We start from the raw sequence: 53,344 nt of genomic DNA, 5'->3' as shown, positions 1-53,344 counted from the left end.
GGTGATCACGTCTGCGGGATCCGCGTCATGACGGTCGCCGGCCATCCGCCGACCCGGACCCCGGTCGAGGACATCTGGCCGCTGTCGCCGCTCCAGGAGGGCCTGCTCTTCCACACCGTGTACGACGAGCAGGCGACCACCATGTACACCGCCCAGTTCGTCACGGCCGTGGACGGACCGCTGGACCCGGCCGTACTGCGGGCGTCGTGGCAGGCGGTGCTGGACCGGCACGCGAGCCTCCGGGCCGGATTCCGGCAGCTCGCCGGACGGCAGCGGCCCGTGCAGGTGATCGCCCGGCACCGGGACATCCCGTGGCACGAGGTCGACCTCGACGCGCTTCCCGGGGACGCGGCGACGGCGGAGGCCGAGGCCGAGCGCCTCGCCGCCGAGGCCACCGCCGAGCCGTTCGACGTGACCACGCCGCCGCTGCTGCGGGTGCTCCTCGTCAGACTGGCACCCGAGAAGCACCGGATGATCCTCACCCTGCACCACATCCTCATCGACGGCTGGTCCCTGCCGATCCTCATGCGCGAGCTGTGGGCCGCGTACGACGCGGGGGGCAGCACCGCCGCGCTGCCCCCGGTGACCTCGTACCGCGAGTATCTGGTGTGGCTGGCCGCTCAGGACCGCGACGCCTCCCTGCGGGTGTGGCGGGAGGCGCTCGCGGGCCCGACGGAGCCGACCCGGGTCGCGCCGGCCGCCGACCATGCCGACGCCCCGCCCGCCCTGGCCGGTTCGGTCTTCGCCGCCGTCGACGGGGAGCGGGAGACCGCGCTGCGCGCCCTCGCCGCCCGGTACTCCCTCACGGTCAACACCGTCGTCCAGGTCGCCTGGGCGATCCTGCTGGGTGGGCTGACCGACCGCCGCGACGTGGTGTTCGGCGCGATCACGGCCGTACGTCCGACGGATCTTCCCGGCCTGGAGACGATGCTGGGCCTGTTCCTCAACACCGTGCCGGTACGGGTACGACTCGACCCGGCCCGGCGCGTCGCCGACCTGCTGGTGCAGGTACAACAGGAGCAGGCGGCGCTGCTGGACCACCAGTACGTGGGCCTCGCCGACATCCAGCGTACGGCCGGACCGGGCGCCCGCTTCGACACCGTACTGGTGTTCCAGAACTTCCCCCGCGACCCCCGGGGCAGGTCCGGTACCGGTGGCCCGAGACTCACCCCGCTGGCCGGGCGGCAGATGGCGAAGTACCCGCTCTCCCTGACCGTGAGCCCGGCGGACCGGCTGGACCTCCGGCTCAACTACCGGCCGGATCTGTTCGACGGGAACGACGCCCAGCGGATCCTCGACCGGCTGGTACGGGTGCTGACCCGGATGGTGGCCGATCCCGATGCCCGGATCGGCCACCTGGACCTGCTCGCCGAGGCGGAACGTACCCGGGTGCTCCACGAGTGGAACGACACCGCAATACCGGTCCCGCCGATGCCGCTGGGCCGGCTCTTCGAGGCGCAGGTGGACCGCACCCCGGACGCGGTGGCGGTGCGGGGCGAGGGGCGGTCGTCGACGTACGCGCGGCTGGACGCGGCGGCGAACCGCCTGGCGCGGGAGTTGGTGTCCCGGGGAGTCGAGCGCGGCGACCTGGTCGGGGTGCTGCTGGAACGGTCGGTGGACCTCGCGACGGCATGGCTCGGCGTGACGAAGGCGGGCGCCGGCTTCGTGCCGGTCGATCCGGCGTACCCGGCGGCGCGGATCGGTTTCGTGATCGGTAACGCCGATCCGGCGGTGGTGGTGTGTTCCCCGGCCACGGCGGGCCTGGTCCCGCCGGACCGCATCCGCCTGCTCGTGGACGATCCCTCGGTGGCGGGGCGGTCGAGCCGCCGCCTGGGTGCCGCCGATCCCCCGGTGGGGCCCGACGACCCGGCGTACGTCGTCTACACGTCGGGGTCGACGGGTGCCCCGAAGGGTGTGCTGGTGACGCATCGCGGGCTGGCGAACCTGGCGACCGCCCAGATCCGTCGGTTCGGGGTGGAACCGCGATCACGGGTCCTGCAGTTGGCCTCGCCCAGCTTCGACGCGGCGGTGTCGGAGTTCTGCGTGGCGCTGCTGTCCGGGGCCTGCCTGGTGCTGGTGGGACCGGACCGCCTGCCGCCGCTCGGATCGCTGGCCGCGACCGCGCGGGAGTTCGGGGTGACCCACCTGACGGTGCCGCCGTCCGTACTGGCCTCGGTGCCGGAGTTGCCCGCCGGGGTGGGCACGGTCGTGGTGGCCGGGGAGGAGTGCCCGCCGTCGCTGGTGGCCCGGTGGTCGCCGGGGCGGCGGATGGTCAACGCGTACGGGCCGACCGAGGTGACCGTGTGCGCCACGATGAGCGAGCCGCTGCCGGAGGACGTCGGTGCCGGGCCGGTGCCGATCGGGGGCCCGATCGCCAACACCCGGGTGCTGCTGCTCGACGGGTTCCTCCGGCCGGTGCCACCCGGTGTCACCGGCGAGGTCTACGTGACCGGCCCCGGCCTGGCCCGGGGCTACCTGCGCCAGCCGGCCCTGACGGCCGAGCGCTTCGTCGCCTGCCCCGTCGCCTGCCCCGTCGGCGAACCGCATGGCGGGACAGACGGCGCGACGGGCGGCGGGACGGGCGGCCGCATGTACCGCACCGGCGACCTGGCGCGGTGGACCGACCAGGGTCAGTTGCTGTTCGCCGGCCGGGCGGACGACCAGGTGAAGATCCGCGGGTTCCGGGTCGAGCCGCGCGAGGTCGAGGCGGTCCTCGCCACGCACGAGTCCGTGGGTCGGGTCGCGGTCGTCGCCCGGGAGGACCGTCCGGGAGACGTCCGCCTGGTCGGCTACGTCGTTCCGGCCCCCGGAGCGCCGGTGGACACCGTCGCGCTGCGCGGGTTCGTGGCCGACCGGGCCCCCGACTTCCTGGTCCCGGCCGCGCTGGTGGTGCTGCCGTCGCTGCCGCTGACCGCGAACGGCAAGGTGGACCGGGCCGCGCTGCCGGCTCCCGACCTGGCGGGCCACGGGCGGGGCCCGGAGTCGGCGGTGGAGGAACTGCTGTGCCAGATGTTCGCCGAGGTGCTGGGCCTGGCCCGGATGGGTGCGGACGAGTCGTTCTTCGACCTCGGCGGGGACTCGCTGCTGGCCATGAGACTGATCGCCCGGGTGCAGGCGATGTTCCACGCCGAGATCAGCGTCGGTGACCTGTTCCTCGATCCGACGGTCGCGGGGGTGGCCCGCCTTCTCGACGATGCCGCCGGAAAACCGGCGGTGCCGCTCGCACCGATGTCCCGTCCGGAGCGGGTGCCGCTGTCGTCCGCGCAGGAGCGGATGTGGTTCCTCAACCGCCTGGACGACGTACCGAGTTCGGTCTACAACGTCTCGTTCGCGCTGCGGATCTCCGGCGATCTGCACCCGGCGGCGCTGGACGCGGCGCTGGGCGACGTCGCGGACCGGCACGAGAGCCTGCGAACCGTCTTCCCGGAGGCCGGCGGCGCTCCGTACCAGCGGATCCTGGCCGGGCCATCGGGGCGCCGGCCACTGGTCGTGGTACCGACCGACGAGGACCGGCTGACGGCGGAGCTGGCCGGGTACGCGGACCGGGGATTCGACCTCCGCACCGAGGTGCCGTGGCGGGTGTGGCTGCTCGTGCTGGGTCCGTCGGACGCCGTGCTGCTGGTGGTGGCGCACCACATCGCGGTGGACGGCTGGTCGATCGAGGTGCTGGCCCAGGACCTGAGTACCGCCTATGCGGCCAGACGGGCGGGGAACGCCCCGCGGTGGGAGCCGTTGCCGGTGCAGTACGCCGACTACGCGCTGTGGCAACGCCGGGTGCTGGGCGACCTCTCCGATCCGGACAGCGTGGTCAGCGCACAGCTCGCGTACTGGCGGCGGGCGTTGGCGGGCGTACCCGAGGAGGTGGCGCTGCCGGCCGACCGGCGCCGGCCGGAGGCGTCCTCGTTCCGGGGCGAGTCGGTCGTGTTCCGGCTGGACGCGCGGGCCCATGCCCGGCTGGCGGAGCTGGCCCGGCACGAGAAGGTGACGATGTTCATGCTCGCCCAGGCCGCGCTGGGGGTGCTGCTCTGTCGAATGGGTGCGGGCACCGACATCCCGATCGGTACGGCGATCGCCGGCCGGGGCGACGCGGCCCTCGACCGGCTGGTCGGGTTCTTCGTCAACACGCTGGTGCTGCGCACCGACCTGAGCGGCGACCCGTCCTTCGTGGAGGTGCTGACCCGGGTACGCCGGGCCGACCTGGCCGCGTACGCGCATCAGGGCCTGCCGTTCGAGCGGCTGGTCGAGGATCTCAATCCGGCGCGCTCGCTCTCCCGCAACCCGTTGTTCCAGATCCTGCTCGCCGTCCGGGCCGGCACCCCGGCCCGGTGGGACCTGCCGGGGGTTCAGGTCCGCCCGCTGCGGGCCGGACCGCTCGCCGCCCGGGTCGACCTGGCCGTCGATCTGGTCGAGCGGCGTGCCGACGACGGGGGCCCGGCCGGGATCGAGGGCACGATCCTGTACGCCACCGACCTGTTCGACGCGCCGACGGCGGCGGCGCTGGCCGAGCGTTTCGCCCGGGTGCTGGAGCGGGTCGCGGTCGAGCCGGGTACCCGGCTCAGCCGGATCGACGTCCTGGACGGGCCCGAACGGTCCCGGGTGACGGTCGGCTGGAACGACACCGCCCGGCCGATCCCGCCCGGTACCGTGCTGGACCTGTTCGCGGACCGCGTGACGCGGTCGCCGGACACGGTGGCGGTGCGGTGCGGTACCGAGGCCCTGACCTACGGTGAGCTGGAGGCGCAGGCGAACCGGCTGGCCCGGTACCTGGCCGCGGTCGGGGTGGGTCGCGAGGACGTGGTGGGTCTGTGCCTGCCGCGCGGCGTGCGGCTGGTGGTCGCGATCATGTCCGTCTGGAAGAGCGGCGCGGCGTACACCTACCTCGACCCGGACTATCCGGCGGACCGCCTGGGCTATCTGCTGGCCGACAGCGGGGCGGTCGTGGTGCTCGGGGCGGCCGGGACGCTGGCGGGCGTGTCGCTCGGCACGGCCCGGCCCGTGGTGCTGGACGGTGGCTCGGTGGCGGCGATCGCGGCCGAGTCGGCCGAGTCGCCGGGCACACCGGTGGATCCGCGCCAGGTCGCGTACGTGACGTACACGTCGGGTTCGACCGGCCGTCCGAAGGGCGTGGCGGTCGCCCACGGCGGTCTGGTGAACCTGGCCCAGGCCATGCGGCCCCGGCTCGGTGTGTCCGAGGGTGTGGTGGCGCTGCAGTTCGCCTCCTTCAGCTTCGACGCGTCCGTCTTCGACGTCGTCGTCGTGCTCGCCGCGGGCGGCACCCTGGCGATCGCGACGGACGACGAGCGGGGCGACCCGGACACGCTGGTCGAGATGATCCGCTCGGCGGACGTCCGGGTGGCCAGCGTGGTTCCCACCCTGCTGGGCGTGCTGGACCCGGCCGCCGTGCCAGGGGTGACGAACTGGGTGGTCGGTGCCGAACGCCTGACCGCGGCCCTGGCGAGCCGATGGGCGACTCCCGGGCGGCTGTGCAACACCTACGGTCCGACCGAGGCGACCGTGATGACGACGGCCGGCGTCGTCGACGCGGGGATCCGGCCCGACGACGCCGCTCCGTCGATCGGCCGGCCGATCGACAACGCCCGGATGTATGTGCTGGACGGTCTTCTCCAGCCCGTTCCCGTCGGGGTGACCGGCGAGCTGTACATCGCCGGTCCGGGTCTGGCCCGGGGGTACGTCGGGCGGCCGGGCCGGACGGGCGGAAGTTTCGTGGCCTGTCCCTTCGGCGGGCCCGGCGAGCGGATGTACCGCACCGGCGACCTCGTGCGCTGGGCCCCCGACGGTCAGGTGCTGTTCGTGGGGCGGGCGGATGCGCAGGTGAAGATCCGTGGATTCCGGGTGGAACCCGGCGAGGTCGAGGCCGCGCTCGCCGCCCATCCGGCCGTCGGCCAGATCGCCGTCCTCGCCCGCGAGGACCGGCCCGGCGAGCGGTGCCTGGTCGCGTACGTCGTGCCGGCCGACGGTGGTGCGGTGGACCCGGGCATGCTCCGGGATTTCGCGGCCGACCGGTTGCCCGACTACATGCTGCCGACGGTGATGGTTCTGGAGGGGCTTCCGGTGACGACGAACGGAAAGCTGGACCGGGCCGCGCTGCCCGCCCTGAGCCGGCCGGTGGACCGTGGACCACGCACCGACGCCGAGCGGGCGGTGCACCGGATCTGGTCCGAGGTGCTGGGCCGCGCGGACATCGGGATGCGGGACAAGTTCTTCGACGCCGGCGGGAACTCGATGAGCCTGATCCCGCTGCGCGGCGAGCTGTCCCGGCTGGCGGGGACGGAGGTGCCGCTCGCGCTGCTGTTCGAGCACTCGACCGTCGAGGCGATGGCCGCGCTGGTCGACCGGTACCGCCTCGTTCCGGTCGACGAAGAGGACAGCTACGAGCTCTAGCACGGGACGGCCGCGACGGACCGGCCCGGGGAGCGGACCGGAAGCCAAAAAACGGAGGTACGAGATGACGCCCGAGGTGGCGATTGCCCGGACCGGCACCACCCTGCCGGTGATCGGTGTCGTCGGCGCCGGTCAGATGGGGGTGGGCGTCGGCCAGTGCTTCGCGGAGGCCGGTCACCCCGTGACGGTGGTCGAACCGTCCGCGTCGGCCCGCGCGAGCGTGTCCCGGCGCCTGGTCGGCGGCCTGCGGTTGTCCGTCCTCGGCGGTCGCAAGGGCGTCGACTTCGACGAGGTGATCTCGCGGATACGGTGCACGGCCGACCTGGACGACCTGCGGGACGCGGCCTTCGTGGTGGAGTGCGCCCCGGAGCGGACGCCGCTCAAGGAGGACATCTTCCGCCGGCTCGGCGGGATCTGCCCGACCGGCACCGTCCTGGCGTCGTGTACCTCGGCGATCCCGATCGCCCGCCTGGGCGCGGCGTCGGGGCGCCCGGACCGGGTTCTCGGCACGCACCTGATGAATCCCGCTCCGATCAAGCGCGCCGTCGAGGTGGTCACGGCGCCGGACACCAGCCCGGCCACCCTGCGCAGCACCGTGGATCTGCTGAGGAGCATCGGCAAGGAGCCCATCGTGGTCGGCGACGCGCCCGGGTTCGTCACCAACCGGGTACTGATGCTGATGATCAACGAGGCCGCGGCCGTCGTCCGGGAGGACACCGCCACACCGGCGGTCGTCGACAAGATCTTCCAGGAGTGTTTCGGGCATCCCACCGGCCCGCTGGCCACCGCCGACCTCATCGGTCTGGACACCGTCGTCGACACCTTGGCGGTGTTGCTCGACCACACCGGAGACGCGCGCTTCGTGCCCTGCCCGCTGCTGGTGGAACTGGTCGACGCCGGCCGCACCGGGCGGAAGAGCGGAGCGGGCTTCCACACCTACTGAGCGCACCCCGTCCGCCGCCGGCCGGGCTTCCGGCGCTCGGGCCACCCCCGGTACCCACGGGCGTCGTGATCCGCCCGGCACGATCGGGGCCGGTTCGTCTACGCGGTCTCGGCCGAACGGGCGACGGATGTCAGGCGGATCAGGGTGAGGCCGTAGGCGACGATCCACACGACCCAGATGAGCCAACCGACAAGGCCGAGGAGACCGACCGGTCCGGGGTCGTCGATGACCAGCGGGCCCAGCACGGCCGAGCCGAACTGGAGTGCGGCGGCCAGCAGGCCGATCCCACCGAGCCAACGGTGGATCAGGCCGGCGCGTCGGCCGCTGACGGACAGGCCCGTCATGGCCAGTGCCAGGAAGGTGCCGTTGAAGACGAACAGCGCGTCGTGCAGTGCCCAGAGTCCGGCGATCGTGTCGCTGTCCTGTGCGGTTGTCGAGGCGAGCGCGAGCCGGGTGGCCATCACGCCGGTGAAGGTGATGTTCTGCAGGATCACCCCGGCGAATCCGACCAGGGACCAGGCTGTCCCTTGCGCGCGGTCGGATCGCCACAGCACGGAGACCGCGCCCGCGCCGAACAGGGTGGCCAGCACCCAGGCGATCGGTGCGAGTGCTGAGGCCACGCCGACGATGTCCTTCTGGGTGGTGAAGAACTGGAGCACGTCGCCGGTTTCCGCACCGGTGTGGGGCAGGCCCGCTGGCACCAGGACGACGTTGACGGAGACGATCAGGATGGCGAAGCCGAGTCCGGCGAGGCCGGCGATCCGGGGGAACGGCCAGGTGCTCCACCCGACGCCGAGGTTACGCAACATGTATTCAATATAATGTGCGACAAGTAAAAGGGGCAAGCCATGGGTGCCGAGACAGGCAGACGCAGGTACGAATCGCTGCGCCGTGCCGCTTCAGCGGCGGAGACCAGAGGCGAGATCGCCAGCGCGGCCCGTCGGCTGTTCGTCTCCCAGGGTTGGGCGGCGACGACGGTACGGGACGTGGCGCGCGAGGCCGGAGTCTCGGTGCCGACCGTCTACGCGACGTACGGGAACAAGACCGGTCTCACCCAGGCCCTGGCCGAGGCGGCCAATCTCGCCGCCGATCCGGCACAGGCGCTCGCCGACCTGGACGGCGCCGGGAACGATCCCCAAGGGCAGCTCGCGGCGATGGCCGCCTACGACCGGCGCCTGTTCGAACGCGCCGGTGACGTGATCACACTCGTACGCGAGGTGGGCCGTTCCGAACCGGTACTGGCGGCCACCTACCGCGAGGGCCGTCAGCGGGCCGACGAGACCAGGATCCACGTGTTTTCGTCCTGGCCGGCCGGCGTCCTCCGCGATGGACTGGACATAGCGAAGGCCACCGACATCTACGCGGCGATCTGCAACATCGACGTCTACCACACCCTCACCGACGAACGGGGCTGGCAACCCGATCAGGTCGAACGCTGGTGGACCGGGGCCCTGGCCCGTGAACTGCTGAGCTGAAGGTGCCCGACGACCACCGGGGAGAACCCGACGACCACCGGGGAGAATGGGACGGCGTGCAGCGCCGCAGCCACGACGACTACCCGTTGCCGCCCCTGGCGATGGCCAGGATCGAGTCGGCCTTCGCCAGCCACGGTCCACGGTCGACGTGCTGGTCGCCACCGCCGTCCCAGTTCGGCTGGGCGTGGGCGTCGCCGGAGGTCGTCAGGTACAGGTGCCGGGCGAGGCGTTCCCGGGCGTCCGGAGCCAACGGCGTCCCGACGGCGTTCCGTTCGACGGCGAGGGCGTGTCGGACGGCGTAGAGCATGCCGTTGGTGTCGGCACTCCCCCGCGTCCAGGCGTCGAGGGCGGCCCGCTCGGGGACGGTCAGGTTTCCCCACCGCGCGCCAGCCACGACCTGAATGGACCTGTCGCCCACCCGCAGCACTTCGGCGCCGCCGGTCAACGCCTTGTCGACCTCCCAGTCCTCGTGCTGCCCGCCCCGGGTGCCGCGCCATGCGGCGGTCTCCGACGGATGGTCCTTGACATAGGTGGTGTGGGCGCTGGAGACGACGCTGCCGTCGGGTAGGTGGGCGGCGCGGATCTGGTCGGTCATGGTCGCTCCTTTTCTCGCCACAGCGCTGATGATCTGCGTACCGTCTGGCAATACCCAAATCTCACCGAACGCCACAATCACCCAAACTGGGTGAGACGGGGTGGAGCGGCCGATAAGTCCGATCGACAGGGTGCCGAGGTCGATCTGCTCTGCATCGTTGCGTGGGATGGCTACGTCGGCCAGTTCACCCGTAGGTGGTGTCGCCGTCGCCGAAAACCTACGCTACGGCCCGGTCAACACCCTGCGGAGGCTCGCCGAAGACAACGCCGACGAGAGCCGTACCCTCTCGTCGGCGCCGCGAGGACGCGTCCCGGCGCTAGAGGTTCAAGGTGCGCCGGACGTACGACGCGCAGGTCGTGTTGACCGCCTTGAACCCCACGCCGAAGTACTTCTTGGCCGCCTCGTCATAGCCCAGGTCGCCGTGCAGCGCGTTCATCGCCCACTGGAACATCTTGGCCTCGCCGTACCGGCTGGCCATGCAGCTGATGCCGAGTTGCGAGAGCCCGTAGAAGACCGCCGCGGCCTCGTTGGAGGCCGATTCGGGCAGCGGCGCCAGCCCGATCGAGTTCGACCACTTGCCCCGCCGGACGTGGGAGCGGACCGCGTTCATGTTGCCCGACGCGGTGGGTCCCTTCGGCGCGTACTCGATGTACTCCGCGATCCCTTCCGTGATCCACTGGTTCGTGTTGTAGATCCCGGCAGCACCGTCGTTGGACCCGGTGGCGGTCACCACGTGGCCGAATTCGTGGCGCAGGACGCTCTCGACGCTGTTGCGACCCATGGCGCTCATCTTCAGCACCACGTCACTGCGGATCTTGCCGGACTGGTAGGCGTACCCGACCGAATACTTGGCGCTCTGCCCGCCCAGCCACTTGTTCCACTCCTTGTCCCCGGCCAGGAACACGACGTAACGTGGCGGCGGCTCGCGGCCGGCAACCTTGGCGTACTGGTCGGCGACCTTCGCGGCACGCTCGGCGGCCGCGGTGACCTCGCCGAGTCGGTTGGCCTGGGCGGGCGGCGCGGCCACGATGACCCGGTTGCCCTCCTGGAAGTCCAGGCTGTCCCACTCCCAGGGCAGTGGACGCAGGCTGTAGGTGTCCGTCGGCGGCTGGTTGAGCCCGGTGATCAGGTAACCGTCGCCCCGCTGGCTGACCTTGGGGCGGTAGGTGAACTGCGCCGCGTCGGAGGTGAACCGGGACGGCGGCGGGCAGGTCGGCGTCTCGAAGCAGTAGGACACGAAGACGTCCAGCTGCACCTTCTGGTCCTCGGCCCCCGGACCCTGCGGAAACACCGGCGGAATGCCCATCATCATCTGCCAGGAGGAGATCCGCAGCGCCCGCAGGATCTTGTACTGGTTGCGGTAGTGGTCGTACAGCGCCGTATAGCTCTTGTCGACCGGGGCCAGGTAGCCCGCCTCGTCCCCGCGCAGCAGCGCCTCCGCCTGCGCCTTCAGCATGGCCTCGACGGCGTCGTCCGGACTCAGGGTCACCGTCGACGACGGTGAGGCGGACCCGCTCGCCGTCGTGCGCGGGCTGTTCCCCGATGCGCAACCGGCGGCGGCGAGCAGCGCGGTGGTCAGCGCGACCGCGAGCGCTTCCCGCGCTCCCCGAAAACGTCTCGCCTGCTGCTCCTGGTCGCGCGTCACGCCGTCCTCCCCGTTTTCTGGTGCGATGATCTAAGCACCTGCGGGCCCGCGACGGTATCCCACCGCCGAACTGCGTTCGATGCCTTGTCCGGCAAGGCATCGAGGGCGCCGCGACCACGGCGTACGGGGCCGAAATGCGGCCGCACCCGGCACGCGCGTACCTGCGCCACATCACCGCCGGTACGAACGGCCGGGCCACGGATCCGCTATTCGGTACGCAGCGCGCTGGCGGTACGGGTACGTGCGGCCCAGCCGGCCGGCAGCAGCGCACCGAGGACGGCGATGACGATGCCGCCGAGACCGAACAGCACCAGCTCGACCGGGCCGAAGACATCGAGGACCGAGGCGGGCAGGTGGTAACCGGCCCCGCGCCCCATCTCGGTCACGATCATCCGCTGCAGGAAGACCCCGGCCGGGGTACCGATGGCACCACCGGCCAGCCCGGCGACGGCGACCGAGGCGATGACCATCGCGATGGTCTGCCGGGGTGCCATGCCCAGTGCCTTGTGGATGCCGATCTCGTGTACGCGTTCCCGGGTCTGCAGGACGACCGTGTTGAGGACGCCCAGGGCGGCGACGGCGACGAGCATCAGGCTGAGCAGGGCGGTCAGCGCGTTGATGACAAGAACGACCTCGGGGGTGCCGACGTTCTCGGTCGAGGTGTGTGCGTCGAACTGCTGTATCTCGGGTTCCAACGCCTCGGCGTAGGCCTCCGGGTCGGTTCCGTCCTTCACCGCGATGTAGAAGTCCTCCGGCTCCAGGTCCGGTTCGGCGGCGGCGAGGGTCGCGGCGGCGGTGAGGAGCTGCATGCCGTCGTGGTCATCGTTGAAGGCCTCTCCGACGATCCGGACGGCGATCTGCGTGCCGTGGTCGGTCAGTACGACGGTGTCCCCGATCCGTGTCTGGGTGGCCGTCAGGAAGGGGGTTGCCACGACGATCTCGCCGGGCTTCTCGTACCAGGTGCCGGAGACCATCCGGTAGCCGGACGAGCAGCCGTCCCCGGTGGTGGCGAGGATCGGAAGAGCGCCGCTGAGCCCGGCCATGGTCGCCTCGGCGTCGGCGACACCGCAGTAGCCGCTGGTCCCGGCCTGGGCGGTGATGGCCTTGACGATCGCCGCCGTCTCCTTCGCCGACCTGGGTGTGCTGGTGGGCCCGGCCGGAACCCTGTCGCCCTTGACCGGGCGTCCGCCGGGCGTTCCCGGTTTCGGCGTGCCTGGACCGACGACGACGTCGCCGTGATTCGCCGTGGCCTGGACCTCGGTCAGGGAGGCGGCCAGCCCGAAGGAGAACGTGACGGCGGCGGCACCGAACGCGATCGCCGCGACGATCGCCGCCGACCTGACCGGTCGGGCGAAGGGATGGGCGAGCCCGAGCGTCACCGGCCGGGGCAGCGGGATCCGCGCGGTCAGCCGGGCCGCCCACTGGCCGCGGCCGGCCGTCGGGGTACGCCCGACGGCGAGCGCGTCGACGGTGCGCAACCGCCCGGCGCGTGACGCGGCCACCCAGGCGGTCACGGCGGCCAGGGTGAGCGTCCCGGCGACCACTCCCGCGTCGACCCACAGCACGACGCCGGAGTCGCTCGTGCCGTAGATGTCGTTGGTCAACGCCAGCACCGGAAGGGAGATCGCATTGCCGACGACCACGCCGAACGCGGCGCCGGCCAGGGCGGGGATCAACGCCTGGCCGAGGTACGCCCGGACGACCTGGTTCGGGGTGAACCCGAGCGCCTTGAGGATGCCGATCCTGCGGGTCCCGGTGCTGACCGCGCCGGCGATCACGTTGCCGATGATGAGGACCGACATGACCAGGCCCAGTACCCCGAACGCGAGAAGGAACGGCACGAGCAGGGCGGTGTCGCCGGCGCCCTCCTCCCGGGTGGTGAGCCAGGACCGCGATGCGGTCAACGCGTCCGCCGGCAGTGCCGCCCGCACCGCGGCGCGGCCGGTGTCGACCTGTCCGGCGGTGTCGGCCGTGGCGAACCGGTAGAGCATCTGGTAGCCGCCGGCCGTGCCCGGCGTGGTCAACCCGGCGATCTGCTCCGGAACCACCCAGCCGTCGGCGGTGGCACTGATCGACCGGGCCACACCGACGATGGTCAGGGTGGGGCTGCCGGGAAGGTCCGGCAGCCGCCACACCGTGCCGACCGCCCGCTCGTCTGGCGGGAACCGGCCGTCGTTGAGGACGACGAGTTCGCCCGAACCGGTCGCCCACCGCCCCTCGATCAGCTTGACCGCGTCGACGGCCGCAGCGTCCGGCCGGGTCCGCCCGACCACCGTCAGTGGCGGTACCGGCCGATCCTTGTCGTCGACCGGGCTGATCGAGACGGTCCGGAACGGGCCGGCGGCCGCGCTGACCCCGGAGGCGTGTCCGGAGACAGTGAGCTGCTCGGCCGTGGTCCTGGTCGAGTCGAACTGGGCGGTCAGATGCGCGCCGTTCTGCTGGGCGAAGGCCCGGTCGAACGGCGCGTTGGAGGCCACCAGCAGCGTCCCGCCGAGCACGGACGCGGACACCGCGATCATCACGACCAGCCCGATCACGATCGTCTGCACCCGGCGGCGCCCCACCCCGGAGCGGACCACCCGGCCCAGGGCGCTCATCGGGCCGTTTCCATCGCGGTGTCGACGGCGACGCGACCGTCGACGAGTTGGACGGTACGGGTGGCACAGGACGTGGCCAGCGACAGATCGTGGGTGACCATGATGATCGTCTGGCCGTCCGCGTGCAGCTGTCGAAGCAGTTCCTTGACGTCCTCACCCGAGGCGGTGTCCAGCGCGCCGGTGGGTTCGTCGGCCAGCAGCAACGCCGGGCGGTTCACCAGTGCCCGGGCCACCGCGACGCGCTGCCGCTCGCCGCCGGAGAGCCGCCCCGGGTAGGCGGCGGCGTGCCGGTCGACGCCGAGCGCCCCGAGCAACTCCGTCGCCCGGCGGTGTGCGGCACCACGGGCCATCCCGGTCAGCTGCGCCGGCAGCATGACGTTGTCGGCGACGGTCAGGTCGTCGAGCAGGTTGAAGAACTGGAAGACCATGCCGATCTTCTCGCGCCGGTACCTCGCCGAACCGGCCTCGCCGAGTTCGTCGACACGGACGCCGTCCACGGTCACCGTGCCGCCGGTGGGCCGGTCCAGGCCGGCGACCAGGTTCAACAGGGTCGATTTGCCGCTGCCCGAAGGCCCGAGGACCGCGACCGCCTCGCCGGCCGTGATCGTCAGCGACACGTCCCGCAATGCGGGCGGCCCGTCGCCGTACCTTCTGGTGACGTCGCGCAGCTCGATCATGGGTACGGTCACGGTGAATGCTCCTCGGAGTCGGCCACGTTCGGTCCGGCTCGACGCTAGATCCGCTTCCCGGCCGGACACATCGGTCGCCATGCACCGGTCGATGGAGGCATCCTCGGTACCTCGCCGTGATGAGAGTCCGCCTGTCTCATCCCTGCGATCTAGGCGAGCGATGTAACCCCGGGTGGTCTTCCGGGCGAGGCTGCGAGCGGCGATCAGCAGTGATACTGGCCCGGTGACGAACGTGACGGTTGTCGACCGGATGCGGGCCGGGATCAGACAGATGCTGCGCCCGTCCGGGACGCTGCCGCGGCTCTCGTGGCGCAGCCAGGCATTCGACGTGGGCCTGTCCCTGACGCTCATCGCGACGAGGGCCCACATCAGGACCGTCCAGTTGGCACCCACGCCCACGGTGTACGACAGCCTGCCCGTTCCGGCCCGGGCTCTCCTGCTGCCGACCGAGCGGCACGGGCTCGACTGGGCGATCATGCTCCTCGCGGTCGCGCCGTTGATATTTCGCCGTCGGTACCCGCTGGCGATGCTGTGGGTCGTGCTGTGCATGGCGCCGCTACTGGCCGCCGACCCCGTGGCGCGGCAGCTCTCCTTCCTGACCTGCGTCGTCGCCGGCTACACGGCGGCGGTCTACAGCCCCTACCGGGTGCCGGCGCTGGCGAGCCTGCTGGTGGCGGTGCTGCTCTACGGCAATCTGGAGGAGGTACGCGTCCCGCCAGGCTTCATCCCGTTCCTGATCCTGGTCCCGATCCTTGTCTCGGCCAACGGGCTGCGCCGGTGGAAACACCGCGCCGACGAGGGCCGTGCGCGGATGTCCGCACTGGAACGGGACCAGATCGCGGCGCTGGGCCACGCCGCCGAGCACGAACGCGCCCGGATCGCCCGCGAGCTGCACGACGTGGTTACGCACAACGTCAGCATGATGGTCATCCAGGCCGGTGCCGCCCGCCACGTGCTGGACACCGCTCCCGAGCGCGCCCGGGAGTCGCTGCTCGCGATCGAGGCCGGCGGGCGGGCCGCGATGACGGAGCTGCGCCACGTCATGGGCCTGCTCACGATGAACAGCGCCGGGCCGAACGCCGCCGGTGCTGCGGACCTCGCTCCCCAGCCGGGCCTCGATCGCCTCGACGCGCTCGTCGACCGGCTGTCGGACAGTGGGGTGCCGGTCACGTTGACCAGATCCGGGCAGCCGCGTCCGGTGCCGGCGGGCGTCGAACTTGCCGCCTACCGGGTGGTCCAGGAGGCGCTGACCAACACGGTCAAGTACGCGGCCGGCGCCACCGCCGCGGTGCACGTCGAGTACGCCGCCGACCACCTGCGGGTACACGTCACCGACACCGGCGGCGCAGCCAGCACATCGGCTTCGACCGGTGGCGGGCACGGGCTGATCGGCCTACGGGAGCGGCTCGCCGTCTACGGTGGAACCCTGCGTGCCGGGCCGCGCCTGACGGGCGGCTACCGCGTCGACGCACAGATACCGCTGGAGGGCGCGTGACCGAACCCCTGCGGGTGGTGATCGCCGACGATCAGGCGCTGGTCCGTGCCGGCTTCCAGATGATCCTGACTGCCAAGGGCATCGACGTGGTCGCCGAGGCCGCCGACGGCACCGACGCCGTCGACGCGGTCCGGCGTACCCGGCCCGACGTGGTCCTGATGGACATCCGGATGCCGGAACTGGACGGGCTGGAGGCGACCCGGCGCATCCTCACCGGCGCTGCCGGCGAACCGCGCGTGATCATGCTGACGACCTTCGACCTCGACCACTACGTGTACGCGGCGCTGACCGCCGGGGCCAGCGGCTTCCTCCTCAAGGACGTCACGCCCGAGCACCTCGTCGCCGCCGTCCGCATGGTCCGCTCCGGCGACGCACTGCTGGCCCCGGCCATCACCCGCCGTCTTGTCGAACGGTTCACCCGCCGCGACCCCGATCCACCCGCCGCCCACCGCGACCTGGCCACGCTGACCCCACGCGAACTCGAAGTGCTGCGCCTGCTCGCCGAGGGCCTGAGCAACGCCGAACTCGCCGGCCGCCTGCACCTGTCCGAGGCGACCGTCAAATCCCACGTCGCCCGGATCCTCGCCAAGCTCGGGCTCCGCGACCGGGTACAGGCCGTCGTCCTCGCGTACCGGGCCGGACTGATCAACCCGATGGCGTAGGAGCGACCTGTGACCGCAGGACACTGTCGGGTGCTCCTGGCTCAGTGGTGCGGGCCGGTTCGCATCAAAGATCACGAAGCGGGGCGGACGCGTCGCTGCGCGAACCGCACATCACAGTCGGGGGTGATCCGCTGCCGGTACGTTTGACCAGGTCGCGGGCGCGGGACTGGGGCCCCTCAGCTCGTCTGGACCGTAGGCTGGTCGGCGACCCGAGCCAGCGCGACCGGAAGCAGCCCGGCCAGTTGACTGGCGGTGGCGCCCTGTCCCGGTTGGAGCAGGACCACCACGTCGCCCCGGCGGCCCACCACGCGGTCCTTGGCGAGGTACGCCTCGTCGCCCTGCGGCGTCGGCAATGGTTGTCCGGTTCCCTTGCCGATGATCATGAACACTCGACCGGGTCGGCCCCGGGTCAGGCTGACCGATACCGCCGGTCTGCCCTCGAGGTCGTTCCAGTTGGCGTACGCGAACCGCTCGTCCTCGACGTACCTTGCGGTCCGGTCGCACCTGGCGGCCCACCGCCGCGCCGAGTTCGTCGACGGTCAGCAGGGAATCGGTGACCAGGGCAGCCGAGGTCGAAGCCCCGGTCCGGGGCTCTTCGGCCAACGGCGTGGGAGGGGCCGCCCGCAGGACGGTGACCTGCTTGACCCGGCGGGTCCACTGCCGGACCGTCGCGCTGACCACGTCACCCAACTCGCACTGCCCCGCGATGTCCCGGGGCAGGACCCATGCGCGGGTCCGGTCGGACCAGCCGTCGTCAATGGCCAGGTAGTAGTTGACCGGTACCCGCTCGCTGCCTTCGTCCGACGTGGACTACCACCACATCTGGCACCAGATCACCTCGCCGGCACGGTGCCCTGAGTGGACAGGTCGACGAGCACCCGGACCGTGGTGTAACCGGCGTAGCCGAGTAGGGCGAACCGAGGAGCATGAGGCCAAGGACGACCGGGGTAGCTGACGCCGACCTGGCGGTCCCGCGCACCGGGTGGCGCCTGCCTCGATGTGCCCCCGGTACTGGTGTCGCGGTGGCGCGCCGCGTTAGGTTCACGAGCTGGCTGTTCAACCGGTCAGCGACATCCCGGCCACGGTCAGGCGTGGACGAAAGGACAACACCAGATGACCATTCCGCCCCCGGTGTGGCTGCTCGACATCGATGGTGTCCTCAATGCCGTCACGAAGACCCCGGACCCGAATGTGTGGCCTCTCGACCGGTGGAGTCGAGGCGAGGCCAGCGACGGCGAGACCGAGTGGCCGATTCTGTTCGCCCGCCCGGTTGCCGACTTCCTCCGACAGGTGCACGAGGAAGGCCGGGCCGAGATCCGCTGGCATACCACCTGGCAGCAGGAAGCCGGCGCAGTCGGGAAACTCCTCGACCTGCCGGCCTTTCCGGTACAACCGTCACCGGAGTGGGCGGTCCAGCTGCGGGGTGAGACCGAGGAATGGTGGAAGATCGGCGCGGCTCTACGGGTCGCCGAGGCGGAGGGCCGGTCGCTGGTGTGGACCGATGACGACGCCGGCAGCCGGCATCTGAGGCGGCGGGTACGGGCCAGACTGACATCGGTCGTGCCGTGCCTGATCGTCGTTCCGTCGCCGAGGGCCGGGCTTACGCCCAAGCACCTGCGAAAGATCGACGCGTTTCTGACCCGGGTGGCGTCGTGAGGGTGCTCCGCCTCCGCCACGAGACGGCCCCGTTGCGACAGTGACGCCGATGGCGGCAGGGAAGCACCTGGATGAGCGCCGGCCGGGGTAGGAAAGTCTTCAAGAGTTGGATGGGCGCCTTCCCCGTGACGTGGTGGACGGCGTGACGTTCGATGAACTCGGCTACCAAAGTCTGAGATCGATCAGCAGGAGAACCACGATGGTTGCCGCCAGGTACACACCCAACGCCTTCCCGAACGACCACCAGCGCCAACGTCTCCGATAGGACATCTCCTCCAACGCGACGATGAGGCCGACCCCTGCCGCCGTCCACGCGATGGTGATCGCCCAGCTGAGGATGAGACCGTTGGCCCGCAGGTGGCCCCCTACAACTGCGAGGATGTAGATGACCGCAGCGGCTACCAGGTTGGCGACGACGTTGACGGTGACGTCGCGGGCGAACCCGTGTCGGTTGTTGCCTTGTTCAGCCGCCATGGGATCAGGATGACGGTCATGGTCCAGTCTGGCGACGCCCTGATCCCGGCCGGTAAGCCTCGCCGCTGCCGGCACTGCCACCGTCCGATCCCGAAAGGTGCGTCGTACGACGGCGTGGGGTCACGGTGCGCGGAGGATGCGGGTCTGGTGCCCATGAGGCGCGGGTGGCGAAGCCGGTCAGGGAGACAGCGGACGAATCGACCTTGTTCGACCTGGCCGACGGGAACGAGGGTCAGGCCGCCGATTGGGCGTCTCGTACAGGTCACATCGGGTAGATACCGGCCCGCAAATGAGGAGAGTCACGTCGAAGGCCTTCCTCACCAAGGCGTGGTCGTAGACCTTCGTCGCCGCTCTGCCGGCCAGCATCGTCCTTCGGTCAATGTTGATGCGGGTAAGGAACCCTTCCTGCTCAGGAGATTTCGCTGGAGCATCAGCGCGCTTGTCGGTTGTCTCCCCTGTCGGGCCCTGGTCACCCGCACCCTCGACAACCTCGACCGGGTCGGCCTTCGCCATACCGGCTCGGCCCGCTCGGCGCGGCAGGCGGCGACCCCGAATGTCTTCGATGTACGCGGCATGAAGGTCGCGCAATTGTCGTACACCTTCAGCTTCAACGGCATCGAGCGGCCGCCCGGCCAGGCGTGGATCGCCAACCTCATCGACCCCAAGGCCATCCTGGCCGGGGCCCACCGGGCCCGAGAGGCGGGCGCCGAGATCGTGATCGCATCCCTGCACGGGGTACCGAGTACCGGACCGCGGCCGACGAGGGCCAGATCGGACTGGCCAACCCGCTCCTCGCCGGTCCCGACATCGACCTGATCATCGGGATGTACACCCATGTGGTACAGCCATTCGAAAGGATCGGTGACAAGTCGGTCGCCTACGGGTTGGGCAATCTCCTCGTCCGTTGCCAGGACGGATCCCCCGAGAACACCCCTGACTTCGTCGTGCCCACCTTCACTCTCACCGAGACGGCTGCTCGGACCTGGCGTGTCAGCGGTCGAGGTCAGACCCGACTTTATGGACTATCACCCGCAGGCCCGGCTCGTGGACCTGGCCACGGCCAAGGCCGCCGGAGGTCCACGAGCCACTGCCTACAACCGGATCCACCGGCGCATCGCCGAATTCGTCAACGCGCGCGGCGCCGCCTCCGACGGCCTGCAGATCGCCGACCGACCTGTGACACCCGCCGTCACGGCCACATCCACGCCCTGATCGTGCCCGAGCGGGAGCGGCGGCTCACGGTACGAGATTGACCGTATGATTGTCGCTGGGTATGTAGACCTCGCGGAGCCCCACGACCCGCGAGTTTGTACTGCCGGTATTCGAGCACCAATTGAAGGCGGTCTGCGGGACGTAGATCGGTCCGTACGGGCCGGTCCACACCGCGCCGTCGGCGGCCTCGGCATAGTAGTAGGCGTAGCGATTGTTCGTGTTCAGCACGTACGCTTGGCCGCCGTTGTCAATGGTCCACCAGCCCCGGGTTCCCCAGGAGGAACCGTCGGGGTTGCAGCCGGTGTCGTAGTACATGATCGCGACCCAGATCCGAGGGCCGTAGCTGTTGCGGAAATGCAGCTGCATCGCTCAGCCCTCCACGGTCCACGGCGCCTGGCGGCGGCTCAGCGGGGTGTCGATGACGCGGTTGTGGTTGGGGACGAGACGGGCCCCGGAGGCGGTGGCGGACTCGGGTCCCGTCGCCTGGCCCGGCCGGACGTTGGTAATGCTCCCGGTGCGGGCCCGGCCCGCCTGCCGGCGGGCGATCCCCGGTGCCGGCGGGGCGCCGAAGTCCCCCGGCGCGTCCGGGACAGCTGGCGCACTGGTGTCATTCGCCGACGCGGCGGCACCGACCGCGGCGGTGCCGGCGGCGGTCAGGCCGAGCACGCCGCCGATGCGTAGGAGTACGCGCCTGGTGAACGACGCGTCGGTGGGATCGGGTGGATTAGGATACGGGGAATCAGGCATAATTCGGTCCCTTTCTGACTGCCTTCTCCTGCGGGGCGGATCCGACCGTTTTGGGCAGTCGTTGATCCGACAAGCGAAAGGATATTGACGCTCCCTTATCGAAGGTATGGCGCCAGCTGTGAGCCGGTCCAGAGCTTGGAAAAAAGGGCACAACCCGAAAAATCCCGAATGACCACGAGGAATGCCCCGCCTAATTCCCCAACTGTCGGAAATCGGCCTCTCGCGTCGTGCGCATGCACGTCGATCAAGGGCAAGAGCACATGCTTTGATCCCCGATCAGCGTGCTTTTACCCAAAGTCGACGGTAAATCCCTTGGTTGACGCACACTCCGGATGGCGGGCGCAAGCGCAGACCGCAGGGAGGATGGTCTCATTCCGATCTTGGTATGGCAGTGTCGCTATATCACCACCGCGGCTACCAAGGCGCCGGCGGCAGCATCCGTACACCGTTCAAACGGCACCGTCGACGGCAACGACTCTCGCGCCGGAAGTGAGCGTGACCCGGGCCCATGTCCGCATCCGCGCGCTCGGCGAACGCGCCATCGCCACCCTCGAAACCTGGCGTCTGTTGACCAAACTGCGCTGCTGCCCAGGCCGCGCCACCGCGATCATGCAAGCCATCCTGGCCCTACACCACATCGAGATCCCGACCTACGGCAGTTGAAGCGCTCACTAGACCGGGACGAAGGTGGCGGCCAACACCCGCCAGTTGCCGTCCTCACGCACCCACAGCCGGGTGTAGCGCAACCGCGCGGACATAACGGCACCGCCCTGAACGGCATCCACCGCAGCGACCGTGCGGGTCACCCCGGTCTCACCGTCTTCCTGGACGTCGAGCGACTCCTCCACCAGGTTAGTGATTCGCAGGGCCCCCGAGCGGTAGCTCTCCAGGTCATCTTCCTTCGTAAAAATCGTGCCATCCGGTCCAGCACCCACGACCTGGGGGTGCAGAAGCGCGTCGAGGGACTCGACATCGGCGGCGCGCTGAGCGGCTTGGAGCTGCCGTTCCGCAGTGTGGAGATCCATCCACCGATCCTCTACAGCGCCCCGCAACAAGACAAGCGGGTTCGCTCGCGGCAGAACGGCAATGTCAGCCCAGTACGGCGTTCGTGGCACAACCGAACTTCGGCATGACCCGGTCGGCCACCTGAGAGGGTCCTCTACCTTGCTTCGAAACGGGGAACCATCCGTGCTGCGCGAACCCGGCCGCGATCAGACATGACGGAAGGACGACGTCAGATGACCATTCCACCCCCGGTGTGGCTGCTCGACATCGATGGTGTCCTCAACGCCGTCACGAAGACCCCGGACCCGAATGTGTGGCCTCTCGACCAGTGGAGCCGAGGCGAGGCCAGCGACGGCGAGACCGAGTGGCCGATTCTGTTCGCCCGCCCGGTTGCCGACTTCATCCGACAGGTGCACGAGGAAGGCCGGGCCGAGATCCGCTGGCATACCACCTGGCAGCAAGAAGCCGGCGCAGTCGGGAAACTCCTCGACCTGCCGACCTTTCCGGTACAACCGTCACCGGAGTGGGCGGTCCCGGGTGGCGTCGTGAGGGTGCTCCGCCTCCGCCACGAGACGCCCGACCCGACTCGAACGTCAACCACGGCCGACCGCAGGACCGGCCGGGCCCTGGTCGGCGTACAACCGGCTACCGCTGATGAGGTGTGACGCGGTGGTGCCCAGCACGATGGTCGCCTCGATGAGGACCGAGTCCGGTCGACGCCTGCCGGAGGCACACGATCGGCCGAGCTGGGCCGGCCAACGATGCACGTCGCACCACTGGCAAGGATCGTCGGTTCTTCGACCTCGGTGGGAGATTTCTCCGACCTCGGTGGGAGATGAAGTGTGGTCTGCGGGTTGATGACCGAGACCCCTCCCAGGCAGCACCGTTGTGGGCATGACAGCTCATCTCCCCGCGCCTTCCGCGGTGCTCACAGCGGAGCGGCTCACCAAGCGGTACGGTCGGCTGACCGCGGTTGACGACGTCTCCTTCGACGTCCGGCCCGGCGTCGTCACCGGGTTCCTCGGGCCGAACGGCGCAGGTAAGACCACGATGCTGGCGATGTTGGCCGGCCTGGTGCGCCCGACCTCGGGCCGCGTGCTGCTCGGCGGTACGCCGCTTCAGAAACGTCCGCCCGAGGCGCGCACGCTCGGCATGGCGATCGACTCGTGCGGCGCTCATCCAGGCCGCTCGGCCCGCCAGCACCTGCGGATCCTGGCTGGGTTCGCACGGCTGCCACGGACCCGGGTCGAGGAAGTTCTGGCACTCTCGGGGCTGGCCGAGGTAGCCGGTCGACGGGTCGGTACCTTCTCGCTTGGCATGCGCCAGCGGCTGGGGCTCGCCGCTGCCCTGCTCGGAGACCCCGAGGTACTGCTGCTCGACGAACCAGCCAACGGACTCGACCCCGAAGGGATCCGCTGGCTTCGCACGCTGTTGCGTGAGCGGGCTGAGCGGGGCCGGGCGGTGCTCGTGTCCAGCCACCTGCTCAGCGAGGCGGCGCACACCGTCGACGATATCGTCGTGGTCCGGCAAGGCCGGGTGGTTCATGCCGGCGCGATCGCGGACCTGACTCCGTCCAGTGGTGTGTGGGTGCGCCCCGACGAACCCGGACGGCTCGCGGAGGCAGTCGTCCGTGCGGGTGGCCGGATCACGCCGGATGTGACCAGTGGGCGCTACCTGATCGATGGTCTGGATGGGCCCACCGTGGCCGAGGTGGCCCGCCGAGCGCAGGTGGATCTGTACGAACTCACGCCACAGTCCACCTCGCTGGAGGACGTGTTCCTCGAGCTGACGGGAGCGCGGTCATGACCTTGATCATCGGTGAGGTACGCAAACTCCTCACGGTTCGGACCGCCCTGTGGTTCGCGCTCGCCTCGGTTGCTCTCGCGGTCCTCAACGTCGTCCTGGTCTCTCTCGCCTCTGGAACCCTCGACGAGATCGGTGAGAAGCAGGAGGCGCTTGGCGGGATGCCGCTGCTCCTGTTGTTCTTCGGCGCAGTGGCCGTCACGGCCGAGTACCGGCACCGCACCGCAGCGCCGGCGGTCCTCGTGTCCGGCCGCGACCCGGGCGCCGTCGCCGCTGCGCGGCTGGGCGCGACAGTGGTCGTCGGACTGGGTCTGGCCGTACTCACGACGGGAGCGTCGTTCGCTCTCGGGGTGCCAATCCTCGCCTCACACCATCCTGGCCCCGATCTCTCGACGGCACAGCTGATCTCGTTGGCGAGTGGATGCGTCCTCGCCGGGACGCTCTCGGTGCTGGTGGGCGCCGCCCTCGGTGGTCTGCTCCGCAACCAGATCGCCGCCGTGGTGGCCGGCATCGTCGTCTACTTCGTCGCGCCGTCACTGATCGCGATGATCAACACCTCGGCGGTCGACTACACCCCCTTCGGCAGCCTGCAGGTGCTCACTGCGGGTGTGCACGGCTCGACACACTCCCTACCGGCTTCCGCCCTGGCGCTCGCTGCCTGGGCCGTCGGGCTGGCGGTGTTCGCCGTGCTCGCCGAACGACATCGGGATCTAGGATGACGGTCATGAGCTGGTTCAACGCCTCCCGGTTGCGCGGCCGGCCGGGGGGCGGGCGGTGGCTCAGCGCCAGCGCGGAGCGGGTGCTGGTCGACCTACTTGCCGTCTTGGTAGGCGTCGCGGGCGAATTGTCCCTTCTCTACGACGACGAATCCCCGATCCGCCCGGTGACGGTGCTCCTCACTGTGACCGCCGGAGCGGCACTGTTCTGTCGGCGCCGGCATCCGGTGCCGTTGCTGGCGGCCATGCTCGCCACCACCGGTCTCCTCTTCGTCCTGGGTGAGTCCCCAGGTGGCGCGCTGGTCTGTGTCGCACTCTTCACCGTCGCCGAGCGCTGTCGGGCCCGAGTGTCGGTGGTGGCACTGATCGGCGCCACGGTCGTGCTCGTGGCACTCTCGGTGGCCTCGGTGCCTCCGCCAGTGGCTGTGTGGGCAGTCGGCGCCGCCCTACGCGAGCGCCGCCGGCACCACGAAGACCTGCGTGCCCGCGCCACCGCCGCCCGAGCCGAGCGTGAACAGCAGGCAGCGATCGCCGCGCACGAGGAGCGAGCTGCGATCGCGCGTGACCTCCATGACATCGTCGCGCACTCGGTCACGGTGATGCTGGTCGGCGCACGCGGCGCGCGGGACGCCCTTCCGGCGGCACCCGACGTCGCCGCCGACGTGCTGCGCCGGGTGGAGTCCAGCGGTGAGCAGAGCATCGTAGAACTGCGCCGAATGCTGGCACTGCTGCGCTCCGGAGTGCCCACCGCGACATCCTCCGCAGCACCGCGTCGGCCCTTGCCGGGCTTGGCCGAACTGGCGGAACTGGCGGCCACCTTTCGGGCGGTCGGCCTCTCGGTCAGCCTGGAGATCGACGGCGAACCGCCGGTCCTTGACGAAGGGATCGGCGTATCGGTCTACCGAATCGTCGAGGAGGCCCTCACCAACGTCCTGCGCCACGCCGAGACCGACCGCGCGCTCGTCCGACTCAAGATTGGCAAGGGCCGCATCGATCTCGAGGTGTCCGACTGCGGAGTGGGGCCATCGGGACAGAACCTTTCCGGTGGCCACGGGCTCGTCGGCATCCGCGAACGCGTCCGACTCCTCGGAGGGCACTTCGCGGCAGGACCCGGTCCCGAAGGGGGCTTCCGCGTCGCCGCACACGTGCCGATTACGGTGGGTCCGTGAGCATTCGGGTTCTGCTGGCCGACGACCAGGAACTGATCCGCACCGGACTTCGGCTCTTTCTCGACACCCAGGAAGAAATCGACGTCGTCGGCGAGGCGCAGGACGGCGAAGAGGCGGTGGCACGTGCCGCCGAGCTACGACCGGACGTGGTCGTCATGGACATCCGTATGCCTGTCCTGGACGGCATCGCGGCGACCACGCGCCTTACCGCAACCGGACGCGACCACACTCCTCGGGTACTGATCCTCACCACGTTCGATATCGACGAATACGTCTACGGAGCCCTGCGCGCGGGCGCGGCGGGATTCCTCCTCAAGGACGCGCCACGCGACCGCCTCCTGGAGGCTATCCGCGTGGTCGACGCGGGCGACGCGCTGCTCTCGCCCACCGTCACCCGCCGGCTGATCCAGGAGTTCGCCGCTCGCCCGTCCATCGCCGTACACCCCTCCCCACTGCTCGACTCGCTGACCCCACGCGAACGCGAGGTACTCGTCCTCGTAGCTCGCGGACTGACCAACGGAGAGATCGCCCAGAAGCTGGTGGTGACCGAGGCGACCGTGAAGAGCCACCTCGGCCGCGTGCTGGCCAAGATCGGCGCCCGCGACCGGGTACAACTGGTGATCTTCGCGTACGCGAACGGAGTCGCTGCCGCCGACCTTGACGCCAGCTGACGAGACGGTTCGGGTACCGCCACATCCGATTGTGCGTTTGCCCAGCTCACGAGCCGTGGTGGGCCGGACGCGTCGCCGCGCGAACCGCAAATCCAAGTGGCCGGTGATCCACTACCAGTACGTTTGACCAGGTCACGGACGCGAGGTGGGACCCGATGAGCCCCACCCCGGAGCCCGGCAACACTCGGCTCGGTCGGTTGCGCCTGCCAAGCCACGGAACTGTGTCAGTCCAGCCGGGCTCGGTCGAAACGATCGATCAGGCTTGGCTTGCGGGCATGCCGCTCCCGCAGCCGGGTCATCTGCTCCGCGAACTCGAAAATTTCTCCCTCCCGGGCCGCCAGCGCCTGGAGGTCCCTCAGCAGAGCGACAGCCACGTCGTAATCCTTCGGACGCTTCGTCGAGATCAGTTTGTCCACCTGGTTCCAGGCCAGCACCGGATTCCGCGCCAACCCGTTCAGACGCCGCTCACGGGCCTCAGCAGCCGCCTCCTCACGACGCCTGCGCTCGGCAGCCTCACGCTCCCGAATCTGCTGTTGCCGCACAGACCAGCGTTTCTCGGCCGCAACGACCAGGTCCCCTGCGGTCCTCCTCTCCCCGGCAGGCACTTCCTCCGCCACGCCGTGAAACCGCCGCAGCAGCTCCGATCGCAGCAACCCAGCATCACTACGCAGTAGCCGGACCAGCACCTCGTCCTTGTCCGCCTCCGGCAGGTCCTTCACCCATCGGCGTAAGGCGGCGGCCGAAGGTTTCTTGTCGGTCAGCGGCCGACTGGCCTCTGCCGCCGCGTCCAGCAGATCAGGGTCGAGGCGAAGGAAATCGGCCAGGGCCCGCAACGGCCCGCTCAGCTCGGCCAGCCCCGCCGGGACCGGTGGCTCTGGCTCGTCGTCATCCAACTCCCGGTTCTGCAGACACAGCAGCCAGGCCAGATAGAGCAGCCGCTGATCATCGCCGGCCAGATCCGCCCGGGCCGGAGCTATCGCCGCGAGCCGCCCCTCCTCGTCCCACCATGCCTCGTCGCCGTCCTCGTTCTCGCTGCGAAGATCAATGACTACATGAGTACGGGTGGCCCAAGAGCCAGCCGATTCGCCGACACAGAACCTCGCCGCAGTCTCCGGGGCCAACGCCGCTCTGGGCAACCGCAGCATGATCCGCCGGGTGCCCCAGTTCGCCAGGTACAAGTGCGCGTCGAAGTACCTCTCCATCCACTTGGCCGGATCGGCCTTGAGATCGCCCCACTGATACTCGTTGACGAAACTCGACGCCGTGATCCGGCCCCGAGTTGAAACCGCCCGCAGCTCGTCCTGCTGCTTCGGAGTCAGTGCCTGGTCGACCGCCACGAACTCGTAGTACTGGTACTCACTCACCGGCCGGCCCACCACTGGTACGCCTCGATCCACTGCGCACCATCAGGCGCGGGATCCGGCAACGGAAGGTCCAGGATTCCGATCGCCTGCCGCATCCGGCCGCGGTGACAGATCGCCACGATCCCGGACGAGCGCAGATCCACCTTCCGGACCACCACCGGCACACCGAGAACCTCGGTGGCAAAGGGCACCGCCAAGTTGTCCTGGATCATGACGAAAAGACCACTGAGCTGCTCATGCTCGTCGTAGCAGTCCACGACCGCCTCGGCAACCAGAGCATCGAGCTCAGCCTCACTAAGCGAAGACACCCGCGCAGCGTAGACAAACGCAACCGGTGGTTCATTAGCGCCACACAGCGCCCAACCATAGAGAACCATCGGCCCCTCCGGGCCACGGTTCGCATACAAGATCAAAGTGGACCGGATGTGGCTCGGATGGGGTTCTACCAGCGGAGATACCTCTCGATATCTCTCACCACTCCCCCGCCGTCTACTGGCCTCTTGCGGACCAGATGCGGACCGCCCGCCCCGCAGCCTTTGTGATCGAATAGCCGACCATGGGGTGGGATGAGTGCCTGGCGGAGTTGCTGGTCCAGCTCGGGGATCGGGGCCTGGTCGCCATCGTCAAGATGGACGGCGAACGCGAACGGGGCCGCTGGACGGTGCTGGTGTCGGGCAAGCCGCTGGGCGGGGAACTCGTGCGGTGGGACGGCGACAACTTGGACGCCGGGCTGTCGCGGGTGATAGCCCAGCTTCAGGAACGGGTTCCGGAACTGCTCGACTGAGCTAAGGCCTGGGGGTTAGAAGAAGATCACGTATGGCTGGCGGACTGGGCTCGGCGCTGGTCGGCCTGTCCGTCACCGTCCGGCGTTGTTCAGCGTAAGCGGATGGTCTTGGCTGTACGAATGGCTGTACGGCCCCTGGTCGTGGATTGGGGATGCGGTGAGCTGGGTTGCCAACGTGATGCTGTCGGTGGGTCCGGAGGACTGCCACAACGCTGAGGCGTTCAGCGGGTGGCTCGACAATGAGTGCCCCCGTCGCGAGCTAGGCATGAGGCCGGGCGGCTGCGGTAACCTGCGCCTGATCACCGCTGCGGACAACCAGTGGGGCGGACATAAGAACCCCGAATGTGAGGTGTTCGCCGGGGCGCTCAACCACGCCGACCTCGCTGCTGTCGTGGAGCATTTCGGTTCCCTGGCCTGGCACAACCCCAATGCAGTGCAGCTCTTCGTGATGGACCAGGAGGAGTCCTTCTTCCGCGTCTGGATGATCCGCAACGGCGCTCTGCGGCAGTACGCCCCTTCGTCGCCGGACGAGGAGGACGACGAGTTTTGGCCCACCGCCGGGTCGTAGCCGCAGTTCGGAAGGACACCTCGTCTGCCACGTACCGCTCCTCTGCCTCAAGCCCATCTATGTCGAAGATCCCCGCCGGAGGCATCGGTTCCGGCCCTTGGCGCTGTCTGCAATCGGCCTGCGCGCCGGCCGATGCCGGCGCTTGCGCCGCCAGCAGGCCGAGCGCGGCCGGCGCGGCCCGCTTGCGGGCCGCCTTGACCGGGCGGCGAGTCGTGCCGCTGCGGACTCAGTGCGGACTGAGGGCGTCGGTCCGGACCTCGATGCGGTGCGTCCGGGTCATCGACAGCATGGCTGAACAGGGAAAATGACTGGTGGGGCGGGCGGGACTCGAACCCGCGACCGAGGGATTATGAGTCCCCTGCTCTAACCTGCTGAGCTACCGCCCCCTGCCGGCGCGGGGATATTAACCCGCTGCGACGTCGACCGGCCACCGACATGCGGTGACCGGCCACGAAGATCGAGTCCTCCGGTCAGCAGACGGAGGGCGCCCCGGCACGGCGAGAATAGCAACCGGGATCGACATCGGGATGCCGCCAAGCGGCAGCGCGGTCGGCAGGCACCGGGCGGCGCGCGGCCGGGCGGGGCACCGGTCGGCCGGACAGCCGGCACAGCCAGTCGGGACCGTACGCTCAGCCGCCCAGGTACCGCAGGACGGCGCCGGCCGCCCGCCAGCCGCTGGCGAGGGCGCCCTGCACCGACGGACTCGCCCGGTGGTCCCCGGCCACGAAGATCCCCTCCCCCACAACCGCCGGCCTGCGCAGGCTGCCCTGCGGTGCCGGTGCCGCCGGCAGCGCGTTCGGCACCGTCACGGTCGTCAGATGGTCCCAGTCGTCGACCGGGCGGCCGTACAAGCGGGCAAGTTCGGCGCGGACCAGTGGTTCCGGCGGCACCAGCGGACCGGCCACCGAGCTGGCGATCAGGTGCCGCCCGACCGGGGCGTACGTCGGCGCGGCGCGGCTGACCAGCACCGTGTTCGCCACGAGTTCACGCCGGTCCCCGTCCAGCAGCAGGATCGGCTCGTCGATCGGCGCCTCGACGGCGGAGTGGTAGTACGTGGTCAGCGTGTGCATGCGTACCCGGCCCAGGGACGGCAACAGGGTGGTCGCCGTGACCGGGTCGGTGGCGACGAGCACGGCTCGACAGCGGATGTCGCCGGCCGAGGTGCGTACCAGTCCCGGTCGCAGCGCCGAGGCGGAGACGCCCAGCAGGCTCAGGGATGCCGGCAGCGGATCCGCGACGGCCTGCGGCAGGGCGCCGATCCCGGCCGCCGGCAGTCCGATCCGCCCCCGGGCGAAGGAACGGACGATCATGGCGAAGACGTGACTGGACGTGGTCAGCTCCCGCTCGCCGAACACCCCGGACAGGAAGGGCCGGAGCAGTTCCTCGATGATCCGGTCGGAGAGCCCGGCCCGGCGCAGCTCCATCTCGGTGCTCAGCTCGGGAGCGGCCAGGAGCCGGTCCACCGGGGAGGTCGCGCAACGGACCGCCAGCGCGGCCAACCGGAGCCGGTCGGTGGCCCGCCCCACGCTGCTGACTTCCCGTACGCCGGGGACCTGCGCGGCCCGGCCGAGGCCGGCGGCGTCGGCGAGGCCGGTGAGGACCGTACGGCCCGCGCCGAGCGGATCCCGGACCGGATGCACCATCCGGTGCAACGTGTCGCCCCGGCGCACCAGCGCCCCCTGGGTGAACAGGCCGAGGTCCAGCGCGGCGACGTCCACCAGGGCGGTCAGCCGGGGATAGGCGGTGTTCACGACCTGGAATCCACGGTCGAGCAGGTAGCCGTCCACGGCGTCGGTGGCGACCCGGCCACCGAGCCGGTCGGCGGCCTCGATCAGCAGCCAGGGCGTACCGGCGCGGTGCAGCCGGCGGGCGGCGGCCAGCCCGGCCAGGCCGCCGCCGACGATCACCACATCGGTCTCCGCCGGCAGGTCGGACACGATCTCACTCCCGGTCGGTACGGTTCGGCTCGCGGCCGGGATGGTTCGGCTCGCGGGAGAGCCGGGACGGCCACCAGATCGCGGCCCCCATGTCGTACGTCAGGGCCGGCACCAGGAGCGAGCGTACGACGATGGTGTCCAGCAGCACTCCGAGCGCGACCGCGACCCCGAGTTCGATCAGGATCACCAGCGGCAGTACGGCGAGCGCCGAGAAGGTCGCGGCCAGCACGATCCCGGCGGAGGTGATGACTCCACCGGTGACGACGAGCCCGCGCAGCACCCCGGACCGGGTGCCCCGGCGGACGGACTCCTCCCGGACCCGGCTCATCAGGAAGATGTTGTAGTCGATCCCGAGTGCGACCAGGAAGACGAAAGCGAACAGCGGGAACGACGCGTCGACGCCCGGAAAACCGAAGACGTACTCGAAGAGCAGTGCGCACAACCCGAGGGTGGCCAGGAACGACAGGACGACGGTGATGATCAGCACCACCGGCGCGAGCAGTGCCCGGAGCAGCAGGGCCAGGATCACCGCGATCACCCCGAGTACGACCGGGATGATGACGTTGCGGTCCCGGGTCGACGCGTCGGCGGTGTCCACGCCGATCGCGGTGAAGCCGCCCACCACCGCTTCCCCGTCCGGCACCGCGTGTACGGCCACCCGCAACCGCCGTACCGTCTCCTCCGCCTCCTCGCTGTCGGCCGACGTCGTCAGGGTGGCCTGGAGTTGCACCCGGCCGTCCACCACCTTCGGCTCGACGGTGCCACCGCCCGGCGTGCCCGGCCCGGCACCGGGGCCGGTCGCTCCGCCCGGATCGGTGCCGTTGGTGTCCCCGGTCGGCTGCGGGTGCACCTCGGCCACACCCGGTACGGCGCGGGCCGCCGCCGTGACCCGGTCGGCCGCGCCGACCGGGGTGAAGATGGTGACCGGGCTGCCCAGCCCGCCGGGGTAGTGCCGGTCGATCACCTCCTGGGCGATGACGGAGTCGGTCCGGTGGGTGAACAGCTCGGTCTGGCCGAGCCGGGTGGCACCCAACTGGGTCAGGCCGAAGCCGAGCCCGATCAGGATCAGGGTGGTGACCACCCAGACCAGCCGCGCCCGGCGGGCGATGAAGTGGGCCATCGGTTTCCACAGCCGACCGACCGAGGCGGCGTGTTCGACGTACGGCGAGCGCGGCCAGAACGCCCGCCGCCCGCCGATCATCAGCAGCGCGGGCAGGAAGGTGAGCATCACGACCAGGGTGGCACCGATCCCGACCGCGGCGACCGGCCCGAGTGCCTGGTTGGAGGTGAGGCTGGACAGCAGCAGGCAGAGCAGGCCGGCGATGACGGTGCCGCCGGAGGCGAAGATGGCCGGGGCGGCACCGCGCCAGGCGGCGAGCATCGCCTGGACGGCGTTCTTGTGCTGGCACAGCTCCTCGCGGTAGCGGGCGATCAGCAGCAGGGCGTAGTCGGTCCCGGCGCCGAAGACCAGCACGGTGAGGATGCCCTGGGCCTGCCCGTTCAACATGATCACTTCGGCCTGGGCCAGGAAGTAGACGGCCAGCGCGGCGAGTGCGTAGGACAGACCGGCGGCCAGCAAGGGGATGATCCACAGAACGGGGCTGCGGTAGACGATGAGCAGGATCACCAGCACCACACCGAGGGTGACCAGCAGCAGCGGCCCGTCGATCGAGGAGAAGACCTCGATCAGGTCGCCGAGCAGGCCGGCGGGGCCGCCGACCACGACCGTCTGGCCGCCGTCCCGCCCGTGGCCGGCGATCCGGCGCAGTTCCATGACCACGGCCCGGGTCTGGTCGTCCTCGGTGTTGTCCACCGGCACGATCACCTGTAGCGCCTTGCCGTCCTCGCTGGGTATCGGCGGTGGCAGTGGTGCGATGACGCCCGGTACCGCCGCGAACCGGGCGGTGTCGTCCGTCACCTGCTGTCGGTCGGCGTCGGTGATGCCGCTGTCCCGGGCGTAGACGACGAGGGCGGGGATGGTCTCCCGTTCGACGAACCCGGCGGCGAGTTCCTCGGCGTGGGTGGCTTCCGCGTCGGCCGGCAGGAACGCCGCGTTGTCGTTGGTGGCGACCTCGCTGAGCCGGCCCGCGTACGGCGCCGACACGGCGCCCACCACCAGCCAGCCGAGCACCAGCACGGCGGCGAGCAGCAGGACGATCCGGTTCCGCGCCCCGGCCATCTTCCACCCACCCCCGTTTCGTGCCGCCTGTCCGGCGGCCGGTCACATCCACGGGTTCCGCGAGAGCGGCGGGCAGGACGCCGCAGGCCGAGCAGACCCCGGGTATGACGATGCCCGCCGGCAGGGCCGGCGGGCGGGATGTTGGGAAAGCTCCCCCGTTTGGACACCCTGATTACAACGTCTTGTGGTCATGTCCGGTTCGGTAGTGGGACGTCGGCGAGGATGGGCAGGATTCGGCTTCGGTCAGCGGTGATGCGTTGTACTGTGCGGTTGATCCGGTGCTGGCCGGTGCGTCTCAGGAGGGCCGGGGCGGGGGTTCGCGACCTCTGATCGGTGGGCCCGCTCGGTCACCGTGACCGAGGCGTCCGACGGTTCTGCAATATCGGCGACGCACATCCATGCGCGCCGCGCGGTGGCCGTGCCTCGACGGCCACCGCCGCTGTGCTGTCGCGGGGGCCGGTCAGTTACGCGGCAGGGCTGCGTCGGAGGCCGGGGCGGGTACGGCGCCGAGGCAACGGCGGGCCTCCTCCTCCGGGGTGACCGGCACGCGGCGCATGGCGATCCGGAGCAGCGGTGGCGCCATCAACGAGGTGGCCACGGCGACCAGCACGATGATCGTGTACGTGGCCGTGTTGAGGATGCCCAGCCGCAGGCCGACCATGGCGACGATCACCTCGATGACACCGCGCGCGTTCATGCCGGCGCCGAGGGCGAGCGCTTCCCAGCGGCTCAGGCGGCTGAGCCGGGCCCCCAGGTAGGCGCCGGCGAACTTGCCGACGACGGCGATGACCAGCACCAGCACCGCGGCGCCGAGGACCGTCGGGTGGGCCAGCGCGCGCAGGTCGATGCGTAGGCCGGCGGTGGCGAAGAAGATCGGGGCGAGCACGGCCAACACCACGGTTCGCAGCGCGGCGGTGCGGACCCGGCTGTGCTCCCCGACGGACCCGATCAGCATGCCGCAGAGAAACGCGCCGAACACCGCCTCGAGGCCGAGTGCCTGGGTGCCCGCACCGGCCAGCAGGATCAGGGTCGCCGACATCGCGACCGTCCGTTCCGGCGAGTCACCGGCGAAGCGCATTGCGGCCCGCACCACCGGCCTGCCGATCACCACCGCCACCACGACCACGAGTATCAGGTACGCGAGAGCCAGGCCGACCTTCCACCCGGTCAGGCCGCCGACCGCCATCGCCGACACCACCGAGAGCAGGAACCAGCCGACCGCGTCGTCGACGGTCCCGGCCGCCAGGGTGAGCTGGGCGATGTCGCGGTGCATGAGCCGCATGTCGAGCAGGGTCTTGGCGATCACCGGGATCGCGCTGACACACATGGCAACGCCGATGAAGAGCACGAACACCGCCGTGTCGCCAGGTACGTCGAGCAGGCGGGCCAGCGGGAATCCGAGCCCGATGCCGAGGGCGAGCGGGACCAGCAGGCCGGCCACGCTGACTCGGACCGCGGTATGGCCGCGGCGGCGGAGCATCCGCAGGTCCATCTCGATCCCGGTGAGGCCGACCAGCACCAGCACGCCGACCTGGCCGACCGCGTCGAGCAGGTGGGCCTGTTCCGGCTGGGCCGGCAGCAGCCATCCGGACAGGCCGGGTGCCAGCCAGCCGAACAGTGACGGTCCGAGCAGGACGCCAGCGGTGAGCTCGCCGACGATGGCCGGCATGCGGAGGCGCTCGGCCAGCCGGCCCAGCAGAATCGCCAGCGCCAACAGCAGCCCGGCCTGCAACAGGAAGACGAGCAGCGGATGGGCGGGAATCGGGGGGACGGGAGCGGCAAGCACGGTGGTCTCCTCCGGATCTGAAGCGAGGGATCCGCCGTTTCCAGGCTTCGCGGAAATGTCGTCCACGGGCCGCGCGGAACGCACACAGACAGGCCTCGGGCAGGGATTCTCCGAGGAAGCTTTACACGGCCACAATGTGCGCGCAATGTGTCCAACCGACGCATTTTGAGCCGGCGTCGCGCACCAATGAGAAGCCAGCCGACAGTCGGCGATTATTCGTCTCGAATGTCGGCGCGAACCCATTTCAGTGACGAACACCGAGTCGGTGGTCCGCTACGGGCGTTGCGCCGACGGCGAGTGCCGCCATCCGTCCTTCGGGATCACCGGAGCGGGCCCGGACCGGGCTCAGATATCGGACCTTCCTGGTTTTCCGCCGCGGGTGGGCTCACGTAAGAGCTTCGCGCTCGGTGGTCTGCTGGCGCTCGACCGCCTCGTAGAGTGCCTTGATGTTGTTGCTTCCGAAGCTGCGTGCGCCGTGCCGTTCGATCAGCTCGTAGAACAGCGTCCGCCGCTCGTGCCGGGATTCGGTGAAGATCTGCAGCATCACGCCGCCGTAGTCCCGGTCGGCCAGGATCTTCAGCTCGCGCAGGGTCGCCACCGGAACGCCCACGTCACCCAGGCGTCCCGGCAGGGCGGCGTAGTACTCGGCCGGCGTGGACAGGAATCGCATGCCGCGTTCGGTGCAGTCGCGTACCCCGGCCGCGATGTCGTCGGTGAGGAACGCCACGTGCTGCACGCCCGCGCCCGCGTTGTCACGGATGAAGGTGTCGATCTGGCCGGGCGCGCGGGTGGTGTCCGGTTCGATGATCGTGAAGGTGACGCCCCGCGACGCGCTCTGCACCACCTTGGATTTCATCGCCTGCCGGCCCACGACGATGCGCTCCTCGAAGGTCTGTTCGAAGTTGAATACCTCCTGGTACCAGCGGACGGTCGCGTCCAGGGTGCCGGCCGGCAGGCACACCGCGAGGTGGTCGATGGTGTGCAGCAGGCCGGGCGCCGGGCCGGCGACGGTGATCTCCTCGATCGCGCCGGGCGCGAAGGATCCACCCGATCCCGTACGCGATGTGAACCGGTGGGCGACATCGCCGAAGCCGCGCACCGTCGCGAAGGTGGCACTCTCGCCGTTCCGCTCGTACACGACCGGCTCGGCTACCGGCTCGGCGCCCCTGCCGACGGCCTCGGCGTACGCGGTGGCCGCGTCGTCGACCGCGAAGCCGACCACGGCCACGCCGGCGCCGTGCTCACGCACGTGCTCCGCGGCACGGTGCCCCGCGCCCCTGGCCGAGGTGACCAGCACGGTGATGTCGTTCTGGCGTAGCAGCACCGACCGCTGGCCGGGCAGCCCCGTTTCGGGACCGCCTTGACCGCGGACCGCGAAGTTGAACAGGTCGCACAGTTCGGCGGCCCCCTTCTCGGCATCCTCGACATAGAATTCAAGGTGATCAATGGTGCGGATGTCCATGGCAAGCCTCCGGATGCATGGCTGCAGAGGACGGCCACCGGGGTCGTCCAACCGCTCGAGATGTCTGCTTGGACTTTCCGTGGGTGTCAGCCCACCTGGGCGACGTCCTGGACGGGCCGGGCCGCGAAGTCGGTCCACAGATCGGCGAACTGCCGGGCCAGGTCGGCGACCATGCCGCTGCAGTGCGGTGGAAGGTTGTGCAGGATCCCCTCCCAGTCCTCGGTCCAGAGCGCGTGCAGGCTGAGCAGGCGCAGCAGGTTGCGGCCGGTCTCGCTGTAGCGCAGCGCCGGGTCGGACCTGAGCCGGTTGACCGCGGCAGCGTGATCCAGCACCGGCTGACGCGGCGGTTGGGCCGGCAGCAGCAGAATGCTGACCGTGGCGACCTCGTGCCCGCCGCCGACCGCCGGTTCCCCGGCCGCTGCGGCGTCGCGCCTGAGCCGGCCGGGCACCAGGTCCTGCCCATTGCGCAACCGGTTGCGTACGTCCCGGGCGGTCTCCGGGGAGATTCTCGCGGCCCTGGCCACCTGCCGCAGGGAGAAGGTGGGATTCTCGATCATGAGCTGGCCCGCCAGCCGACGTCCGGCGCTGCCGTCGAGCGGCCTGATCCGCCCGTCCTGCCCGACCCGGCTGCCGATCGCCGACGCCTCTCCGACGACCCGGCGGCGTAACTCGGCCACGGTCACCGGCGAGGTCCCGGTGACCGACGCGACCCGCCGGTCGGACCACTCGGGGTGGGACGCGATGATCCGCTCCGTGGCCCGCTTGCGGTCGGCGAGCGCGAGCGGGAGGCCGTGCTCCACATTGAGGCGTACGGCGAGGACGAACGCCTCGGACTCGTCCCCGTCGAAGAAGCGCACCGGGATCGTCCGCTGTCCGCGCCGCGCGGCCGCCCAGAGGCGGTGCACACCGTCGATCACCTGCATGGTGCCGCGGTGCACGACAATTGGCGGAAGAGGGCCCTCGATTGCGGCGAGCATCTCGACGTGCTCGTCGTTCACGCCGGACAGCCGCGGCGAATCGGCCAGAACTACGGTGTCGACCTCAACCAGAACGACTGGCTGCTGCTCGATCTTGTCGTGGGCGGCATTCCCGGCGGCTCCTGTGTCGACGATCGGTCGCGGTGGTTTAGCACAGATTGCCAACAATCGACTCAAGGCTTTTTCCTGATGGTTTTCTGCCACGTATCCGACCCCCGCAGTCGTTCGAGCAGCATCCGAGAACAGAAATTTCTCGATAGCGAAACAAACGTAGCACCGCTTTTTTCTGGGCGAAACCCCAGAGAAATCGGGTGCCCTTGGCTACCCCTACCCCTACCCCTTCCACCGCGCGATGCGGCGCTCATTACCCGCGATACGGCGCGGCGCTCACCGCGCGATCTCGCGCCGCAGCGCGGCCAACTCGGTCGCGGCGGCGAGAATCAGCTCCCGCTCGTCCGCCCGGACCCGGATCGCCCCGCGTACGGCTCGTAATGTCGGGCCTTCCTCCGAGGGTGGGCGGACGACCGGTTCCGGGCCGCGGCCTGGTCCGCCTTCGGGCAACTCGGCAACCCGCCGTAGCAGTGCTAGGCGGGCACTTCCCAGAACATCCCGTCCGAGGAGGGGATCAGGCCGCCACCGAAGACGGGCGACTCCACGCCGGCATCCTCGCCGAGCTGGGCGCGGGTCTGCACCTGGGCGCCGTCCCGCATCGCCCGGCGTACCACCGACGATCTGAACAGGGGGGCCATGCTCTGCTCCCGCTGGTCCACCAGCGTTTCGATGGCACCGGCGAACTCCGACGACCGCTCCTTGAACCGGACGGCGGCGTCCTCGGCGCCGGCAAGCTCGAAGTCGGACGACGTGAGGCCCGCCACGAGCTGGACGAACGACTCAAGTTCGGTGTGACTGCTGCGGGTGACCTTCTTGGCGGACCAGAAGTACGAGTTCTCGTCGACGTGCATGTCGTAGAACGACATCAGGAACTCGTAGAAGACGGCGTACTCGCGGCGATAGCGGGTCTCGAACTCCTCGAAGGCCGCCCGCTCCTCGACCGTGCCGGCCAGCACGCTGTTGATCGAACGCGCGGCGAGCAGGCCGCTGTAGGTGGCCAGGTGCACGCCGGAGGAGAAGACCGGGTCGACGAAACAGGCCGCATCGCCGATCAGCACCATCCCCGGCCGCCAGAACGTGGTGTTGTGGTACGAGTAATCCTTGCGTACCCGCAACTGGCCATACTGGCCCTCGGTGACCCGGGTGGCGCCGGAGAGGAATTCCTCGACCAGGGGGCACTCGGCGACCAGGGCCTTCAGCGCGGCCTCCGGGTCGCCCTGAACCTTGGCCGCCTCCTCCCGGCGGACGACAGCACCGACACTGGTCAGTGTGTCGCTGAGCGGGATGTACCAGAACCAGCCGCTGGGAAACGCGCAGGACAGGATGTTGCCGGAGTTCGGTGCGGGCAGGCGCTTACCGTTCTCGAAGTAGCCGAAGAGAGCCAGGCTGCGGAAGAACTCGGAGTACTCGCGCGTACCGCCGGCCCGCTTGTAGATCCGGCTGCTGTTGCCGGAGGCGTCGACCACCCACCTGGCCAGCACGCGGTGCTCGGTGCCGGCCGCGTCGGCATACCGGACTCCGATCACTTTGTCGCCATCCTCGATGACATCCTCGACCGCGCAGTTCTGCCGCACCTCGACACCCTTGCTGGCCGCGTTGTCCAGCAGAATTTTGTCGAACTCACTGCGCTTGACCTGGTACGCGAACGACGTCGGCCCGGCGATCTTGGGTGAGACGGAGAAGGCGAAGTTCCACGGCGTGGGATTGGCGCCCCACCGGAACGTGCCGCCCTTCTTCTTGGGGAAGCCGGCCGCCGCCAGTTCCTCGGTCACGCCGAGCATCCGGCAGATGCCGTGCACCGTGGAGGGCAGCAGCGATTCGCCGATCTGATAGCGGGGGAAGGTTTCCTTCTCCAGGAGCAGGATCCGGTGGCCCTGCATCGCGACCAATGTGCTGAGCGTCGAACCGCCGGGCCCGCCACCCACCACCACCACGTCGAACTCTTCCTGCTCTGCTGTGTTCATTGTCCGCCTCTCGCAGAAGCGCTGGTGTGCGCCACCGGCGAGAGTGCCTGCTGGTGCTGTCGGGCCTCCATCTCGATGAAGGCAGCGAGCCGTGCGATTCCCGTGTCGATTTCGGCCGGGGTGAGGTAGCTGATGGACAGCCGGATCCCGTGGTGGCCGCCGCCCAACGGGTAGAAGTAGGACATCGGCGTCCAGATGACGCCGTGGTCCTGCGCCGAACGGGTGAGTGCGGCGTTGTCGGCCCGGAACGGGACCCGCATGGTGAGGAAGAAGCCGCCGCTGGGGCTGTTCCAGGTAATCCCCAGTTCCTCGCGCCGGGCGGCGGGCAGGTATTCGTCGAGGCGGCGCAGCACGTCCTGCATCGCCTCGCCGTAGTACGCCGCGGCCTTGACGTTGAGCTCGGAGATGCGGCCGCCCGCGGCGAGCAGCGTGCCGGCCACCACCGCCTGGCTCAGTGACGAGGTGTTCACCGTGACCATGCTCTTGATCTTGGATAGCTCGTCGGCCAGCAGCACCTCCCCCTCGCCATCGGACTCGACCCGCTGGTCGGCGACGACGAAGCCGACCCGTGCCCCAGGAAAGACCGTCTTGGAGTACGAGCCAAGGTGGACCACCGATCGCCGCCGGTCCAGCGACTTCAGCGTGGGCAGCGGTGTACCCGGACTGACCAACCGGTACGGGCTGTCCTCGAGGACCAGCAGTTGGTGGTGGGCGGCCAGTTCGATCAGTTCGTCGCGGGCGGCCCGGCTCATCGTGGTGCCGGACGGGTTGGAATGGTCGGGCACCACGTAGAAGGCGCGGGGCCGCCGGCCCTGGGCCAGTTCCCGGTCGATCGCCGCAGCCAGATCGGCGCAATGGAAGCCGTCCGAACGCTCCTCGACCGGGGCGACCGGGATGTCGAGCAGCCGGGCCGCCCCGGTGATGCCGACGTAGCAGGGACTGGATACCAGCAGCACGTCTTCGGGCCCGGTGAACAGTGCGCGCAGGACCAGCAACATGCCCTCCTGCGCCCCGACGGTGACGACGATGGCGCCCGGCGACACCTCGATCCCCTCGTCGACCCGCAGCGAGTCCGCGATGATCTCGCGAATCTGACCGGCGGCCGGGCCGTACTGATACATCGCGGTCCGTACCTGGGCCGGTGAGGCGCCCTCTTCCAGCAGGTGATCGAGGTACCGGCGGACGTGCCCGAAAATCTCCTCGGTCTCGAAGAAGCCGTCGTACGGCCGGCCGGGCGCGAACGAAATCGCCTCCGGGTACCGCAATGTCACCTCGTTGAGGAAGTTCATCGTGTCCAACACCGGATCGGCGACGCTGCCGTGCAGATCCCGGCGGTGCAGATCGATTCGCCGTCCGACCATTTTCTACCCCCGGTCACATCACTTCCTTGAAGGATTCTGGACATCAGGATCACACGACCACCAGACGCCCGACAACGGCGTCCAACTGACCAGGAATGGCGACTGGCGTCCAACCGGAGGACTCCTCGGTTGGACGCCATTAATGATCTCAGACGTTGTTCTGGCATGCCTCGTAGGCGTCGTGGTACTCAGGCGTGCCGGGATCCACACCGGAGCCGGGCCCCAGGTCGAACCCCCCGAACTCGTCGAGATCGGGGAATTCTGGCATGCCGTGCGCCCGCACACAAGCGGTGAACCCGGCAGGGTCGGCGGACGCCGAGACGGACGGCGATGGGGATTCTCCGGAGGTATTCGGTGGCGACACGGCCGGCAACACGGAACGGCAGTCAGCCGTGAGAAACAGCGCGAAGAGAACCATGCCGAAAATCTTCGATCTCACCATTTCTACAGCGTTCACGGGTGGGACTCGGTGATGTCGGCACACACGGCTGCCCGATGCACGGGTCTCGCCGGTTGTGCCGTGGTGTTCGAGCCGGCCGGTCGGTCGCCATGTCCTCTGGCGTGAATCCGTCGGCACCGGCCTCGGTGGGCGGGATACCGCGGTTATCCACGGTGACCGGACACAAACCCGCAGTCCAACTGCGGCAGCGCCGCCGACGCGTCGACCGCGGTCGTCAACTGGAAGCGGCTGCACGCGTCCGGCTCGCGGTAGAGACGAAATTCCTCAGTACGACCAGCGGGAATCAAGGGACCCCTGTACCGGCAACCTCGCATCGCCCTTCATCAAATCCTGCAGAGCGGCCGTGCCGCCGCCTCATTCCCCCGACCAGACCGGAGCACGCTTCTCGGTGAACGCCCGGACCCCTTCGACCGCGTCGCGGCTGCGCCGGCGGCGCTCCTCCCAGGTGTACGCGGTGACGAAGGCGTTCTCCAACGGCACGTCCGCCGAGCGCAGCACCGCCTCCTTGATCGCGCAGAGCGACAGCGGTGCACCCTCCAGCAGGTCGCCGACCCAGTCCCGCACGCAGTCGTCCAGACGATCGGCGGCCACCACCTCGTTGACCAGCCCGAACCACAAGGCCGTCGCGGCGTCCATCCACCGGCCGGTCAGCAGATAGCCCATGGCGACCTTCTGTGGCATCTGGCGAGCCAGCCGGAACGCGCCTCCGGCACCGGGCACCAGGCCGAGCCGTACCTCGGGCAGCGCGAAGACCGACCGGTCCGAGGCCACGATCAGGTCACACGCCAGGGCAAGTTCGAAACCGCCGCCCAGGGCGTACCCGTCGACCCGCGCAACCACCGGCTTGGAGAGCGTGAAGCGCTCGGTCAGTCGCGGCCAGCCTGGCTGGCCGCGGCTGCCGAAGGTGGTTGGCGCCGTGCCGTCGGCGTCCAGCCGACCCCGCTCCTTGAGGTCCTGGCCGACCGAGAAGGCCCGGTTCCCCGCGCCGGTCAGCACCACCACCCGCACGTCGTCGTCCCGCTCCACGTCGTCCCACACCGCGCCGAGTTCCTCATGGGTACGGAGGTCCAGGGCGTTGAGCACGCGCGGCCGGTTCAGGGTCACCCATGCGACGTGGTCCTTCTTCTCGTACCGCACCCGAGCGGCGTCCGTGCCGCTCATGTCACCCGCCCCGCGAACCTGTCCACCTTGTCCAGCACGTCGGCTCCGTAGATGCGCAGCGCCTGATGCAGGGCGAACTCGGCCAGGTACGTCCGGAACTCGTCAACCGACTCCTCGCCGACCGCCAGCATGGCCCGGTTGGCGACCACCGCCTCGCCGTCCAGCCGGGTCAGCGCCCGCTCGACAGCGGCATCCATCTGCTCGGGTTCGACCACCTCGTCGACGAGCACCCGGGCGTCCGGTTCGACGGCCCGGATCCGGCGCCCGGCCAGGATCACCTGCCGGGCGATCCTGGGACCCGCCACCCGGGCGAACCGGAAGTTGGCCACGCCGGGCACGATGCCCTCGCGGGCGGCCGGCAGGCTGAAGTACGCGTCCGCGGCAGCGATCACGTGGTCGAACACCAGCAGCATCTGCGTGCCGCCGCCGATCGCGAAGGTGTCCACCGCGGCCAGCCACGGCTTGGTGCGCAGTACGGGACGCCACCCGCCGGGCTCGGCCGACGCCAGGCCGCGCAGCAACTTGTGCAGATAGCCGAGCTCGCGCCGGAGCAGGAAGCCGACCAGCGGGATGTCGCCCGCAGACAGCTTCTTGAGGTTGATCCCGGCGCTGAACACCCGTCGTCCCCGGTAGCGTGGATGACTCATCGGGCCGCCGCGGACCATCCCCACCCGTACCTGCGGGTCGAGCAGCGCCAGGTCGACCGCGGTCTCCATGTCGTCGACCTGGGTCTCGTCCTCGGCGTTGAGACAGTCCTCACGGCACAGGGTCAGCCGCGCCACCCCGGCCCGCCGCTCCAGGTGCACCGCCGCCATCCGCAGTTGTCCGGTCACCTGGAATTCGGGCAACAACTCCATCGCGCGCGGGGTGGGCCGGAGCATGGCGTCGATCAGATGGCGGCCGGCCACCGGTGATCGCAGCACAGCGCGCAGGAAGATGGCCTGATCGATCTCGCGGGCTTCCTTACCCGCCTGCGGGCGCGATCGTTCGGCGGCGAGCTGGGCGGCGTTCGGCACCAGCCCCGGGAACGCCCGACTCGCCGCCTCGACCAGCTCGTCGAGCCGCAGATAACGGGTGCGGCCCGCGGTGAGTTCGTCGTACACCCGCTCGGTGTGTGCCGCCAGGAACTCCGCGCGTGCGGTGCGCAGTTCCTCGTGCACCGCTTCCGCCTCGGTCCGCTCGCCAGGTGTACGCACCGCCGGTTCGGACAGCGCGGCGAGCCTACGCTCGCCGCGCTCGGCGGCCGCGGCCAGTTGCACCCGGTCCGCGCGCAGCTCACCGGTCAGCACGGCCGCCGCGTGCCCGGCGGGAGCGGTCATCTGCCGGCCCCACGCCGCAGCATGCGATCACAAGCCGCCAGGTGCGAGCCGAGGGCCTCCTCGAAGCTGGTACGCGCGGCGTCGGCGAGCAGTTGGCGCCGGATGGCCAGCTCCTGGCCGGCCAGGCCCTCGGCCAGCTCTGCCAGGTCGAGCAGCACCGGGCCCGGGTCGTCGGTCACCTCGTCGAACAGGCCCAGGGCCAGTGCGCGGGCCGCGTCGAGCGGTGCGCCGAGCAGCGCGGCCCGGCGGACCGCCCCGCCGCCCTGCCGGCCCAGCCGGAACAACGCCATGCTCGGCCAGGTGGCATCGCCGTCGAGCGCCATGATCAGCCGGGTCTCCGGCGTGGCGACGCGGAAGTCGGTGGCCAGCAACGCGTCCAGGGCCGGGCCGCCGCAGTCACCGGACACCACCGCGACGGTCGGCGCGGGCAACCGCTCCAGCCGGCGCAGCGCCCGCTCCCACTTGGTTGTCAGCCCGACAGTCAGTTCACCGGTCCAGCCGTGTGCCGGCGTGCCGGATATGTAGATGGTGGTCAGCCCGGTTCCGGGGCCGTCCTCGACCCTGTCGCACAGTGACTGGAGGGTCTCGACCAGAGCCGCCGAGACCGGTGCCGCCCCATCGATCCGGACCACGTCGTCCTGCATGCCCACCCCGCTCACCACTGGACCAGCGCCATTTCGATCGTCGAGCCCGGACCCATGGTCATCAGAACGCCGTATTCTCCCGGCCGAGCAACACCCTCGTCGGCCAGGCGTTCGTAGGAGAAGAGGAAGGAACCGCTGGAGACGTTTCCGTAATCGCGCAGCACACCGATGGTGTGCCGGACATCGTGCCGGGTCAGCCCGAGATTCACCACCACCGCGTCGATCACTTTCTTGCCGCCGGAGTGCACCAGCCAGTGCGCGATGTCACTGCGGCGCAGACCCGTTCCGTCCAGCAGGGTGCCGATCACGGTTTCGGCATGCGCTCCCACGACGTACGGGATCTGCGGGTCAAGGAAGAAGCTGAACCTGTCCTTTTCGCGGTCCCATTCGTAGCGCATGGCGTCGATCGCGTCGGTGATCAGGTAGCTGGCGAACTTGAGAATCCGCGGGCCGCCCGCGCTGCCGTCCCCGACACCCGAGTCCGCGACCAGCGCCACGGCGGCCGCGCCGTCGCCGAAGAGACTGTTCACCACGGTGGTGCGCATGGTGCCGTCCAGGGCATACGCGGCGGAGCACGCCTCGCTGCAGAGCACAACGGCCAGTTCCCCCGGGTGCGCGGCCGACCAGCCGGACACCACGTTGAGCGCGTTCAGGCCGGCATTGCAGCCCATCCCCACGATGTCCGAACGGCTGCACCGCGGGTCGATACCGAGTTCCCGCATGAGTAGCGCGCTCAGGCCCGGGGTGAGGAAGCCTGTGGAGGTCACGCAGCAGAGGTGGCGCAGGTCGGCCAGCGTGGCGCCGGCCCGCTGCACTGCGGTGAGCAGGGCCTGAGCGCCCATCTCGATCGCGATCCGCTTGTGCTTGTCGAGGAGGTCGCCCTGCGGCTCGGGAGCCCGGCGACCGTGCTCGTCGGCGGCGGGCAAGGTGAGGTGGCGACGATCGATCGCGCTGTTCAGATAGACCGAGCGGATCTTCGGGTTGGTGATCTCCAGCAGGCCGAGCAGTTCGGGCTGCGAGATCGGGGTGCCGGCCACGGCGGTGCCCACGCCGGCCATCCGGGTGATGGCGGGCCTACGAGCGAGTACGGACGCGTCCTCCGCGCGAACCGCGAGTGTTGTCATCGGTACATCCACCCCCACGTGCGCAGCTTGCTCCGCAGAATCCGCTTCATCTTCTTTTCCGACATTTCCCCGGACCCTTTCTGCGTCGGTGATTCGACCAGCCGGACATTAGGCGGACCCACGGAGATCGTCAATTGAACGTCCAACTGCGGCTTTTCGGTGTGTGCCCCGAACACGGAAAAGCCCTACTGAGTGGTGGTATGGGACGGGTCGGAGCGAAGGAATGACCAACCGGAAATTCTTTGACGCCGCGCGCCGGACGCGCCTGGCGGAACGCTCGGTGCCGTCCGGCTCGAAGATCAGCTAGGCGCCGCGATCCCTCAACTCGATGACGGATGCGGCCTCGAGCTCTCATTAGCGTGCGTCAATCGGCACTACGAGCCGCACTGCTGAAGCACAAACTGGATCGAGATTCGGCGCAGAACTGCGCGGTCCTCCCGACCTTCGCACCCTCGGTTGTTCAAGGAGGTTCGGTTCCGGCCCTCAGCTTTGGCCGTACCGGGACGTTGCGGTCGCAGCCCATCGGGTTCACCCCGGCCCGAAGCAGGAGGCTCCGCCGATATAGGTGAGAGGCTCCGCCGGACCATGAGAGGCAGCGGCTTCCAGCACGGTTCAGATCACAGTCGTTGCTCGAGCCATGCCGCCACCTGGGCTGGGCGGACACCCGTCATGCCGAGAAACCGTAGGGTGTGGCCGAACCGAGGGCCGGAGATCAACTCCTCCGGCGAACCGGGGTGTCCTCCCTGACCAGAAGCTCCCCCGTTTGGACTCGAACCAAAAACCTGCCGGTTAACAGCCGGCTGCTCTGCCAATTGAGCTACGGGGGATCGCCGTGGCCCGGCACTGGATCTCTCCGGTTGCCGTGCGACGGGACAAGAGTACAGGACAGACGGGGGTGCCGGGCTACCGGGTTATTGCCCGACGGTGCCGGCGACACGACCTGCCAGATATCCGGACAAATCGCTATGCGGGCCACAACCAGGCATGACATCGGTGGAGGATGGGTACCGACTTGGGGACAGACAACGCAGGCGCGACACGGTCGCCTACCGGTGAGACCCGGAGGCACTCGACCGCGTCAGACATGGAGAGGAGCCGTCATGCGCGGAAAGCTGTGGTTCGTCGGCGGGCTGGCTGTGGGCTTCGTCCTGGGCGCCCGCGCGGGCCGGGAGAGGTACGAGGAGCTGGTCCTCAAGGGCCGTCAGGTCCTCGACCACCCGACGGTGCAGGAAGCGGCCGGCGTGGCTCAGGCCCAGGCCAACCGGCTCTACACCGAGGGCAAGGATCGACTCAGCCACACCCGGCTGGGCGAGAAACTGGGTACGGGCAACGGCGGGTCGGCCGAACTGGGCTCCGGAGACGGCGGCAGCTACGCCGACTCGGGCGTCGGATCATCGGCCAAGAAGACCCCGTCATCCGGCTCGGCGACGACGCCCGCCTCGCGGGCGGCGGCATCCGGGTCGGGAGCCAACGGCACCACGTTCTGACCGAGGCACCTCGAGGCACCCGGTCCCGTGTTGGACGAAGGGGTCGACCCGCTACCGGGCCGACCCCTTCACCCTGTCCATGAGCGCGCCCAGTCCCAGTCCCTGCTGCTGACCGCGCTGTCCCAGTCCCCGCTGCTGACCGCGTACCTCAGTCCCTGCTGCTGACCGCGTACCTCAGTCCTTGCTGCTGAACGCGGCGTCGAACGCCGCGCTCGGGGCGTCGAAGGCCAGCCGCCGGACGAACTGCAACGCCTCGGGAGCACCGACCAGCCGGTCCATCCCGGCGTCCTCCCACTCGACCGAGATCGGGCCGTCGTATCCGATCGCGTTCAGCGCCCGGAACGAGTCCTCCCAGGGCACGTCGCCGTGGCCGGTGGAGACGAAGTCCCAACCCCGGCGCAGGTCCGCCCAGGGCAGGTGGGAGGCGAGCCGCCCCCGCCGCCCATCCCCGGTACGCACCTTCGCGTCCTTGCAGTCCACGTGGTAGATCCGGTCGGCGAAGTCGAAGATGAAGTTCACCGGGTCGAGTTCCTGCCAGACGAAGTGCGACGGGTCCCAGTTGAGCCCGAACGCCGGGCGGTTCCCGATCGCCTCCAGGGTCCGCTTGGTGGTCCAGTAGTCGTACGCGATCTCGCTGGGGTGCACCTCGTGCGCGAACCGTACGCCGACCTCGTCGAAGACGTCGAGGATCGGGTTGAACCGGTTCGCGAAGTCCTCGTACCCCTTCTCGATCATCGACGGCGGGACCGGCGGGAACATGGCCAGGGTGTGCCAGATCGACGAGCCGGTGAATCCGACGACGGTCTTGACCCCGAGCTTCGCCGCCGCCCGGGCGGTGTCCTTGATCTCCTCGGCGGCCCGCTGCCGGACCCCTTCCGGTTCCCCGTCGCCCCAGATCCGGGCCGGCAGGATGTCCCGGTGACGCTCGTCGATCGGGTGGTCGCAGACCGCCTGCCCGACCAGGTGGTTGGAGATCGTCCAGACCTTCAGGTTGTACTTGGCCAGCGTCTCCCGCTTGCGCTCGACGTACGACTCGTCGGCGAGCGCCTTGTCGACCTCGAAGTGATCGCCCCAACAGGCGATCTCCAGCCCGTCGTAGCCCCATTCGGAGGCGAGCCGGCACACCTCCTCGAACGGTAGGTCGGCCCACTGGCCGGTGAAGAGCGTGATGGGTCGCGCCATGGTCTTTCTCCCTGTTGATCACGCGGGATTCGCGACTGCGCCGGATGTGGCGCCGGTGGACCGGGGCGAGGGTGACCGTCCGGGACGGTGGCGGAATTCCCCGGCGACGAGGCCGGCAGTGCGTATCCGCACCTTCGCCGGGCAGGTTGCGCCTCCCGCCCGGTCACCGGCCATCACCGAGGATCGCCAAGCCCACTCTAGGCGGTGTCGGGCGTGCCAAGGAAGCCCCGCCTCCCGATCGGAAGGCGGGGCTGCCCGGACCCGGAGGCGAGGGCTCCGAGCGGGTGGATGAGCGGTAGCGCGGTGCACCCGTGAGCGCGGGCGGCGGGGGCCAGCCCGACCGTGGAACGCACGCCCTGCCGCCCGCCGCCCAGCTCAGCTCAGTTCAGTTCAGTTCAGTTCAGTTCAGTTCAGTTCAGCTCAGGGCAGGGTCCACTTCTGGTTGGCGGCGCCGGACGTGCAGCTCCAGAGATGGACGTTCTGGCCGTCCGCCGAACTGTTGTTCGACACGTCCAGGCACTTTCCGGACGACGGGTTGCGCAGGGTGCCGTCGGACTGCGGAGCCCAGTTCTGCGCCGCACCACCGGTACAGGTCCAGAGTTGGATCTTGGTGCCGTTGGCGGTGCCTGCTCCGTTGACGTCCAGGCACTTGCCCAGGGCCCGCAACGTCTGACCGTTCACCGTCCAGGTCTGCCGCGCCGAGCCGGTACAGGTCGAGATCTGCGCCTGGCTGCCGTCGGCGGTCGCCCCGCCGTCGATCTCCAGGCACTTGCCGGCCAGCCCGACGATCGGACCGGTGCCGGAACCGCCGGGGGTGGTGCGCAGCAGGGTGAACTCGTCGACGTCGTACAGCCCGCTGCCGGAACCAGCGACGGTCAGGTACAGGTTCTGCGTGCCGCTCGGCACCCCGGAGAGCGCGGCACTCACCTCGGCGTAGTTCTCCCAGCCACCGGTGTTCGAGATCGTCGCCGTGCCGAGCACCGTACCGGTCTGTGAACCGGACCGGACCTGGAGAGTGCCGCCGGCACCGCCGGAGGCGATCCGGGCCCGCAGCGAGGTGACCCCGGTCAGGTTCTGCCCGTTGTACGCCGCCCAGTCACCCGGGTCGAGGTACCCCATCAGCGCACCGCCGACGGCGCTGGCCTTGCTGACCACGGTGACCCCGCTCTGTGCGCTGAACGCCTCGGCCTGGATCGTCGTGTTGGTCGGCGGGTTCGGGTCGGTGCCGCCGATTTCCTTGATCCGGATGTTCCGGAACGAGGCGTCGTCGCCGCTGCCGTGGTTCTGGATCCCGATGTACCCGGCCAGCGACCGCACCGGATCGGTGTTGGTGAAGTCGTTGACCAGTACGCCGTTCAGGTAGACCCGCAGCCGCTCCCCCTCGACCAGCAGTTCGTAGCTGTTCCACTCGCCCGGCGCGTTCAGCGCGGCGTCCCGGGCCGCTAGGTCCGCGGACTTGAAGCCGTAGACCGATCCGGTGGTCCGGTCCGAGGTGTCGGTGGCGTCGATCTGGATCTCGTAACCGTTGTCGATCGCCGACTGCGGATCGGTCGACGACGGGAAGCCGATGAAGACCCCGGAGTTGTCGTCGCCGGGAATCCGCCAGTCCAGCTTCAGCGAGTACGACGAGAACTGCTTCGCGTTGTACCAGTACAGCCCCATCCCGCCGGTCGAGGTCAGCGTGGCGTCGGAGTTGCTGAAGCTGCCCGGACCGGCCTGGGACCAGCCGGTGGTGGAGCCGTTGTAGAGGGTGCTGTAGCCGCTCTCCGGTCGGCAGTCGGCCTTGGACCGGCCGGCCGCGTACCGGATGCCGCCGAGCAGGTGTGCCCGGAAGGCCGAGTCGCTGTACGACGCCTGGGTGTGCCCGGCGCCGGTGTAGAAGGACCGGCCACCCTCGTACGTCTTGCACCAGACGTGCGGATGGTCCGCGCCCATCCCGCCGCCGGAGTACGACGACTCGTCGAGCGTCGCCAGCACCTTGGCGGTCGACCGGGGGTTGGTCCGGAAGTTGTACCACTCGTCGGTGCGGGTCCAGGTCTGCGGCAGGTGGGCGGTTGCCGCGTGCCCCCGGTCCGTCACCTTCACGTTGGCCTGCTGGATCGCCGGATGCGAGGAGAAGTACGCCCCGACCAGGTTGCCGTAGAACGACCAGTCGTACTCGGTGTCGGCGGCGGAGTGCACCCCGACGTACCCCTTGCCGCCGCGGATGTAGGACTCGAACGCGCTCTGCTGGGTGGAGTTGAGCACGTCGCCGGTGGTGTTGAGGAAGACCACGGCCTCGTACTGGGCCAGGTTGCTGGTGTTGAACGTGTTCGCGTCCTCGGTGGCGGTCACGGTGAAGCTGTTCGCCGCACCGAGTTGCTGGATCGTCTGGATCCCGACCGGGATCGCGTCGTGCCGGAACCCGGCGGTCTTGGAGAAGACCAGGACGTCGTACGGGGCGTCGGCGGCGCTGGCCGGGCCGGCCGGCACCGTGGTGCAGGCCAGCACCGCCAGCATGGTGGTGGCGACGCCGAGCAGGGTACGGGTCGGCTTCCGATTGGGGCGGGACAGTCGTCTACGCATTGTCGCTCTCCTCGTGAGGGCGGTTAGGAAGGGCCCCTTCTTCTACAAAATGCGATAAGAAGGGGCCCTTCCTTTCACGTCAGGGCAGGGTCCAGCGCTGGTTTGCGGCGCCGCTTATGCAGTCCCAGAGGTGGACGTTCTGGCCGTCGGTGGAGCTGTTGTTGGAGACGTCCAGGCACTTACCCGACGACGGGTTGCGGAGGGTGCCGTCGGACTGTGCGGCCCAGTTCTGGGCGTTGCCCCCGTTGCAGGTCCAAAGTTGGATCTTGGTGCCGTTGGCGGTCGCGGCGCCGTTGACGTCCAGGCACTTACCGAGAGTACGCAGCGTCTGTCCGTTGCGGGTCCAGGTCTGGTGCGCCGAACCCGTACAGCTCCAGATCTGTGCCTGTGCACCATCGGCGGTGCTGCCGCCGTCGATCTCCAGGCACTTGCCGGCCAGCCCGACGATCGGACCGGTCCCCGTGTTGCTGGGAGGGGTGCCGGTGGTCAGGGTGAAGGCGTCCAGGTCGTAGAGGAAACCGGTGCCGGAGCCGGCGAAGGTCAGGTAGAGCGTGGTGGTGCCGCTTGGCGGGTTGCTGATGGTGCCGGTGACGGTGGCGAAGGTGTCCCAGCTTCCGGTGGCCGACACGGTGGCGCTGCCGAGCAGCGTGCCGGTGGCGGAGCCGGCCCGGATCTGGAGGGTGCCGCCGGCACCGGCCGACGAGACCCGGGCGGTGAACCCGTTGACGTTGTTCAACCGGTACGGCTGGAACGCGATCCAGTCGCCGTTGTTGATGTCACCGACGGTGTATCCGCCCTCGGCGGGGGTCTTGGCGTACTTGGCGACGCCGGAGGAGGTGTCGTAGTGCTCGGCCTGCCGCTCCTTCGGCGCCAGTTCACTCTGGTTGTGGGTGGTCAGCCCGCCGTTGTCGGTGTACTGGGCGTCGAAGACCGGGAAGATGTTCGCGGCGTCGTCGTGCTCGCCGTCCACCGGGATGGTGATGGTGCCGGAGCAGCCGGTGGTCGAGGTGATCTCGTGGGCGTGGCTGTCGTGTCCGAGCAGGTAGGTCATCCTGACCCGGGAACAGTCGATCGTGCCGTCCTCGGGATCGGTGACGGTGACCTGGAACGGCACCGCCTCACCGAACGCCACCACCTGGCCGGACGCCGGGGTGTTGACGGTGACCGTCGGCGCGGTGTTGCCGACGTTGATCGGCACGCTGGCGTTGCCGGTCGCGCCGGACGGATCCCGTACGGTCAGCGTCGCCGTGTACTGCCCGTCCGCGCTGTACGTCTTCGTCGGGTTGGCCGCCGTCGAGGTGGTGCCGTCGCCGAAGTTCCAGGAGTACGTCAGCGAGCCGCCCTCCGGGTCGACCGAGCCGGCCGAGGAGAAGGTCACGGTCAGCGGTGCCGCCCCGGAGGTCGGGGTGGCGTTGGCCACCGCGATCGGCGCCCGGTTGCCGCCGCCGACGTAGTCGAACCGGTAGACCGCCGAGTTGGCGTCCCCGTTGCCCCAGCCGGCGCCGTAGTCCAGCACGTAGTACGCACCGTCCGGACCGAACGCCGAGTCCATCACCTGCTTGCCGCTCCACGGGAAGGAGTCGATGGTTCCCCTGGAGCCGTCGGCGTTGACGTGGATCGGCTTGATCCAGCCCCGGCCGAACTCGGTGGCGAAGAACTGGCCGTCGAAGGAGGAGGGGAACTTGGTGGCCGACGGGTTGTTGGGGTCGTACCGGTAGACCGGGCCGGCGTGCGGTGACTCGGAGCCGCCGCCGAACTCCGACGGGCTGCCGGAGTCACCGGCGTACCTGATCCAGGCCGGGCGGGCCGGCGGCAGTGTGGTCTGGCCGGTGTTCCGGAACGAGTTGTTGGTCGGTCCGCCGGTGCAGTTGAACTTCGACCCGCTCGGCCCGCTCGGGAAGGTGTAGTCGTTGTACGTCTCGGAGCTGGTGTTCGTTCCGGTGCAGTACGGCCAGCCGTAGTTGCCGGGCGAGGGGACCCGGTTGAACTCGACCTGGCCGCTGGGCCCCCGGTTCGAGTCGGTCGAGCCGGCGTCGGGGCCGTAGTCGGAGACGTAGACGACTCCGGTGGCCTTGTCGACGCTGAGCCGGAACGGGTTCCGGAAGCCCATCGCGTAGATCTCGGGCCGGGTGTTCGCGGTGCCCGGTGCGAACAGGTTCCCGGACGGGATCGAGTACGTCCCGTTCGCGTTCACCTTGATCCGCAGGACCTTGCCCCGCAGGTCGTTGGTGTTGCCGGCGGAACGCTGCGCGTCGTACGACGGGTAGCGGTTGGTCCGCTCATCGAGCGGGGTGTAGCCGGACGACTCGAACGGGTTGCTGTCGTCGCCGGTGGAGAGGTAGAGGTTGCCGGCCGCGTCGAAGTCGATGTCACCGCCGACGTGGCAGCACATCCCCCGGTTCGTCGCCACCTCGAGCACCACCACCTGGCTGCTCATGTTGACGGTGTTGTCGGAGTTCAGGGTGAACCGGGAGAGCCGGTTGACCCCGTTGAACGGCGCGAACTGCGCCGCGGTGCCGGTGGCCGGGGCACTGCCGCTCGGCGTGGACAGTGGTGGGGAATGGTAGAGGTAGATGTACCGGTTGCTGGCGAAGTTGGGATCCACCCCGACGCCCTGCAACCCCTCCTCGTCGTTGGTGTAGACCGGAATGTTCCCGATCACCGAGGTGTTGCCGGCGGCGTCGGTCCGGCGCAGCGTGCCGTTGCGGGCGGTGTGCAGGACCGAGCGGTCCGGCAGCACCGCGAGCGACATCGGCTCGCCCAGTTCGGCGAGTCCGCGGGCCAGGGTCACCTGCTGGAAGTCGGACGCGTTGATCGTATGCGCCATGGCCGGGGCGGCGGGGGCGAGCACCGCCGGAGCGGCCGTCGCGAGCAGCAGTAGCGCGGCCCCGGTGGCCCAGGACCGACGCCTCGTCGCGCGGGTTCGACCGAGCCGGGGGGCGCCGGGTGGTTG

43 protein-coding genes, 2 tRNA genes and 2 pseudogenes are annotated in these 53,344 nt (G+C 69.7%); 18 read left to right on the top strand and 29 right to left on the bottom strand.

The annotated features are described in order from the left end of the window. The first annotated feature begins 27 nt into the window (after positions 1 to 27). Both I0C86_RS11110 and I0C86_RS11105 read left to right on the top strand, forming a co-directional pair. A complete protein-coding gene (locus tag I0C86_RS11110) occupies positions 28 to 6,402 on the top strand; it encodes a non-ribosomal peptide synthetase (RefSeq protein WP_196201135.1) in 6,375 nt (2,124 codons plus the stop codon). A 64-nt stretch (positions 6,403 to 6,466) separates the two neighbouring features. After that, a complete protein-coding gene (locus I0C86_RS11105) occupies positions 6,467 to 7,345 on the top strand; it encodes a 3-hydroxyacyl-CoA dehydrogenase family protein (RefSeq protein WP_196201134.1) in 879 nt (292 codons plus the stop codon). Positions 7,346 to 7,443: 98 nt separating this feature from the next. Here the strand turns inward: I0C86_RS11105 and I0C86_RS11100 are convergent, their stop codons facing one another. After that, positions 7,444 to 8,154 (bottom strand): hypothetical protein, encoded by a 711-nt coding sequence (locus I0C86_RS11100; protein WP_230393956.1) that lies wholly within the window; start codon positions 8,152 to 8,154, stop codon positions 7,444 to 7,446. Positions 8,155 to 8,193: 39 nt separating this feature from the next. Here I0C86_RS11100 and I0C86_RS11095 point away from each other — a divergent pair, with 39 nt between their 5' ends. Further along, positions 8,194 to 8,820, top strand: a complete 627-nt coding sequence (locus I0C86_RS11095; protein ID WP_196201133.1) for a TetR/AcrR family transcriptional regulator — start codon at positions 8,194 to 8,196, stop codon at positions 8,818 to 8,820. 79 nt (positions 8,821 to 8,899) lie between these two features. Here I0C86_RS11095 and I0C86_RS11090 read toward each other — a convergent pair whose 3' ends face one another. The 4 genes from I0C86_RS11090 to I0C86_RS11075 all read right to left on the bottom strand — a co-directional run bounded on the left by I0C86_RS11090 (position 8,900) and on the right by I0C86_RS11075 (position 14,334). Further along, positions 8,900 to 9,415, bottom strand: a complete 516-nt coding sequence (locus I0C86_RS11090; RefSeq protein WP_196201132.1) for a hypothetical protein — start codon at positions 9,413 to 9,415, stop codon at positions 8,900 to 8,902. Between the two features lie 316 nt (positions 9,416 to 9,731). Further along, positions 9,732 to 11,060: a hypothetical protein gene (locus I0C86_RS11085; RefSeq protein WP_196201131.1), complete on the bottom strand. Its 1,329-nt coding sequence runs from the start codon at positions 11,058 to 11,060 to the stop codon at positions 9,732 to 9,734. A gap of 206 nt (positions 11,061 to 11,266) precedes the next feature. Then, positions 11,267 to 13,657: an ABC transporter permease gene (locus tag I0C86_RS11080; protein WP_196201130.1), complete on the bottom strand. Its 2,391-nt coding sequence runs from the start codon at positions 13,655 to 13,657 to the stop codon at positions 11,267 to 11,269. Then, the gene (locus I0C86_RS11075) at positions 13,654 to 14,334 is read right to left on the bottom strand and encodes an ABC transporter ATP-binding protein (protein ID WP_196201144.1); all 681 of its coding nucleotides are present in this window, start codon (positions 14,332 to 14,334) and stop codon (positions 13,654 to 13,656) included. The genes I0C86_RS11080 and I0C86_RS11075 overlap by 4 nt, the downstream gene beginning before the upstream one ends. 235 nt (positions 14,335 to 14,569) lie before the next feature. Here I0C86_RS11075 and I0C86_RS11070 point away from each other — a divergent pair, with 235 nt between their 5' ends. Next, positions 14,570 to 15,841 carry a sensor histidine kinase gene (locus tag I0C86_RS11070; RefSeq protein ID WP_323373585.1) on the top strand — a complete coding sequence of 424 codons (1,272 nt, stop codon included), beginning with the start codon at positions 14,570 to 14,572 and terminating at the stop codon, positions 15,839 to 15,841. After that, on the top strand, positions 15,838 to 16,503 hold the full coding sequence (locus tag I0C86_RS11065) for a response regulator (RefSeq protein ID WP_196201129.1): 666 nt from the start codon (positions 15,838 to 15,840) through the stop codon (positions 16,501 to 16,503). Before I0C86_RS11070 ends, I0C86_RS11065 begins: the two co-directional genes overlap by 4 nt. A gap of 176 nt (positions 16,504 to 16,679) precedes the next feature. Here the strand turns inward: I0C86_RS11065 and I0C86_RS11060 are convergent, their stop codons facing one another. Then, the gene (locus I0C86_RS11060) at positions 16,680 to 16,886 is read right to left on the bottom strand and encodes a hypothetical protein (RefSeq protein ID WP_196201128.1); all 207 of its coding nucleotides are present in this window, start codon (positions 16,884 to 16,886) and stop codon (positions 16,680 to 16,682) included. 730 nt (positions 16,887 to 17,616) lie between these two features. On the opposite strand from I0C86_RS11060, the gene I0C86_RS11055 reads away from it, so the two are divergent. Next, the gene (locus tag I0C86_RS11055; RefSeq protein ID WP_196201127.1) at positions 17,617 to 18,159 is read left to right on the top strand and encodes a hypothetical protein; all 543 of its coding nucleotides are present in this window, start codon (positions 17,617 to 17,619) and stop codon (positions 18,157 to 18,159) included. Positions 18,160 to 18,321: 162 nt separating this feature from the next. Here the strand turns inward: I0C86_RS11055 and I0C86_RS11050 are convergent, their stop codons facing one another. Beyond that, the gene (locus I0C86_RS11050; protein ID WP_196201126.1) at positions 18,322 to 18,633 is read right to left on the bottom strand and encodes a hypothetical protein; all 312 of its coding nucleotides are present in this window, start codon (positions 18,631 to 18,633) and stop codon (positions 18,322 to 18,324) included. Positions 18,634 to 18,642: 9 nt separating this feature from the next. Here I0C86_RS11050 and I0C86_RS43220 point away from each other — a divergent pair. Both I0C86_RS43220 and I0C86_RS43215 read left to right on the top strand, forming a co-directional pair. Further along, positions 18,643 to 19,472, top strand: a pseudogene (locus tag I0C86_RS43220) (CapA family protein); the annotation flags it as partial. Positions 19,473 to 19,620: 148 nt separating this feature from the next. Then, the gene (locus I0C86_RS43215; protein ID WP_230393955.1) at positions 19,621 to 19,845 is read left to right on the top strand and encodes a hypothetical protein; all 225 of its coding nucleotides are present in this window, start codon (positions 19,621 to 19,623) and stop codon (positions 19,843 to 19,845) included. A gap of 24 nt (positions 19,846 to 19,869) precedes the next feature. Here I0C86_RS43215 and I0C86_RS11040 read toward each other — a convergent pair whose 3' ends face one another. Next, positions 19,870 to 20,211, bottom strand: a complete 342-nt coding sequence (locus I0C86_RS11040) for a DUF1036 domain-containing protein (RefSeq protein WP_196201125.1) — start codon at positions 20,209 to 20,211, stop codon at positions 19,870 to 19,872. A gap of 3 nt (positions 20,212 to 20,214) precedes the next feature. Continuing rightward, positions 20,215 to 20,592: a hypothetical protein gene (locus I0C86_RS11035; RefSeq protein ID WP_196201124.1), complete on the bottom strand. Its 378-nt coding sequence runs from the start codon at positions 20,590 to 20,592 to the stop codon at positions 20,215 to 20,217. A 409-nt stretch (positions 20,593 to 21,001) separates the two neighbouring features. Here I0C86_RS11035 and I0C86_RS11030 point away from each other — a divergent pair. Continuing rightward, a pseudogene (locus I0C86_RS11030) lies at positions 21,002 to 21,255 on the top strand (transposase family protein); the annotation flags it as partial. An 8-nt stretch (positions 21,256 to 21,263) separates the two neighbouring features. Here I0C86_RS11030 and I0C86_RS11025 read toward each other — a convergent pair. After that, the gene (locus I0C86_RS11025) at positions 21,264 to 21,617 is read right to left on the bottom strand and encodes a nuclear transport factor 2 family protein (RefSeq protein WP_196201123.1); all 354 of its coding nucleotides are present in this window, start codon (positions 21,615 to 21,617) and stop codon (positions 21,264 to 21,266) included. A 213-nt stretch (positions 21,618 to 21,830) separates the two neighbouring features. Here I0C86_RS11025 and I0C86_RS11020 point away from each other — a divergent pair, with 213 nt between their 5' ends. From I0C86_RS11020 to I0C86_RS11000, 5 genes are all read left to right on the top strand, one after another. After that, complete coding sequence (locus tag I0C86_RS11020) at positions 21,831 to 22,262, top strand: hypothetical protein (protein ID WP_196201122.1); 432 nt, start codon at positions 21,831 to 21,833, stop codon at positions 22,260 to 22,262. Between the two features lie 229 nt (positions 22,263 to 22,491). Beyond that, entirely contained in the window at positions 22,492 to 23,403 is a 912-nt protein-coding gene (locus I0C86_RS11015; RefSeq protein ID WP_196201121.1) for an ABC transporter ATP-binding protein, read from the top strand. Continuing rightward, positions 23,400 to 24,119, top strand: coding sequence for an ABC transporter permease (locus I0C86_RS11010; protein WP_196201120.1), 720 nt, complete (start codon positions 23,400 to 23,402; stop codon positions 24,117 to 24,119). The genes I0C86_RS11015 and I0C86_RS11010 overlap by 4 nt, the downstream gene beginning before the upstream one ends. 5 nt (positions 24,120 to 24,124) lie before the next feature. Continuing rightward, entirely contained in the window at positions 24,125 to 25,285 is a 1,161-nt protein-coding gene (locus I0C86_RS11005; RefSeq protein WP_196201119.1) for a sensor histidine kinase, read from the top strand. Then, a complete protein-coding gene (locus I0C86_RS11000) occupies positions 25,282 to 25,956 on the top strand; it encodes a response regulator (RefSeq protein WP_196201118.1) in 675 nt (224 codons plus the stop codon). The genes I0C86_RS11005 and I0C86_RS11000 overlap by 4 nt, the downstream gene beginning before the upstream one ends. 224 nt (positions 25,957 to 26,180) lie before the next feature. On the opposite strand, the gene I0C86_RS10995 is transcribed toward I0C86_RS11000, so the two are convergent. Beyond that, complete coding sequence (locus I0C86_RS10995; RefSeq protein ID WP_196201117.1) at positions 26,181 to 27,320, bottom strand: hypothetical protein; 1,140 nt, start codon at positions 27,318 to 27,320, stop codon at positions 26,181 to 26,183. Then, positions 27,317 to 27,628 (bottom strand): hypothetical protein, encoded by a 312-nt coding sequence (locus I0C86_RS10990; protein ID WP_196201116.1) that lies wholly within the window; start codon positions 27,626 to 27,628, stop codon positions 27,317 to 27,319. The genes I0C86_RS10995 and I0C86_RS10990 overlap by 4 nt, the downstream gene beginning before the upstream one ends. Before the next feature lie 248 nt (positions 27,629 to 27,876). Between I0C86_RS10990 and I0C86_RS10985 the strand changes: the two genes are divergently transcribed. Beyond that, on the top strand, positions 27,877 to 28,104 hold the full coding sequence (locus I0C86_RS10985; protein WP_196201115.1) for a hypothetical protein: 228 nt from the start codon (positions 27,877 to 27,879) through the stop codon (positions 28,102 to 28,104). An 85-nt stretch (positions 28,105 to 28,189) separates the two neighbouring features. Next, entirely contained in the window at positions 28,190 to 28,672 is a 483-nt protein-coding gene (locus tag I0C86_RS10980) for a squamosa promoter-binding protein 15 (protein WP_230393954.1), read from the top strand. 309 nt (positions 28,673 to 28,981) lie between these two features. Here the strand turns inward: I0C86_RS10980 and I0C86_RS10975 are convergent. The 6 genes from I0C86_RS10975 to I0C86_RS10950 form a co-directional block, all read right to left on the bottom strand. Further along, positions 28,982 to 29,058: transfer RNA gene (locus I0C86_RS10975), tRNA-Ile, on the bottom strand. Positions 29,059 to 29,301: 243 nt separating this feature from the next. Beyond that, a complete protein-coding gene (locus I0C86_RS10970; protein ID WP_196201141.1) occupies positions 29,302 to 30,600 on the bottom strand; it encodes an FAD-dependent oxidoreductase in 1,299 nt (432 codons plus the stop codon). Between the two features lie 13 nt (positions 30,601 to 30,613). Continuing rightward, on the bottom strand, positions 30,614 to 32,788 hold the full coding sequence (locus tag I0C86_RS10965; RefSeq protein ID WP_196201114.1) for an MMPL family transporter: 2,175 nt from the start codon (positions 32,786 to 32,788) through the stop codon (positions 30,614 to 30,616). A gap of 460 nt (positions 32,789 to 33,248) precedes the next feature. Continuing rightward, on the bottom strand, positions 33,249 to 34,574 hold the full coding sequence (locus I0C86_RS10960) for a cation:proton antiporter (RefSeq protein ID WP_323373583.1): 1,326 nt from the start codon (positions 34,572 to 34,574) through the stop codon (positions 33,249 to 33,251). Positions 34,575 to 34,959: 385 nt separating this feature from the next. Then, complete coding sequence (gene hppD, locus I0C86_RS10955) at positions 34,960 to 36,036, bottom strand: 4-hydroxyphenylpyruvate dioxygenase (RefSeq protein ID WP_196201113.1); 1,077 nt, start codon at positions 36,034 to 36,036, stop codon at positions 34,960 to 34,962. Between the two features lie 86 nt (positions 36,037 to 36,122). Continuing rightward, positions 36,123 to 37,034: a ParB/RepB/Spo0J family partition protein gene (locus tag I0C86_RS10950; RefSeq protein ID WP_323373582.1), complete on the bottom strand. Its 912-nt coding sequence runs from the start codon at positions 37,032 to 37,034 to the stop codon at positions 36,123 to 36,125. On the opposite strand from I0C86_RS10950, the gene I0C86_RS43210 reads away from it, so the two are divergent. Beyond that, complete coding sequence (locus I0C86_RS43210; protein ID WP_230393953.1) at positions 37,020 to 37,505, top strand: hypothetical protein; 486 nt, start codon at positions 37,020 to 37,022, stop codon at positions 37,503 to 37,505. The genes I0C86_RS10950 and I0C86_RS43210 overlap by 15 nt on opposite strands. A 92-nt stretch (positions 37,506 to 37,597) precedes the next feature. On the opposite strand, the gene I0C86_RS10945 is transcribed toward I0C86_RS43210, so the two are convergent. The 8 genes from I0C86_RS10945 to I0C86_RS10910 form a co-directional block, all read right to left on the bottom strand. After that, positions 37,598 to 39,088 carry a tryptophan 7-halogenase gene (locus I0C86_RS10945; protein WP_196201112.1) on the bottom strand — a complete coding sequence of 497 codons (1,491 nt, stop codon included), beginning with the start codon at positions 39,086 to 39,088 and terminating at the stop codon, positions 37,598 to 37,600. Beyond that, complete coding sequence (locus tag I0C86_RS10940; protein ID WP_230393952.1) at positions 39,085 to 40,449, bottom strand: aminotransferase-like domain-containing protein; 1,365 nt, start codon at positions 40,447 to 40,449, stop codon at positions 39,085 to 39,087. The genes I0C86_RS10945 and I0C86_RS10940 overlap by 4 nt, the downstream gene beginning before the upstream one ends. A gap of 148 nt (positions 40,450 to 40,597) precedes the next feature. Then, the gene (locus I0C86_RS10935; protein ID WP_196201111.1) at positions 40,598 to 40,906 is read right to left on the bottom strand and encodes a hypothetical protein; all 309 of its coding nucleotides are present in this window, start codon (positions 40,904 to 40,906) and stop codon (positions 40,598 to 40,600) included. Between the two features lie 357 nt (positions 40,907 to 41,263). Continuing rightward, positions 41,264 to 42,070: an enoyl-CoA-hydratase DpgD gene (gene dpgD / locus I0C86_RS10930; protein WP_196201110.1), complete on the bottom strand. Its 807-nt coding sequence runs from the start codon at positions 42,068 to 42,070 to the stop codon at positions 41,264 to 41,266. Next, on the bottom strand, positions 42,067 to 43,389 hold the full coding sequence (gene dpgC / locus I0C86_RS10925) for a (3,5-dihydroxyphenyl)acetyl-CoA 1,2-dioxygenase DpgC (RefSeq protein ID WP_196201109.1): 1,323 nt from the start codon (positions 43,387 to 43,389) through the stop codon (positions 42,067 to 42,069). The genes dpgD and dpgC overlap by 4 nt, the downstream gene beginning before the upstream one ends. Further along, positions 43,386 to 44,033 carry an enoyl-CoA-hydratase DpgB gene (gene dpgB, locus I0C86_RS10920; protein ID WP_196201137.1) on the bottom strand — a complete coding sequence of 216 codons (648 nt, stop codon included), beginning with the start codon at positions 44,031 to 44,033 and terminating at the stop codon, positions 43,386 to 43,388. Before dpgB ends, dpgC begins: the two co-directional genes overlap by 4 nt. A gap of 11 nt (positions 44,034 to 44,044) precedes the next feature. Continuing rightward, positions 44,045 to 45,082 (bottom strand): 3,5-dihydroxyphenylacetyl-CoA synthase DpgA, encoded by a 1,038-nt coding sequence (gene dpgA, locus I0C86_RS10915; protein WP_323373581.1) that lies wholly within the window; start codon positions 45,080 to 45,082, stop codon positions 44,045 to 44,047. A gap of 829 nt (positions 45,083 to 45,911) precedes the next feature. Further along, positions 45,912 to 45,984, bottom strand: a tRNA-Asn gene (locus tag I0C86_RS10910). Positions 45,985 to 46,257: 273 nt separating this feature from the next. Here I0C86_RS10910 and I0C86_RS10905 point away from each other — a divergent pair. After that, positions 46,258 to 46,644, top strand: a complete 387-nt coding sequence (locus tag I0C86_RS10905) for a hypothetical protein (RefSeq protein WP_196201107.1) — start codon at positions 46,258 to 46,260, stop codon at positions 46,642 to 46,644. Between the two features lie 174 nt (positions 46,645 to 46,818). On the opposite strand, the gene I0C86_RS10900 is transcribed toward I0C86_RS10905, so the two are convergent. From I0C86_RS10900 to I0C86_RS10890, 3 genes are all read right to left on the bottom strand, one after another. Beyond that, positions 46,819 to 47,826: a sugar phosphate isomerase/epimerase family protein gene (locus tag I0C86_RS10900; protein ID WP_196201106.1), complete on the bottom strand. Its 1,008-nt coding sequence runs from the start codon at positions 47,824 to 47,826 to the stop codon at positions 46,819 to 46,821. A gap of 420 nt (positions 47,827 to 48,246) precedes the next feature. Then, complete coding sequence (locus tag I0C86_RS10895) at positions 48,247 to 50,325, bottom strand: ThuA domain-containing protein (protein WP_230393958.1); 2,079 nt, start codon at positions 50,323 to 50,325, stop codon at positions 48,247 to 48,249. Between the two features lie 145 nt (positions 50,326 to 50,470). Next, a complete protein-coding gene (locus tag I0C86_RS10890; protein WP_230393957.1) occupies positions 50,471 to 53,269 on the bottom strand; it encodes a PQQ-dependent sugar dehydrogenase in 2,799 nt (932 codons plus the stop codon). Positions 53,270 to 53,344 lie beyond the last annotated feature (75 nt).

This window comes from Plantactinospora alkalitolerans, assembly GCF_015690345.1.
In the GTDB taxonomy this organism is placed as follows: domain Bacteria; phylum Actinomycetota; class Actinomycetes; order Mycobacteriales; family Micromonosporaceae; genus Plantactinospora; species Plantactinospora alkalitolerans.
The sequence above is the reverse complement of the archived record's forward strand: the minus strand, read 5'-3'. Positions and strand labels throughout refer to the sequence as shown.

Bases quoted from the DNA above. Each gene is read 5' to 3' on its own strand.
- I0C86_RS11110 (WP_196201135.1), top strand. From the start codon at position 28: ATGACGGTCGCCGGCCATCCGCCGACCCGGACCCCGGTCGAGGACATC.
- I0C86_RS11105 (WP_196201134.1), top strand. From the start codon at position 6,467: ATGACGCCCGAGGTGGCGATTGCCCGGACCGGCACCACCCTGCCGGTG.
- I0C86_RS11100 (WP_230393956.1), bottom strand. From the start codon at position 8,154: ATGTTGCGTAACCTCGGCGTCGGGTGGAGCACCTGGCCGTTCCCCCGG.
- I0C86_RS11095 (WP_196201133.1), top strand. From the start codon at position 8,194: ATGGGTGCCGAGACAGGCAGACGCAGGTACGAATCGCTGCGCCGTGCC.
- I0C86_RS11090 (WP_196201132.1), bottom strand. From the start codon at position 9,415: ATGACCGACCAGATCCGCGCCGCCCACCTACCCGACGGCAGCGTCGTC.
- I0C86_RS11080 (WP_196201130.1), bottom strand. From the start codon at position 13,657: ATGAGCGCCCTGGGCCGGGTGGTCCGCTCCGGGGTGGGGCGCCGCCGG.
- I0C86_RS11075 (WP_196201144.1), bottom strand. From the start codon at position 14,334: ATGATCGAGCTGCGCGACGTCACCAGAAGGTACGGCGACGGGCCGCCC.
- I0C86_RS11060 (WP_196201128.1), bottom strand. From the start codon at position 16,886: ATGATCATCGGCAAGGGAACCGGACAACCATTGCCGACGCCGCAGGGC.
- I0C86_RS11055 (WP_196201127.1), top strand. From the start codon at position 17,617: ATGACCATTCCGCCCCCGGTGTGGCTGCTCGACATCGATGGTGTCCTC.
- I0C86_RS11050 (WP_196201126.1), bottom strand. From the start codon at position 18,633: ATGGCGGCTGAACAAGGCAACAACCGACACGGGTTCGCCCGCGACGTC.
- I0C86_RS11040 (WP_196201125.1), bottom strand. From the start codon at position 20,211: ATGCAGCTGCATTTCCGCAACAGCTACGGCCCTCGGATCTGGGTCGCG.
- I0C86_RS11035 (WP_196201124.1), bottom strand. From the start codon at position 20,592: ATGCCTGATTCCCCGTATCCTAATCCACCCGATCCCACCGACGCGTCG.
- I0C86_RS11025 (WP_196201123.1), bottom strand. From the start codon at position 21,617: ATGGATCTCCACACTGCGGAACGGCAGCTCCAAGCCGCTCAGCGCGCC.
- I0C86_RS11020 (WP_196201122.1), top strand. From the start codon at position 21,831: ATGACCATTCCACCCCCGGTGTGGCTGCTCGACATCGATGGTGTCCTC.
- I0C86_RS11015 (WP_196201121.1), top strand. From the start codon at position 22,492: ATGACAGCTCATCTCCCCGCGCCTTCCGCGGTGCTCACAGCGGAGCGG.
- I0C86_RS11010 (WP_196201120.1), top strand. From the start codon at position 23,400: ATGACCTTGATCATCGGTGAGGTACGCAAACTCCTCACGGTTCGGACC.
- I0C86_RS11005 (WP_196201119.1), top strand. From the start codon at position 24,125: ATGAGCTGGTTCAACGCCTCCCGGTTGCGCGGCCGGCCGGGGGGCGGG.
- I0C86_RS10985 (WP_196201115.1), top strand. From the start codon at position 27,877: ATGGGGTGGGATGAGTGCCTGGCGGAGTTGCTGGTCCAGCTCGGGGAT.
- I0C86_RS10965 (WP_196201114.1), bottom strand. From the start codon at position 32,788: ATGGCCGGGGCGCGGAACCGGATCGTCCTGCTGCTCGCCGCCGTGCTG.
- hppD (WP_196201113.1), bottom strand. From the start codon at position 36,036: ATGGACATCCGCACCATTGATCACCTTGAATTCTATGTCGAGGATGCC.
- I0C86_RS10945 (WP_196201112.1), bottom strand. From the start codon at position 39,088: ATGAACACAGCAGAGCAGGAAGAGTTCGACGTGGTGGTGGTGGGTGGC.
- I0C86_RS10940 (WP_230393952.1), bottom strand. From the start codon at position 40,449: ATGGTCGGACGGCGAATCGATCTGCACCGCCGGGATCTGCACGGCAGC.
- dpgD (WP_196201110.1), bottom strand. From the start codon at position 42,070: ATGAGCGGCACGGACGCCGCTCGGGTGCGGTACGAGAAGAAGGACCAC.
- dpgC (WP_196201109.1), bottom strand. From the start codon at position 43,389: ATGACCGCTCCCGCCGGGCACGCGGCGGCCGTGCTGACCGGTGAGCTG.
- dpgB (WP_196201137.1), bottom strand. From the start codon at position 44,033: ATGCAGGACGACGTGGTCCGGATCGATGGGGCGGCACCGGTCTCGGCG.
- I0C86_RS10905 (WP_196201107.1), top strand. From the start codon at position 46,258: ATGCGCGGAAAGCTGTGGTTCGTCGGCGGGCTGGCTGTGGGCTTCGTC.
- I0C86_RS10900 (WP_196201106.1), bottom strand. From the start codon at position 47,826: ATGGCGCGACCCATCACGCTCTTCACCGGCCAGTGGGCCGACCTACCG.
- I0C86_RS10895 (WP_230393958.1), bottom strand. From the start codon at position 50,325: ATGCTGGCGGTGCTGGCCTGCACCACGGTGCCGGCCGGCCCGGCCAGC.